Here is a 56909-nt window from a genome sequence, read left to right on the forward strand (position 1 = left end):
TCTGTGTGGAAGCCTCGCGGCTCCCTCGCTCTTTCGAGCGGTCGCTCACTCTCAGAAAACTGACTGACCAGATCCGAAGACCCAGTCACGTTTTGCTGTGCGAGCACTGTATAACTTGTAAAGCTAAAAGACCGAAGTCTTCCGCATCCGTTATCAAGCGCCCACACTTATCGGTTGTTTGGTTGTTAAAGAACCCGCCCTTTCGGGCACCGCATCCGGCTTTGCCGTTTGCGTCGCTGCGTTTTGTTTGCAGCGGAGAAACGAGACTATAAAGAACTTTCTGCGATTAATCAATCATTTTCGAGAAATTCTTTATTCTGGAAGGCTCACTCTTTCGAATCTCGAATCGAGTTAATCCTTGCAAGTCTTTTCCCACCCCCGTTGCGCGGTGCCTTGCGAACGAGGGGGCGAATCTTAATGCCTGGATGCCTGCCTTGCAAGCATTTTTGAGGAAAACCTGAAAGCGCCTCTTTTGCCACTTGAGCGCCCTCCCCTGCGACCCGAAAGGTGAACGCATCGGCGAGCACGGGGACTAGCCCCTAATTCCCGCCCATCTTCCTGCGAAATTCCTCGGCGGTGCCAATCTGCCGGAACAGCGGCCCGCCCGGCGCGAACCTGTCCGCGCTGGCCAGCGGCCCCACCATCACCGGCTCGAAACCCGCATCGCGAACCAGTTGTGCCGCCACCTGCAGCGCCACCTGGTCGTCACCGGCAATCGGCACGGCAATCAGGCCGCCGGGCCGGTGATGTTCACTGGCGAAGTTGGTCGCCCCCATGAAATTGAACGCCCGCACCACACGTGCGCCGCGCAGGTATTTCGCCGTAGTGATGCCAATGCCGTTGCGCTGGGCTTCTTCGGCAATCGCGCCATCGCGCTGGGGAATGGCATTGGTGGCATCCAGCACGATCTTGCCTGACCACGCCCCGGCATTCTCCTGGCTGAGTTGCGGCAACGCGCCGTAGGGGGTAGCGAGGAACAGCACGTCGGCAAAGGTGATGGCTTCCGCGACCGTGCCCGCCCGAGCCAGCGGGCCGAGGCCGTCGACCAGCGGCTTGAGCGATTCAGGATGACGCGACGAGAACAGGACCGGGTGCCCCGCCTTGACCCAGAGCCCTCCGACCGTCCCGCCGATGCGCCCCGAGCCGATTACGCCGATGCGCGCCGGCCCGGCGTGCCCCGCTGCGGCCGCTCCCTGAGCGCAGGCGCCCAGCGGCGGAAGGCTCAGCGCCAGGATGGCCAGTGCGCCTACCCGCAGCAGCATGCGGCGGCGTTCAGGATCGATGACAACTGCCGGATCTTGCATCGCGCGCTCCTGCGAGGATTGCCTGGCCCTGCGGCCAGTATGCAAGATCTCCTCCTGCACACTGGCCGCCCAAAAAACTCTAGGCGAAAAAACGACCTGCCGGGCAATCGCCCTTGGCACCGCCTGCGCGCTGGACTAGATTAGGTAGCATTTGCGCCACTCCAGGAAGTCTCCATCACAGCCACAGCCGCCCGCGCGATGCGGCACGAGAGGGGAACCTCATGGCCCACGCCCGCCGCCGCACCCGCCCGTCCCGGCATGCGCCGGGCATGGTCGCCATTGCGCTGGTGGCGGCCGCGCCTGCCGCGGCGCAGCAGGCCAGCCAGCCTGACGCGGGCAGACTGGCGGACCAGGTCCACAACCTGAACGAGGTCACTGTGGTCGCCCCGACGCCGTTGCCCGGCTTCACCATCGAGCGCCAGGCTTTTCCCGCCAACGTCCAGACCGCCACCGATGGCGACCTGGAACGCGCGAAGTCCGTCAACCTCCCGTCCTTCCTGGCGGAGAACATGACCGGCATCGTGGTCAATGACGCGCAGGGCAATCCGTTCGCGCAGGACATCCTGTATCGCGGCTACCGGCTCTCGCCGACGCTGGGTTCGGCACAAGGGCTGTCGCTGTACCTGGACGGCGTGCGCCAGAACGCGGCCCTGGGCGACGTCATCAACTGGGCCGGCATGCCGGAGGCCGCCATCAGCACGGTAACGCTGGTGCCGGGCAGCAACCCGCTGTACGGGCTCAATACGCTGGGCGGCGCGCTTGCGCTGGTCACCAAGTCGGGCGAAACGCACCAGGGCGTGGAGGCCGACCTCAGCATCGGCAGCCATGGCCGAGCGCGGCTCGATGTCAGCACGGGCAAGTCGCTGGGCGACGGCTGGCACGCCTACTTTGCCGGCACCGGCTGGCGTGAGGATGGCTGGCGCGACAGCTCCGACAGCGATCTGGGCAACCTCTTCTTCAAGCTGGGCCGCTCGACCAGCGCCACCCAATGGAGCCTCAGCCTGCTCGGCAGCAACAGCCGGCTGTCGGGCAACGGCCTGACGCCGGACAGCATCTACCGCGCCGACCGAAGCGCCATCTACACCGCGCCCGATGTCACGCGCGCGAAATCGCTGCAGCTGACGCTCAATGGTGCGCACCAGTTCAATTCGCAGGACCAGCTGCAGCTAACGGCTTATGTGCGCCGCACGCGCTCGCGCACCAACAGCGGCGATATCCACGACGACTACCTGGACACCCTGCGCGACTGCCAGGGCACCCCCGGCGCCGCAGGCTGCGAAGCGGACGAGGCGCCCGCCAATGCCGTGCTCAACGCTTCCACCGTGAGCGAGACCAGCTATGGCGTGTCTGCGCAGTGGTCGCACGATGGCGAGACGCACCGTTTCGCACTGGGTGCCGCGCTGGACCTGAACCAGTCGCGCTACGCGCAAACGACGCAGTTGGCCAGCTTCGACACAGCGCGCACGGCGCTTGGCGATCCCAATGCGCCAGTGGTCACCAATGCTTTGCTGGACGGCCACGACAGCACGGTGGGACTGTACGCTACCGACACCATCCGACTGCTTCCCCAGACCTTCCTGACGCTGGCCGCGCGCTGGAACGAAGGGCGACGGCATACAGTGCTGGGCGCGCCCACGCCATCGGACGAACGCTTCACGTTCACAAGGCTCAACCCGTCGGTGGGCGCATCGCACGCGCTGTTCGACAGCCTGACGATCTTCGGCTCCGCTTCGCAGGGCACACGCATGCCCACGGCGATCGAGCTGGGTTGCGCGGACCCTGCAAATGCCTGCCAGCTTCCTACCGGCCTGCAGGCCGATCCCCCCCTGCGCCAGGTGGTCACGCGCACCTTGGAGCTGGGCGGACGCTGGCAGCCGGCTGACACCACTGAACTGACCCTGGCGCTATACCGCAGCAACAACACCGACGACATCATCTTTCAGCGCTCTCCGTTCAGTCCGCTGGGCTATTTCTCGAACTTCCCGAAGACCCGCAACCAGGGCCTTGAGTTGGGCTTGCGGCAGCGGCTGGGCCGGCTGACGCTGCGCGCCGGCTACAGCTACACGCAAGCGACCTACCAGGCGGACGGCCAGTTGCAGACCCCCTTCGCTGCGCCGGTGGCGGTGCATCCGGGCACGCGCATGGCAGGAATCCCGCTGCACAGCTTCAAGCTCGGCGCAGACTGGCGCGCGACTGCCACCATCAGCGTGGGCGGCGACGTGATCGTATCGTCATCGCGTCCAGTCGCGGGCAACGAGGATGGCGCGCTCAGCGCGCAGGACCCCGGCCTTGCCCGCACCGCTGGCTACCTGCTGCTGAACCTGCGCGCCAGTTGGCAGTTCTCGCCGCGCTGGCAAATCTACGGGCGCATCGACAACCTGTTCGACCGCCGCTACGAGACTTACGGACAGGCGGGCAACAACCTGTTCCCGGGCGGCACGCTGCTGTTGCCCGGCGCGGCCGTACCCGTCGACCGCTTTGTGGCACCGGGCTCGCCCCGGCTGTTCCTGGTCGGCGTGCGTTATGAATGGGGCGGGCCCTGAGCGGGCCGCCATGCATCCGGGCAACGAGGAGAACGTCATGCCTTCGCACCTTCCATCCCGTACGCGACACATGCTGGCCGCTGGCCTCCTGGCGCTGGTGTGCCCGGTCGCCGCCGACGCAGCGCAGGCCTATGTGTCGACCGAAGGCGGCGGCATCGCCGTCATCGACCTGGACCGGCTCGAACTCATGCCCAGCCTCCCGGCCGGGGGCAAGGGGCCGCGCGGACTGGCCGTGACCACGGATGGCAAATACCTGCTGGCGGCCAATAAAGGCACGGGCGACCTGTCGGTAATTGACCTTGCCACGGGGCAGCTGGTTCGCCGCGTGCCGATCGGACAGAACCCGGAATTCGTGCGCGTGGCCGGGAACCAGGCCTTCGTCACCTACGAACCGGGCGAGCGCTCCGGCCCGCCCGGGGCCGCGCCGCCCCCATCCGCGAAGGGTAAAAGCGATGACGACAAGCCCCTGCCGGCGGAAATCGCCGTGATCGACCTCAAGGACTGGCGCGTGAACCGTACGATCCGCAGCGGGCTGGAAACCGAAGGTATCGAGTTCTCGCGCGACGGCAAGCTGATGCTGGTCACCAATGAAGGCGACGACACCGTCACGGTCTATGAGAACGACAGCGGCAGGCAAGTAAAGCTGCTGCCAATGCCCGCCGGTTCGCGCCCGCGCGGCATCAAGGCAAGCCCGGACGGCAACCGCTATGTGGTGACGCTGGAATCAGCCAATGCCTTCGTCGTGCTCGACGCCACGAACTTCCGCGTGCTGCGCACCGTGCCGACGCGCACCGGTCCCTACGGGGTGGCGTTCGATCGCGCCGGTGAGCGCCTGTTCGTCGCCGCCTCGCGCGCCGACACGCTACAGGTGTTCGATGCGCAGACCTTCGCGTCGCTGGCTGACATCGCGATAGGCAAGCGCTGCTGGCATTTCAGCTTCACGCCGGACGATGCGCGGCTGCTGGTGGCCTGCGGGCGCTCCAATGCGGTCTATGTCATCGACGCCCGCACCTACAAGCCGGTGCGCCAGTTCGACGGGCTGCCGCTGAGCTGGGGCATCGTGACCTATCCCAAGAGCGTGGGTTCGATCGATTCGCCGTAAGCGCAGCGGCGCTACTTCGCCGGTGCCGCTGCGGTCTGGCTGCCCGCCAGCGCGGCGGCCACGTTCTTCGCACCAGCCTGCTCGGCAATCTCGCGCGCAGTCAGCCCGCGATCATCCCGCAACGAGGCATTTGCGCCACGCGAGAGCAGCAGCTGGACCACGTCACTCTTGTCATAGCCGGCCGCCCACATCAGTGCCGTCAGGCCATGTGCGTAGCGTGCGTTGATATCGACGCCGGCATCGAGCAACTGCCTCACCACCGCCGTGCGGCCCTCTCCCGCTGCGTAGATCATGGCGGTCTTGCTGACGCGGTCGGTGGCGTTCAGCTCGGCATGACGCGCCAGCAGCATCGCGGTGATCTCCTGGTAGCCACCAAACGCAGCCGCCATCAGCGGCGTCACGCCTTGCAGGTTCGGCTGGCTGACGTTAGCGCCGTGTTCCACCAGCGCGCGCGCCATGCCGGTCAGGCCGCGCTTTGACGCCGTCAACAATGGCGTGTCGCCGATGCGGTTGCGCGAGTCCACCGCGGCGCCCTGCTTCAGCGCTCCACGCACCCCGGCCTCGTCCCCCGCGCGCGCCGACGCCAGCAACCGCGCGTTCAGGCTGATGTCGTCATCGGCAAGTGCCCGAACTGCAAGCAGGCCGAGCGCGCACACGCACACCATTGAAATCCTTCGCAGATCACGGTTCATATCCGGCTCCTCCGATGACAACCGGCGCGATGCATTGCGCAAGACGGGTACCGCAACGCAAGGCAATTCCCGGTGTCTTCTGCTTACCCGCCCGCTAAGTCTGGTGCGCAGGAAGCACAAATTCAAGCGGCCTTTTCATGCTGCAATGCATCGGTTCAACGATGTCCTTGCAGTGCAAAAAACCGCGCTGCGTGTGCTTGTTGTTTTGCTTAGGTTCTTGCCTATACTGCACTTCACCTCGGGCCACTTCGACGCGCGGCAGGGCCTGCTTTGCCTCGCCACGATACGCATCGGCTTGTGCGTGTCCCTCACCCAGGCGGCCAGGTCGACAAGAATCGAATAAGGAGCGCCCCATGCTCTCATTCTCTCGCCTCTCCCGGCACACCCTCCCCTTGCTGTTCCTCACCTTCCATGCAACCGCCGCGCTCGCCGCCGGGGAAACTCAGGACAGCGCGACCACGCCGGGCGCACCTATGTCCAGTGCGCTGCGCCCGGTCACCCAGGCACAGTTGGATGCTGCAGGCACCAACGGCAACGACTGGCTGCACTCCAACGGGTCGTACGTGCAGATGCGCTACCATCCAGCGGCGCAGATCAACACGAAGAACGTCGCCAGGCTGCGCCCCGCCTTCATCTTCCAGACGGCAGTGATGGAGTCGATGGAGACTGCGCCGATCGTCGTCAATGGGGTCATGTTCCTGACGACTTCCTATAACCACGTCTATGCCATCGACGCGGTGACGGGCAAGGAGTTCTGGCACTACAAGCACAAGATGGGACCGGTCACCACGTTCTGCTGCGGGCCTAACAACCGTGGCGTGGCAATCAGCGGCGATCGCCTCTACATGGGCACGCTCGATGCCAAGCTGGTCGCGCTTGATGCCAGGACCGGCAAGCTGCTGTGGGAAACCCAGATCGCTGACCCGGAACTCGGCTACTCCGAGACCATGGCGCCGGTGGTCGTCGACGACAAGGTCCTGATCGGCACCAATGGCGGCGAATATGGCATCCGCGGCTTCGTCAAGGCGTTCAGCACGACCGACGGCAAGCTGCTGTGGACCTTCCACACCATCCCCGAGAAGGGCCATGAAGGGGTGTGGGCCACCAAGGACGCCACCGGGCGCGACATGAAGCGCGACATCGCCGCCGAGAAGAAGATGCTGGCCGACAAGGGCGGCGACTTCTACAAGACGCTGGGTGGTGGCGTGTGGATGGCCCCGGCGGTCGACCGCGCCAACAAGCTGGCGATCTTCGTGGTGGGCAATCCGTCGCCCGACCTGTACGGCGCGATCCGTCCCGGAGACAACCTGTACACCGATTCCCTGGTCGCGGTCGACCTGAACACCGGCGCCTACAAGTGGCACTCGCAATATATCGCCCATGACGTGTGGGACCTGGATGCAGCCAGTCCGCCGATCCTCGTGGACGTGCGCGATGAAAAAGGCCAGATGATCCCGGGCGTCATCCACGGCGGCAAGACCGGGCACGTCTATGTGCACGACCGCCGCGACGGCCGACTGATCCGCTTCTCGCAGGCAATGATCCCGCAGGAGAACATGTGGACCCTGCCCACCCCGCAAGGTGCGCGCATGCTGCCGGGCGCCAACGGGGGAGTGGAATGGTCGCCGATGGCGTTCAACCCCAAGATGCGGCTTGCCTATGCCGCCAACCTGCATCAGCCGATGACCTACCAGGTCGAGGATGTCCCCTATCCAGGCGGCAAGCTGTGGCTGGGCGGCGCCTTCAAGGTCATCCCGAGCGAGCAGCAGTGGGGCAAGCTGTCGGCGGTCAATATCGATAGCGGCAAGGTGGCGTGGGATTACAAGACCGAGCAGCCGCTGATCGGCGGCGTGCTGGCCACGGCCGGCGGCCTCGTCTTCACTGGCGAAGGCAACGGCCTGTTCAAGGCATTCGATGCGGCCAACGGCAAGATGCTGTGGCAGTTCCAGTGCGGGGCCGGCGTGAATTCGCCGCCAGTGTCCTATACCGTCGGCGGCAAGCAGTACATTGCCGTCGCGGCCGGCGGCAACACCCAGCTCGACTTCAAGCGTGGCAACAGCATCTTTGTCTTTGCGGTGCAATAGGTTCGCCGCAAGCGATCCCGGAATGCCGACTACCCCGCGCCGCCGCCTCCCCGCGGCGCGGCGCGCAGCGGTGCCCGCCATGGTGACTGCACTGCTGGCACTGTTGGCCCCAAGCGGCAATACCCGTGCCGATGCGGCCGCCGGGCAGGCCAAGGCGCAGGTCTGCGTTGCCTGCCATGGTCCGCAGGGCAATTCCACCAATCCTGCCTATCCGCAACTGGCGGGACAGACCGCGCGCTACCTCTACCTGCAGTTGCGTGACTTCAAGGAAGGACGGCGCAGCGACCCTGCCATGTCGCCAATGGCCACGCCTTTGTCAACAGAGGACATGCAGGACCTGTCCGACTATTTTGCCGCGCAGACGCCGACAGCGTCGACCTACAAGGTCGACGCAGCGCGGGTCGCCGCCGGGCGCAGCAAGTCGGAGGAAGTGCTTTGCACGATGTGCCACCTCGGTGGATTCGCCGGGCAGAACGAAATACCGCGGGTAGCCGGGCAGCAGTACGCGTATATCGTCAAGCAGCTGGAGGACTTCCGGGCCAGGCGGCGCACGAATGACGCGGGGAGTATGACCAGCGTGTCGCGCAATCTGAGCGATGACGACATCAGGAACCTTGCGCATTACATTACCGGCCTGAACTGATCCTTACGCTTGCCGGCGCTGCAATTCGGCCAGGATCTGTTCGGCAAGGAAGTCACAAGGCGGCCGCTTCGACTTTGCGCTGCGCGCCAGCACCAGCTCCAGCCCGGCCAACTCTGGCAGCCCCTGGGCCTGGCCAAGGATGGTGAAATGCGCCGGGACAGCACATCGTGCGAGCGGCGCCACGGCCAGTCCCGCTTCGACCATGCTGAGCAGGCCGAGCAGGCTGGGACTTTCATAGGACATGCGATAGGCGATCCTGGCTTGCTCCAGGCTGCGGATCGCAATGTCGCGGGCGACGCTGCCCGACTGGAACACGGCAATGGGCAGCGGCCGCTCGTTCCAGATCTCGTGCGCCGCCGGCGAGGCGGCCCACACCATCGGTTCCAGCCGGATGAACTCCCCGGACAGCCCCTTCACTCGCGTTGCACAGACCAGGTCGACCGATCCGTCCTTGACCATGGGCGCCAGGGCCACGCTCGGCAAGCTAATGACCTGGATCTCGACCTTGGGGTAAGTCGCGGAGAATTTCTTCAGGATCGTGGGCAGCAGGGATGAGGCATAGTCGTCCGGCATGCCGAGCACCACACGCCCGGTCACGTCGGGGCGGACCACGGCCGCCCAGGCCTCGTCACGCAAGGCCAGCATGCGGCGCGCGAAGCCCAGCAGGACTTCGCCTTCCGGGGTCAGCACTACGATTCTCGGCTTGCGCACGAACAGTGGCTTGCCCAAAGCCCGCTCTAGCGCCTTGATCTGCATGCTGACTGCCGACTGCGACCGATGCACGAGTTCCGCCGCACGGGAAATGCTGCCCGTATCGGCAACCGCCACCATCATGGCCAGCACATCGAGGTCAAGCGCTTTCATTGGTATCAGAAAAACTGAAGCAACAGATCAATATTACGCGTTTTTCTTATTCATTGGCCCTCGGGCATACTGGCCAGAAACGTTGACGACCTATGCCACAGCCAATCATGGACCACCCCTTGCGCGACAGCCTTGCGCGCGAACTGCATGCCCGCCCCTTCCTGCGCATCGGCGGCTCCGCCTCGCTGACGCACTTCGCCATCTATGCCGACGGCGATACCGCCGTCCACCATGCCTTGCTGGCCTCCTTGTGCCGGCTGACCGGGCTGGAAGACCCGGCCGACGGCGTGACCCACTATTCAGGGCGATGGGGCGATGACAAGCAGCTGAAGTGGGAGCGGCACACGGAGTTCTCCACCTTCACATTCGTGGCGCGGCGTGGTGACGCGGACTACTTCTCCGACCTGGCCACCTCCCATATCCCGGCCGACTGGTTCGACAGCTTCGCCGGCAAACGCCTGGTGGCGCTGCGCATGGAACTGGTCTCGGGCGAGGCAGCGGCCCATGCCCGCGACAACGTGAGGCAATGGATCGACGGCCCGATCCTGGCGGGCAGCCACGTCCTGGGCGGCGGTGAGGTGTTCTGCGACTGGACGATCCCGCCCGACGGCTTTTCGCGCTTCCTGGTCATCGACAACGGCTTCCGCGAAGTGCAAGGCGGACGGCTGCTGCAGCGGTTGTATGAAATCGAGACCTACCGGATGATGGCGCTGCTGGCCTTGCCGGTGGCGCGTGACCTGGGCCGCAGCGTGGACAACCTGCAGCGCTCGCTCGCGCCGCTGATGCGCAGCATGGACACGAGCCAGGGCGGCCGCCACGATGCCGAGTTGCTGGAGCGCCTGACGCACCTGGCGGTCCGCATCGAGGCACTGGCGGAATCCGGCAACCGCTTCAGCGCGTCGCGCGCCTACGAGAAGCTGGTGCTGGCGCGCATCCAGGAATTGCGTGAAGAGCGCATCGAAGGCATACCGACCATCGCCGAATTCATGGAGCGCCGCTTCGCGCCTGCCATGGAGACGTGCAGGTCGGTCTGGGCGCGGCACGAGCAGTTTGCCGGCCGCGTGGCGCGCGCGCTCGACCTGCTGCGCACGCGCGTCAACCTCGCGCAGGAGCAGGACACCACGCGCCTGCTCGAAGGCATGGACCAGACCGCGCGCAGCCAGCTGCGGCTGCAGCACGCGGTCGAAGGCCTGTCGGTCGCGGCCATTTCCTACTACGTGCTGTCGCTGGCGGGTACGGGGCTCAAGGCGCTGCATGCGGTGCATCTCCCGCTGGACCCGGAACTGATCAAGGGTGTCCTGATCCTGCCAGTAGTGCTGCTGGTGCTGCGTGCAACCCGGCGCAGCAAGCATGCCGGGCAAAAAGCGGCAGCGCGGCAGCCGGCTGCGAATCAGGCCGCGTAGGGTCACGTCAGGGGCAGCCAGGCGGCTGTCCCGCCCTGCCCCGCGGCTCGCCGCAGGAGACGCATCGGGCCAAGGTTCTCAATGGTTTGCATCTGCGCAGCATCCCGGACAAAAAGCGACCCGGCGAACGCCAGGGCATTGACCGATATGCCTTCCACGCACTCCCCGGATCTCGGCACCAGCAACAGCCCTGCGGACATGACCAGCAGGTTGTACGGCGCCGACTGGCGCAGGCCGCCCTCGACATCCACCGCCCGCACGCCAACCGCATCAAGCAGCACGCGGTAGCGCTCGCACGCCATGCGCGCCACCTCTTCGACGGGCGCCGCAAACAGATCCAGCGGCGCGAACGCATGCGCGAATGCCAGGGCGGGAACGACGCCGATGGCGCCGGCGATCCGTGCCGACGCCAGCAAGGGGCCGATCGGCAGCGCCGGGCCACCCTCGGCGAGCGGCAACGGCACGATCTGCAGATGTTTGTGGCCCTGGCTCGCTCCCGCAGCTGCCCCGCCGTTGTAGAAGCCCAGGCTCGGGAATTCCGCCATGCAAGCCAGCAGCGCTTCAAAGTCAGCCACGGTCAGCAGGCATTCCTGCGGTTCGAAGCGCCGGGTGACGATGAGCAGATGATGCTCGATGACATTGAACTTGTTGAGCAAGGCCACATGGGTGTCGGAGATATCCGCAACAAACAGTTCCGGGTCATAGGGCAGGAATGGATTGCCCCCGGCACTGCTCGTCCCGCGTGCCTTGTCCTTGCGCGCCAGGCTCGACACCTGGCGGACCAGGAACCGCACGCCGCCGTCCTCAATTGCCGTCTGGGCGGTTTCGATCGGGCACAACGCCCCGCTCTGCATGGCGTGCGCCGTCCGCTGCATGATTGCCGGCCACAGCGTGCCGGGCTGAAGGTGTCGAGGGTGCATGATCCGCTTTCACTCCCCTTTCAGCATAGCCGTCTCACGCGCCGAAGCGGATCGGATCATACGGGCGGGCATCGACATACGGTTGCTCACCGTCCATCAGTTCGGCAAGCAGCCGGGCCGTGACGGGGCCGAGCGTGAAGCCCTGGTGGCCATGTCCAAAGTTGAACCAGAGGCCACGATGGCGCGGTGCCCTGCCGACGATCGGCCGCATGTCGGCGACACATGGCCGGGCGCCGAGCCAGGGCGTATCTTCGACTGGCGCACCGAGGCGCACCAGCTCGCGGGCGTGGCGCTCGGCATTCTGCAGCTGGATGGGGGTCGGCGTGGCATCGTGGTGCGCGAACTCGGCCCCCGTTGTCAGGCGCAGGCCGCGCTGCATCGGCGCCAGCATATAGCCGTTCTCGACATCGAGCAGCGGCATGGACGGCATCGGCTCAGCGGCATAGTGGCGATGGTATCCCCGCTTGACGAATAGCGGGAAACGATAGCCAAGCGGTCTGGTCAGGGTCGTGGCCCACGGCCCAAGTGCAATCACGGCCTCGGCAGCTTTGACCGGGCCATCTTCCGTCTCCACGGTCCAGCCGCCTTCCGTCTGTCTCAGCGTAGCGGCATCACCGCGACTGAAGATTCCGCCCTCCTTGCTGAACAGCGCCGCGTAGCGGCTTACCAGCTCGCCGGGATCGACGATGGTCCAGGGATCGCGCCAGTGAATGGCGCCGGCCACCGGCCCGCAATACGCAGGCTCGGTAGCCATCAGCCCGGCCTGGTCGAGAATCCGGCAATCGAGTCCGTGCTGCTGCGCGACTTCGGCTGCAGCGCGCGCCGCCTGGTCGAACGGCGCAGCGCTGCGATACGCCTGCAGCCATCCCGATTTGCGCACAAGGTCCTGTGCGCCGGTCAGCGCGATCAGCCGCTCGTGCTCGGTCAGGCAGTGCCGGATCAGGGCACTGTATGCCGTGACGGTGGCCGCGTACCGGTCAGGCGCCGATTCACGCCAGTAGCGCGCCAGCGCGGGCAGCAGGCTGGCGAGTGCCGCGGGGTGATAGTGGACATCGTTGCCCTGGCGGGAGATGACGCGAAGGACCGCCATCCACTCGCGCGGGAAAGCGTAGGGCTGCACCGCTTCGCGCTGGATGATGCCGGCGTTGCCATAGGATGTTTCCCTGCCGGGCGCCTGCCGGTCGACCAGCACGACCGCATGGCCGCGCTGGCGCAACGCCAGCGCCGTGCAGACGCCGACCATGCCGGCACCAAGTACCAGGATGTCTTTAGAAGCCATGGCAGATGCGGATCCTGGAGGGCAGGTTTGCGGTCCGGGTCATAGGGAGTCAGGCAATGGATGCTAATGCCCTGATTCTGCAATGCCGGCGCGTCCGGGCGGAATATCCGTCGCAATCAATTATTGGAATCCATGGTTGCCGATCCGGCAATCATGGGTCGCCTATGCGCGTGATGGCATCGGCCAGATGCTGCACGAAGGCGCGCCCCGCGGGCGGGAGGTTGCGCCGGGCCAGTGTCTGGATCTCGATATAGCGCTCGTTCATTTCCCGGTCGCGCAGCGGCACCGCGACAATGGACCCTTCCTTCAACCGCCGCCGGACCGAAAGCTCCCCATAGAAAGTGATGACACCGGCCCCCGCCGCAGCGAATCCGACCAGCGAGTCCAGGTGATTGCTGGAAAAAACGGTCTGGTAGCTGAGCCCCTGGCGGCTGCAACTGGTGTCCAGCAACTGCCGCAGTGAGCTGTCCTTGGGCGGCAGCGCGAGCGGATAGCCGATGACCTGCGACAGCGAGATCTGGCGCTGGCCCGCCAGCGGGTGGTCCGGCGCCATGACCGCGAGCACCGGGGCCGGGTGGCGCAGTTCCACCTCGATATCGAGTTCGGGGAGGCCGCTCAGCGTGACGCCGATATCCGCCTCGCCGTCGCGAATGCGCCTGGCAATGTCGCCTTGCGGGCACACGTCCAGGTCGAAGCGGATGCCATCGTATTTCTCCCGGAAACTGGCGGCCAGAGCCGGAAGGAAATCGTGCGCGATGCCCTCGACGCTTGCCAGGTGGACCTGCCCCACGCGCAAGCCACGCAGTGCCTGGATGTCACCCGTGACGCGATCGATCTCCTGCTGGGCGCGCTTGGCGTGCGCCGCCAGCATCTCCCCCGCCGCATTGGGTACCAGGCCGCGCGCGCGCCGGTCGAACAGCAGTGTGTCCAGCTCGCTCTCCAGCTTGGCGATCTGCCGGCTGATCGCCGATGGCGCCACGTTCAGCTTGAGGGCGGCGTCCTTGACCGAGCCGGTGCGTACGACCTCAAGGAAGTAGCGGACGGCGGTTTCCTGCAGGATGCGATACGACATGGTCGGGGCGAAAGCGAAGCCAAGGTCAGATTCATTTTATGGATTGCCTTTTCGGCAATCAAGCTTTCGAAACATTGCGACGATGTCACGCCGGATTGATCGTACGATGAGATCACGCTGTGCCCCCACCCTGCTGCGCTGCGCGATACCTACCCTGCCGGAGCATCAACATGCGATCCACCGCCCACCGCACCTTGTTCCTCCTCACGGCCTGCAGCGTGGCTGCCGGAACCGCGCTGGCGCCCGCCCCTGCCACTGCGCAGGGTGGCTATCCATCCAAGCCGATCCAGCTGGTCCTGCCGTTTCCGCCAGGCGGTGCCACAGACATCGTCGGCCGCACCATCGCCCGCAGACTCGGCGAGCGTCTTGGCCAGACCGTGGTGGTTGAGAACCGGCCCGGGGCCGGCACCATTGTCGCGGCGAGCTACGTGGCCAAAGCGGCACCGGACGGCTACACGCTGATGGCCACGTCCGGCACCACGTTCACGGTCAATCCGGCGGTCTACGCAAAGCTGCCCTACGACCCTCAGAAGAACTTCGAGCCCATCGGCATGATCGGGTCGACCGGCTTGATCCTTCTGGCAAACCGCGACGTGCCGGTGAACAACCTCAAAGAGTTCGTCGCCGCGGTCAAGGCAGACCCGGGCAAGTATTCCTACGGCTCGTTCGGCGCCGGCACCACTGCCCACTTTGCCGGCGAAGAGCTGCTGAACCTCACCGGCACCAAACTGCTGCATGTGCCCTATAAGGGCAGCGCGCCGGCGATGACCGATCTGATGGGGGGCCAGATCCCCTTCAGCGTGGATACGGTGGCTGCGGCCATTCCACAACTCAAGTCCGGCAAGATCAAGGCCATTGCGGTCACGACGGCGAAGCGCTCGTCGCTGCTGCCGAATGTGCCGACCGTCGCCGAAAGCGGCTATCCGGGCATGGACACCAGTACCTGGATCGCGCTGGTCGCGCCTCGCGGCCTGCCGGCGGAGGTCCGGGCCAGGCTGGAAAAGGCACTGGCAGACACCATCGCCGATCCGGCAACGCGCAGCCAGCTGGCGGAGAGCGGCATCGAGCCCTTCTACGCGCCCGGCAAGCAGGTCGCGGCCATGATCGACAAGGAAATCCCGCAGATGCGTGCCATCGCGCAACGCGCCCATATCAAGCTTGACTGACAGCAAGGCCCCGGAGACACCTGTTCCATGACCACGCAAGACAGACTGACCTCGGCCTCGGCGGTCGAACTCCGACGACTGATCGGCTCCAGGGAAATCTCGCCGGTAGAACTGCTGGAGGCGTGCATCGCGCGCATCGAGACCTATAACCCGCTGATCAATGCCATCACGGCAACTTGCTTCGAGCGCGCCCGCAAGGAAGCGCGCGCCGCCGAACAGGCCATGCTGCGGGGCGAACCGCTCGGCCTGCTGCACGGGCTGCCGCTAGGGGTCAAGGACCTGGAGGCCACCGAGGGCCTGCTGACCACCTATGGCTCGCCGCTGTTCCGCAACCACGTGCCGACCGACGACAACGTGCTGGTGAAACGGCTGCGGGCGGCCGGTGCCATCGTGGTGGGCAAGACCAATATTCCCGAAATGGGCGCCGGCGCGAACTCGCGCAACGCGGTCTGGGGCGCGACCGGCAATCCTTTCAACCCGAACCTCAATGCGGGCGGCTCCTCCGGCGGCTCGGCCGCGGCGCTGGCCGCGGACTTCCTGCCGGTCTGCACCGGGTCGGACACCGGTGGCTCGCTGCGCATTCCCGCGGCCAAGTGCGGCGTGGTCGGATTCCGGCCCTCGCCGGGTATCGTCCCCAACTCGCGCAAACTGCTGGGCTGGACGCCGATCTCGGTGGTCGGGCCGATGGGACGCACCGTTGCCGATACCTGCCTGCAGCTGGCGGCTTCGGCCGGGGTGTCGGTGACCGATCCCTTGAGCTACGCGGTGGACGCCGCAGCGTATCTGTCGCCGGCACCGGTGGACCTGTCGGGCTTGCGGGTCGGCTGGACCGAAGACTTCGGCAGCTGCGCGGTCGACGACGGTGTCCGCCGCGTGTTCCGCGCCAGGATCGCAGAGATGCGCCACCTGTTCCGGCAATGCGACGAGGTCCGCTTCGAGCTTGGCGATGTGCACCGCTGCTTCGATGTCCTGCGCGCCGAAAGCTTTGTCGCCGGCTTGCATGACGCCTACCAGCGCGACCCCGCCTCTCTCGGCCCCAATACGCGCGCCAACTACGAGCTCGGCGCGAAGATGTCACTGGGCGACAGCGCATGGGCGCAGGCCGAGCAGAACCGTATCCTGCATCGCTTCCAGCGGGCCTACCAGGAATACGACCTGATCCTGTCGCCAACCACGCCGGTGTCGCCCTTCGCATGGACCAGGCTGTTCGCGGACACCATCAATGGCGAAAAGCAGGAAAATTATTACCGCTGGCTGGCCTTGACCTATGTCGTGACACTGACCACGCACCCTGCCATTTCCCTGCCGTGCGGCACTGACGAGGCCGGCATGCCGTTCGGGCTGCAGGTGACCGGCCGCTTCCGCGGCGACCTGGAGACGCTGGGAGCGGCCCAGGCGATGGAAGCTGCGTTTGCCATGCTGCCAGCGTTGCGCCGTCCCGTTCCCGACCTCGCCGCCCTCAGGCCCGCCAACCCGTCGCTGCGCTCGATTGTCACCGCGCCGCCGGCCTCTGGCACGGCGCAGCAATCGGGCGGCGTTTCCGCGGTATAGGCAAAGGGGCTGAAGACACAGGAATGCGAGCGTCGCGGCCCCCGCGTCAATCTTGCTCGCGCAAGAGCATCGCCACGTTACGCTCCGCGAGCGCCGCGATGGTGCGCGAAGGGTTCAGGCCGAGCGGGCGCGGGACGATCGCACCGTCCATGACATAGAGTCCCTTGTAGCCAAATACCCGGCCCCATGCATCGACGACACCGTCCGCGGCGGAGGCCCCCATGTTGCAGCCTCCCAGCGGGTGCGGTGTGACCAGGTTGTGCCACCGTCGCCAGGTGAGCGGTACCCACGGATCCCCGCCGGTCGCTTCCGAGAGCTGCGTATGCGCTGCAATCATGGCCTCGATGACCGCCACCGAGGCCTGATACGACCAGTCGAGCCGCAGCACCCGACGCCACGGCGCGTACCACCTGCGGCCCAGCTTCAGCTGGCCATCGCCAGGATCCACGCCTTGCCCGAACCACGGCATCATCCGCTCGACCGGATCGCCGTCGTCAAACAGTCCTCCGACGTCCTTCCACACCGCGCGCAGCTTGCGGGAACGCGTTCTCTTCATATGGCGTCGAATAAAGTTGCCTGCGAGGTTCGGGATGCCGCCGTCCTCGACGAAGAGCGCCTGTCCGTTCGGGCCGCCGTGGTCCAGCAGGTCGATCGCGGCGGAGATGGTCACGCCATGAGAAGGAGAGATCGTCCTGTTGCCATAGAAGGCTGGCGTCACGAAGTCACCATTGTGGGCCCAGCCAAATCCCAACCTTGGTGAAAGAGCGGGCAGCGTGCGATGCTCATCCCGACAGCGCAGCAGTAGCTCGGTGCTGCCGATGGAGCCGGCGGCCAGTATCACCCTGGCGGCCGTGACTGTGCCAGGGCTCGTCGTTTCGTTTTCCGGGTCGATCTTCCTGAAGCAGACCCGCCAGCCCTGCTGCAGCGGCTCGATCCTGTCTACCAGGTGCAACGGGAGAATCTCGGCGCCATTGTCTTCAGCCACCGCCAGGTAATTCAGGTCCAGCGTATTCCTGGCCGATACCTGGCACCCCACGTCGCAGTTGCCGCAATGGACACAAGTGCCCTGCCACCTGCCGTGCTGGTTCAGGAATCTCTCCGAATGACGGTCATCGCGGGGGTCTTGCCGTGTGGGGTCCCAATGCTCGGAAAATGTCACCGCCAGCGGCAATTTGCGGAAGCGCCCGCCCCATCCGCAGGCTTCCGCGCCCTCGCGCAATAGCCGGGTTCGCTCGCTCAACTGGTTATCCGGCACTTCGCTCACTGCGAGCATGCGCCCGACCTCCTCGTAGTGGGCCTGCAGGCCGGCATAGGTCACCTCTTTCGGCCAGCCGTGCTCAAAGGCTTCCGGCCTGGCTTCCACGGAAACGTTGGCGTAGATCAGCGAGCCGCCGCCGACCCCGGCCCCGGCGATGACCCATACATCAGAGAATGTCCGGATATCGGCCCAGCCATTGAAGCGATTGGCGCGCTCCTGGTTCCACAGCCAGGGATCACTCTCGTCGCGCGGGTAAGTCGCGGGGCTCCAGCGCCGGCCGCGCTCCAGCACCAGCACTTTGCGGCCGGCCTGCGCGAGCCGGCACGCCGAGACCGCACCACCGAAGCCGCTGCCGATGACGACGACATCGTAGGCCAGCGCATGGCTCATCATGACGCCCCCTGTCGTTGGATGATGATTGGCCTCTCCTCAATCATCCGCACCGCCTCCGGCGGCGATACCTGGCCGTCTGCCGGCACGAAGCGGGGGCCGGCCGCGCCGGGCTGGGCGCGCACGCGCCAGGTGCTGTTGACCTTGGCCAGGCGCGCGACGCCCTCGCCCAGCTGCCAATGGCGGCAAACCTTCTCCAGCTTGAGCGGGTAGATTGTCAATTGCCCACCCTCGAACCGCATCCGCAGGAAGCATTTGTAATCGGCGATGCGCTGGGAGGAGAATACCTCCTCGGGGTGCAGACGCCACAGGGCATTGCCCAACACCATCCAGACCCCAAACAGCAGGCCGCCGAGGGCGCCGCCCAGCAGCATGGCCTCGACCACGAACAGCAAGACGGGGGGCGCGTTGTCCGCGCCAAGGACATGGAAATTGAGGCGCAAGACGAGCCATAGCAGCACGACTGCCAGTGCCAGGTGCAGCAGCCCGTGCAACGCGCCGACAACGCACGCCAGCCGGACGCCGCGCCTGACATCCCTGGTGGACAGCGCAGCACAACTAAAGACGATGGCCGCTGCGAACACCACCGACGCCGGACTGTGCGCCATGACCCGGAACAGTTGGTGGAACACCTCGCCGATATTCCCGAATGTCACTTCGAGGCCGGCCAGCCGGTCCACGAAGCCGCGTTGATCGCGCCCGGGAACAGATACCAGGCTCGCGCTTTGAATGATCCAGTCGAACAGCAAGTACAGGATCGCCACCAGCGCACAGAACGAGAGGTTGCGCGCAGGCAGTTGCCACGCGCGATTGCGCAGTTTCCGGGCGGTCGCCTTTTCCGGATACGCCGACTTCAGCTCGTAGCACTGTCTGGCCGGACCCACCACGATAGGCCTCGGTGGATCCGGCAGCAGATGCGTGCCGTGAAGAAATGCGCCGCCGCCGCCGCAGGTGATGCGATGCGGTCCCGCCGTGCCCGCTCGCGGCACGTAATGCGCGTAGTGGTGCGAGTTGCCGGCCAGCACCAGCGCGAGCCGATCGCCCAGCATCCCCTCGATCTCGCTCAGGCTCCGAAAGCGCGGCGTCTTGGTCTCGAGCGAAGGCATGGCCCGCCGCTCGCCGCGGCGCACGCGCTCCATCTCGTCGATCCAGCTCGCCTCGGGCGCGCACAAGACCACGCGGTCACCGGGCTGCAGCGCCGTGCACAGCTTCTGGAAGTACTCGCGCTGCGGCCGGTCGATTTCCGACTCCAGTTGCAGGTCCAGGCCCCAGATCCACCAGCCGCCGGGCAACTGCAAGGCATAGTAGCCGGTGCGCTGGCGTGTCTCCCAGCCGCCCACGGGCTTGCCGCTGCAGAACAAGCGGGCGAAGCCACGCAAGCCATCGTACCAGTCGTGATTGCCAGGCGTGGCGACCATCCACGGCGCGTCCGGCGGCAACTTGATCGTCTGGTCGCTGTATACGGGGTGAACAGCCTCGACTGGCGCAGGGAACGCCGCCCGGAAAGGATCGACGAAGCGCGTCCGATAGCCATCATGAGCAGGCGTCGGATACACCTGGTCGCCGCCCAGCAACAGCACCTTTGCCCGCGGCAGCGTCACGCCTTGCTCGCGCAGCGTCACCGCGTGACTGACGCACAAGGCCATGGAGTAGGTCGAGTTCCAACCGTCGCCCGTGTCGGCCAGATAGTCGACCCAGACACCGCCGTGCTCGTCAGCGGGCACCGGGAGCGGTGGATTCGGATTCAGTGTGGTGAGTGCCGCCTGCACCATGCGCTGGTCGGCAAAGGCGCCGATTGCCATCGCCACGGCGACGCGCATGGCGGTGAACGGCAGCTGTAGCGGGCTCAGCCAGTTCACCATGGTTCTTTGGGTGTAGAGTTCCACGCGCCCGGTCGCAGCAGATGCGGAAGCGATCGCCGCGGAGCCGGCAGCATCGGTCGCCGCCTGCGAACCACCCGGATATAGCGACGCTGGTGCTGACCCGGAATGTTCCACCATCACCCCCTCAACATCCCCGCCGCTTCCGCAATCGCCCGCCTGATCCGCGGGTACGTGCCGCACCGGCAGATCACGCAGCTCATCTGGTCGGCGATCTCCGTCTCCTTCGGATTCCGTGTGCGCTTGAGCAGCGCGCTCGCCGCCATCAGTTGCGCGCTCTGGCAGTAGCCACACTGCACCACCTCGTGCTTCAGCCAGGCCGCCCGCAGGGCGCTCGCCTCGGGGCCGTCTAGTCCTTCGATGGTGACGATCTTCTTCCCTTCCATCTCGCTCGCCTGGTGCTGGCACGACAGCAGCATCTTGCCGTTGACATGCACCGCGCAGGCGCCGCACACCCCCACGCCGCAGCCGAACTTGGCGCCCGTCAGCTTGAGCTCGCAGCGCAGCACCCACAACAGCGGCGTGCAGCCGTCCGAGCGGATTTCGACGCTCTTACCGTTGACACTGATCTGATTGTCTGACATCGCAGGCTCCGGAAGGCGGCAGGGTCTTCAGCAGCGGCAGGTCGCGCAGGCGCTCGCCGGTCGCATGGAACAGGGCGTTCGCCACCGCCGGTGCGATCGGCGGCGTGGTGGACTCGCCCACGCCCTGTGGCGGGCGCATCGAAGGCATCACGTGTACCTGGATGTCCGGGCAGTCTCGCAGGCGCATGGCCGGGAAGGCGGTGTAATAGTCCTCCTGCACCTTGCCTGCCTTCAGCGTGATCTTCTGCCACAGCGCCGCCGACAGCCCGAACACGATGCCGCCCTCGACCTGCTGCTCGATCAGGGTCGGGTTGACCGGCATGCCGCAATCGATGGCGCAGTAAACGCGATCCACGCGGACCTGCCCCGCGTTGTCCACCGACACCTCGGCGACCTGCGCCACCATGCTGCCGAACGACTCGTGCAGGGCCACGCCGCGCCCCACCTTCACCACGCCAGGCCGCTTGCGCAAGGGCTGGCCCCAGCCCGACATCCTTCCTACCTGCTCCAGCACCGCGCGCTGGCGCTCATCCCTGAGCAGGCTCATGCGGTAGTCGAGCGGATCCACCCCGACCGCCACCGCCAGCTCATCGACGAAGCTCTCCATGAAGAACGCGTGGTGCGAATGCCCCACCGAGCGCCAGTAGCCCACGGGGATGGCGAGGTCCACGGTCTGGTGGCCGACCCAAACGTCCGGCCAGTCATAAGCCTGGTCGAAGGCGCCTTCCACCGTGGACTTGTCCAGCCGCGACACGAAGATGTCGGGCAGGCCGAAGTTGCGCTTCGCGACGCCCTCCAGCACTGACTGGCTGGCCGAGATATTGCGCACGGCGATGACCTTGCGGCTACCGTCGAGCCAGGCCTCGAAGCGCGACACGCTGGCCGGACGATAGAAGTCATGCCGCATGTCCTCGGGGCGAGACCAGATCGTCTGCACCGGCACGCCCTTGCGCTGCGCGGCGATGGCGGCCGCCTGGCAGATGAAATCGACTTCGAGCCGGCGCCCGAAGGCACCGCCGATGGATTGCTGGCGCAGTTCGACCTGGTCCGTGTCCAGCCTGAGCGTCTTCGCCACGCAGCGGCGAGCCAGCCCGGGCATCTGCGTGGCGGCCCACACGCTGGCGCGGTCCTCCTGGACCAGTACCGTGCAGTTGACCGGCTCCAGCGCGGCGTGGGCGAGATAAGGCGCCGAGTACAAGACCTGGATGGCGGGCTTGCCCTGCTTCATGGCACGCCCGTCACCATGCTCGTACCAGACGCGTGGGTTGGAGGCGTCAAGCGCCTTCACCAGCGTGTCGCGGATGCCGTCGCTCGACAGGGTCCGCGCCTCGCCCTCGTCCCACTTGCACTGGACCTTCTCCACCGCCTGCATGGCGATCCACGCATCGCTGGCGATCACCGCCACGCCGCCGCTGCCGCCCTGCAGCGGCGGCAGCGCGACCAGGTCGAGCACGCCGGGCAGCTTCTTGACGTCGTCGGGCGGAGATCCCCGCAGCGTGCCGCCCAGCGTCGGACACATCTGCACGCTGGCGTAGACCATCGCGTCCGCCACCACGTCGATACCGAAACTGGCCGTGCCGTGGAGCTTGGCAGGGGCATCAAGACGCGCCGCGCGGGTGCCGATGAGCCTGTAGCTGGCCGGATCCTTCAGTTCGACCTGGCGTGGCAAAGGCTCACGCGCGGCTGCCGCGGCCAGTTCGCCGAAGGTAGCGCTGCGCCCCGACGGATGCACCACCTTGCCGGCCTGCGCGCGGCACGCTTCGGCCTTGACGTCCCACTGCTTCGCAGCCGCCGCGCACAGCATCATGCGGGCGGCGGCGCCGGCCTCGCGCATCGGCGTCCACAGGTCCCTGATGCTGGTAGAGCCGCCGGTGAACATCAGGCCCACCTCGCGCACGCCCTTGCGCGTGAACCATTCGGCGGCGCGCCTGGGCCACCCCTTATCGTCCGGACGGAATGGCAGGTTGGCGACCACGCCCTCGATGTTGTTGTACAGGTTGTCGACGGGCGACGGCTCGACGCGGATCTGCGACCAGTCGGCCTCCATCTCCTCGGCCAGCAGCATCGCCGCGCCGGTATGCACGCCCTGCCCCATCTCGGCCTTGTTCATGACAACCGTGACGGTGTTGTCGGACGCCACCTTGACCCAGCCGTTCAGCGCGAACTGCCCGTCGCGCACGGCCAGCGGCTCGCCACCCGCCAGGCGCTGGCGCGGCGGCAGCCAGGCCCATCCGATCACCAGCGCACCGGCAGCGCCCGCACCGCCGAGCAGGAAGGCTCTGCGCGTCAACATGGCAAGACTGGCGGATCGATCATCATAGAAAGGCCCCGTGCCGCCGATGGCATGGCCTATATTAGGTCGGGAAGTGCCGCAGCGCGAATACGAACACGTGGTTGGCGCTATCGCGCAACACTTGCCCCGCTTCCCTGGGCGCCATCGCGGGTCCGGCACCAGGATTGGCTGTGCAACGAAGCAGGCCACTGACGCTCGTGCCGATGCTCGCGCGACGGCGGCAGCCGGACTGGCGCGTCAGGCTGGTCCGGCGGCTGCCGTGGGCGTACCGGCCTTGCCGGTCTGGTCATGCCAGCCGCCGCCAAGGGCCTTGTACAGGTTGACTTCGCTGGTCAGCTGTTCGAGCCGTGCCTGGATCAGCAGTTGCTGCGCGTTGTAAAGCGAGCGCTGCGCGTCCAGCACGGCAAGGTAGCTGTCGACACCCGTGCGGTAGCGCCGGTCGGCCAGGCCATAGGCGTCCTGGGCGGCTTCCACGAAGCGGATCTGGGCCTGGAGCTGGCTGGTGTAGGTGCCGCGTGCCGCCAGCCCATCGGCGACCTCGCGGAAGGCGGTCTGCACCGTACGCTCGTACTGGGCGACGTTGACGTCCTTCTGGATTGTGGCGAAGTCCAGGCTGGCCCGCAGGCTGCCGGCGGTAAACAGCGGCAGGTTGATCCGCGGCTGGAACAGCCACGTGCCGGAGCCGGCCGCGAACAGGCCCGAAAGCTGGCTGCTGGCGGTGCCCGCCGATGCGGTCAGGCTGATACTGGGGAAGAACGCCGCACGCGCGGCGCCGATGTCGGCGTTGGCGGAGCGCAGCCGGTGCTCGGCCGCGAGCACGTCGGGACGGTTCTGCAGCAGGTCCGAGGGCAGTCCGGCCGGCACGTCGGCAAACAGCTTCTGCTCCAGCGGCAGGCCTTCCGGCAGGTCCACGGGCGGGGATGTGCCAAGCAGCAGCACCAGGGCATTCTGGTCCTGGGCAACCAGCCGGGTATAACGCGCAAGGCTCGCGCGGGCGGTTTCCACTGCGGTCTGCGCCTGGCGCAGGTCCAGCCGGGAAGCGATCCCTTCCTCGTAGCTGCGCCGGGTCAGGCCATAGCTGCGCTCGTAATTGGCCAGCGTTTCACGGGTGAGCTGCAGCAGGGCTTCATCGGCGCGCTGGGTCAGGTAGGCGCTGGCAACGCTCGCCACCAGCGAGATCTGGGCGCTGCGGCGCGCCTCGTCGCTGGCGAAATACTGCTCGAGCGCGGCTTCGCTGAGGCTGCGCAGGCGGCCGAACAGGTCGATCTCCCATGCCGTGGTGCCTATCGACACGCCGTACTGGCTGCCGATCGTCCGCTGTCCGGTGGGAGACAGGTCGGCGGGAATGCGCTGGCGCGTGCCCTGCGCGGCCACGCCGACGGCGGGAAACAGGTCGGCGCGCTGGATGCGGTACTGTGCACCGAACGCCTCCACGTTGAGGGCGGCCACGCGCAGGTCACGGTTGTTCTGCAGCGCCAGTTCGATGAAACGGCGCAGTCGCGGATCGGCGAAGAAATCGTGCCAGCCCAGCTCGACCGCGGGCACCTGGCCAGCATCGGCGGCGGCATCGGCAGGCAGGTAGGCCGGGCCCTGCGGGTAGGCCGCCTCCACCGGCGAGGCGGGCCGCTCGTATTTGGGGATCAGGCTGCAGCCGGCCAGCATGGCCATGGCGGCAGCGCAGAGCAAGGTCTTCTTCATTCCAGCGCCTCTTCTTCCAGGGAGGCCACATGCGGCCCCGGCGGCTCCGGCCTGCGCTTGCGCCCGAACATGGAGGTGACGACGACGAAAAACAACGGCACCCAGAAGATCGCCAGCACCGTGGCAGTGACCATGCCGCCGATCACGCCGGTGCCGATGGCGTGCTGGCTGCCGGCGCCGGCGCCGGTCGACACGGCCAGCGGAAACACGCCGAGCATGAAGGCCAGCGAGGTCATCACGATGGGGCGCAGGCGCATGCGGCACGCCTCCACGGTGGCCTCGACCAGGCCCCTGCCCTGTTCGTACTGGCTCCTGGCAAATTCCACGATCAGAATGGCGTTCTTGGCGGACAGGCCGATGGTGGTCAACAGGCCCACCTGGAAAAACACGTCATTGGACAAGCCACGCCCCAGCGTGGCGAGCAGTGCGCCGATCACGCCGAGCGGCACCACCAGCATCACCGAGAACGGGATCGACCAGCTCTCGTACAGCGCGGCCAGGCACAGGAACACCACCAGCAGCGAGAGCGCATAGAGCGCCGGCGCCTGCGAGCCCGACAGCCGTTCCTCATAGGACAGGCCGGTCCAGGCATAACCTACGCCCGGCGGCATCTGCTTCATGATCTCCTCGATCGCCGCCATGGCCTCGCCGGAGCTGCGCCCGGGCGCGGCCTCCCCCAGCAGTTCCACCGCCGCCACGCCGTTGTAGCGCTGCAGCTTGGGCGAGCCATAGGCCCACTTGCCGTCGGCAAAGGCGGAGAATGGCACCATCTCGCCCTTGTCGTTGCGCACGAACCACTTGTCGATATCGTCCGGATTCATCCGGGAATCCGGGCGGCCCTGCACGTAGACGCGCTTGACCCGGCCGCGGTCGATAAAGTCATTGACGTAGCTGGAACCCCACGCGATCGACACCGTGCTGTTGATGTCTGCCAGCGAAACGCGAAGCGCGCGCGCTTTTTCATCGTCGATCACCAGCTGGTACTGCGGCTGGTCATTCAGGCCATTGGGACGCACGCGCTGCAGCACCGGGCTTTGCGCGGCCAGCGCCAGGAACTTGTCACGCGCGTTCATCAGCGCCAGGTGACCAATGCCGGCCTGGTCCTGCAGGTAGAGGTCAAAGCCGATGGCATTGCCCAGTTCCTGCACCGCGGGTGGGGCGAACGCGAACGACATCGAATCGCGGAAGGTCATGAACTTGCGCTGCGCGCGCGCGGCCAGGTCAAACACGCTGGTGCTGTCCCCGCTGCGCTGCTCCCATGGCTTGAGCAGGATGAAGGCCAGGCCCGAGTTCTGGCCGCGGCCGGCAAAGTTGAAGCCGTTGACGGTGAACAGGGAGCTCACCACGCCGCCCTCCTCCTTCAGCATGTACTCCCGCATCTGGTCGAGTACCTTCTGCGTGCGCTCCGCCGTGGCGCCGGCCGGCGTCTGCACCTGGGCGTACAGCACGCCCTGGTCTTCTTCCGGCAGGAACGATGTGGGGATGCGCGTGAACAGGAAGCCCATCACCACCAGGATGGCCACGTAAATCAGCAGGAAAGGCAGGCGGCGCTTCAGGATGCCCGACACGCTGCGCTCGTAGCTTTGGACGGTCGAGTTGAATTTGCGGTTGAACCAGCCGAAGAAGCCGCCCTTGTTCTCTCCATGGTCGCCCTTTTCGATGGGCTGGAGCATGGTCGCGCACAGGGCCGGCGTCAGTATCAGCGCGACCAGCACGGACAGCACCATGGAGGAGACGATGGTGATGGAGAACTGCCGGTAGATCACGCCGGTCGAGCCGCCGAAGAACGCCATCGGCAGGAACACCGCCGAGAGCACCATGGCAATGCCCACCAGCGCGCCCTGGATCTGGCCCATGGAGCGCCGCGCGGCCTCCTTGGGCGGCAGGCCGTCCTCCGCCATCACACGCTCGACGTTCTCCACCACGACGATGGCGTCATCCACCAGCAGCCCGATGGCCAGCACCATGCCGAACATGGTCAGCGTGTTGATGGTGTAGCCGAACGCCGCCAGCACGCCGAAAGTGCCCAGCAGCACCACCGGCACGGCGATGGTGGGGATCAGCGTGGCGCGGACGTTCTGCAGGAACAGGTACATCACCAGGAACACCAGCACGATGGCTTCCATCAGCGTCTTCACCACTTCATGGATGGAGCCCGCGATCACCGGCGAGGTGTCATACGGGAACACCACCTTCATCCCGGGCGGGAAGAAAGGCTCCAGCCCGTCCAGCGTCTTGCGGATGGCGCGCACGGTCTCCAGCGCGTTGGCCCCCGCGGCCAGCCGCACGGCAATGCCCGAGGCGGCCTGGCCGTTGTATTGCGCGTTGATGTTGTAGTCTTGCCCGCCCAGGCCCACCTCCGCCACGTCCTTCAGGCGCACCTGGGAGCCGTCGGGGTTGACCTTGAGCAGGATGTTGCCGAACTGCTCGCCGGTCTGCAGCCGGGTCTTGCCGATCACGCTGGCATTGAGTTGCTGGCCCCGCACCGCAGGCAGGCCGCCCAGCTGGCCGGAGGCCACCTGGACGTTCTGCGCCCTGATGGCGCTGCTCACGTCCAGCGGCGTGAGCTGGTAGCTGTTGAGTCGGGCCGGGTCGATCCATACCCGCATCGCATACTGCGCGCCGAACACCTGGAAGTCGCCCACGCCGTAGGTGCGCGAAAGCGGGTCCTGGAGATTCGAGACGATGTAGTTCGACAGGTCTTCCCGCGTGACCTTGGGGTCAGTGGAAATCAGGCCCACGATGACCAGGAAGTTGCGCACCGACTTGGTCACGCGGATGCCTTGCTGCTGCACTTCCTGCGGCAGCAGGGGCTGCGCAAGCGCAAGCTTGTTCTGCACCTGCACCTGGGCAATATCCGGATTGGTGCCCTGCTCGAAAGTCACCGTGATCGTCATGCTGCCGTCGGCATTGCTTTCCGAGGAGATATAGCGCAGGCGGTCCAGGCCGTTGAGCTGCTGCTCGATCACCTGCACCACGGTGTCCTGCACCGTCTCGGCGGAGGCGCCGGGGTAGTTGACCGAGATCGCGATGGTGGGCGGCGCGATGGCCGGATACTGGCTGATGGGCAGCGCGCGGATCGACAGCACGCCGGCCAGCATGATGACCAGGGCGATCACCCACGCGAAGATGGGCCGATCGATAAAGAAGTTGGACATGGCTACTCCCTTGCCCTGGCAGTGCGCTCAGGGCTTGGCCGCGGTCGTGGCGGATGGGGCGGACGCGGCGGCCGCCGGCGCGCCTGCGCCGCTCCCGGCCTGGGCTACGCGCACTTTCGCGCCTGGCCGCACGAACTGCAGGCCCTCAACGATGACGCGGTCGCCAGCGCCGAGGCCCTCGGAAACCAGCCACTTGTCGCCAACGGCGCGGTCGGTGCGGATCTGGCGCAGTTCCACCTCGTCCCTGGCATTGACCACCAGCGCCGTGGCCTGGCCCTTGAGGTCGCGCGTCACACCCTGCTGGGGCACGAGCAGGGCATTGGTCTTCACGCCTTCACGCAGGCGGGCATGGACGAACATGCCCGGCAACAGATCATGGCGCGGGTTGGGAAACACCGCGCGCAGCGTCACCGAGCCGGTGCCCTGGTCCACGGCCACTTCGGAGAACTCCAGGCGGCCGGTTTCGGGATAGCGGGTACCGTCTTCCAGCACCAGGCTGACCTGGGCCGCGTTGACGCCGGCACTTTGCAGCGCACCATTGGCCAGTTCGCGCCGCAGCCGCAGCAGGGAGGCAGAGGGCTGGGTCACGTCGACGTAGATCGGGTCGAGCTGCTGCACCACCGACAGCGCGGTAGCCTGGCCGTTGGTGACCAGCGCACCTTCCGTCACATTCGAGCGCCCGATGCGCCCGGAAATCGGCGACAGCACCTTGGTATAGCGCAGGTTGATCTCGGCGCGGTCCACCGCAGCCTGCGCCTGCAGCCAGGCGGCCCTGGCCTCGTCGTACTGCTGCTTGCTGACGGCCTCGTCACCAACCAGGCGCCCATACCGCTCTGCCAGCAGGCGGGTGGATTCCAGCGTCGCCCTGGCGCTCTTGTAGGTGGCCTGGTAGGTGGACGGGTCAATCTGGTAGAGCTGCTGGCCCTGCGTGACGTCGCTGCCCTCCTTGAACAGGCGGCGCAGGATGATGCCGTCCACCTGCGGCCTGACTTCGGCAATGCGGAACGCCGTGGTGCGCCCGGGCAGTTCGGTATCGAGCGTCAGCTGCTCGGTCTTGAGCGTGACCACGCTCACTTGCGGTGGCGGCGGGGCCGCGGCCTCTTTCTTGTTACCGCATGCGGCAAGCATTGACATGGCGATGGCCAGCGTGACCGGAACCCAGGCGCTGCAGCCGCGTGATCGTTGCATTGCGATTTCCTGCGTAAGAATCAAGGCCGAGTCAAAATGTCACCGGCAAGCCGGTTGACCTGTGCCAGAGCGGAACAGCGGGACGAAGCAAGGGCCATGCCCGCCGTTGCGCCAGCGCCAATTGCAGAAGACGTAGCCGAGAAAGTCTATCCCGACTCGAAGAAATGGTTCGGCCGATTATCGGCTACCCATATTTCAAGAACTTACATCGCGATCCGGCGTGAGCCGCGCAACCCGGGGCGCGCGCCAATGCCCCGGCGCCCTGACAGAACACACGCCGGCACAGCGCATGGCTGCACAGCGAAGACCACGTGCGACCTGTTGCCGATGGGTTCAAGCGCGTGGCGAGCTGAGTCGGGGCGCATCGCTTTACCGCGTTCTTCAGGATGTCAGGTCCTTGGCGCGGAGCCAGCTCAGCCACGCTTGATCTTCGATCTCGTATGAGCCTCGCGACTCTTTCCATACGATCTCGCGCTCACGAAGGGCGTCAATTGCATTCTGCACCGTCCCGGCGCTGACACTCACGTGATGCGGCACCAGGGCCTTGTATGCGGACATTGCGCTCTCTCCGAAGGGGGAGAACTGACCATCCTTGCCAGCCATGACACGCACCACCGCCTGCTGCAGCGGGGACAACGAGGTGAAGTCGCTTTCGACGTCATGCCACAAGCGTTCCTGGACCAGCGTCGCGTCATCCTTGAGCCGGGTACTGAGGTTTGGCGATTCGTTCGCCAGTGCGATCGTGCCGATCAGGTGGCGCAGCATCTCCGGGCGATGCCCGACCATCACGAAGGCTTCGTAGACCGCCTCCGGCTCAAGCTGATTGCCGGTGGCGAGCGCCCGGTTCACGCTCCTGGTGAATTCGTCGGTGAAGTTTCGATCGAGCAGCGGGAACGGCGTCACCTGGGAGCCGTAGAACGGCATGCGCGAATTCATGACGAGGTGCGCGAGTTTGTCCCGGCTTGAGCCGGTGAAGACCAGCATGAGGTCCGGGGCCTTGCCCGACACGTTCATCGCGTCGCGCGCCGCCTTCAGGCCGAACATCGCCTCCACCCCCTTCTCCGTGGTCAGAGCATGCTGGGCTTCGTCAACGATCAGGAGAACCGGTTTGTCGGCAGCCTTGCGCAGCGCCTCAAGGGTCTGCGTGAGCGTGACGCCCGCTGGCAATCCCGTGGCGCCGAGATCCAACCCAAGGGTGCCCATCACGGTGACCCTGGTGAGGCCGACAGCCTTTGCGGCTTTGCTCACGACGCCGGCGTGATCGGCAATCTTGTGCTTGATGGCGTCGGCGATCAGCTCGCCGGGGTCATGCGCCTTGTTCGACCATAAGTCGACATACACCGTGACCCAGCCGCGCTGCCCGGCGGCCGGCACAAGATCCTCGCGCAGGAACGTGGACTTCCCGACCCGACGCGGCGCCGCCAGGAACAAGCCCGAGCGGGCATCCTGGATTCCCTCCCCGGCCAGGGCAGCGCAGAAACTTGCCGCCAGCGCGGGCCGGCGGAAGGTGTAACGTTCGGAGGCGGCGGACGGATCGGACATGGGGACTTCCGGTTGCGATTATCAGCATTTATCCTATCGGGATAAATTATCCCTGGCAAATAAATTATGATAAATGCGCAATGATGCACATCCACAGCCGGGCTATCGCGGAAACAGCGCCATCTGGCCAGCCAACAGCGTCTGGAAATCGTCGTCCAGGAACGGCAGGATCGCATCGGCAATCGGCTGGAGCTGCCTGGTGACGTAATGGCTGTAGTCGACCGGTGCCGAGCGGGTCTCAAGTGGCTCCGGCCCCGCCACTGTCATTACATAGCTGATCCAGCCGCCATGCTGATACTGGAGCGGGCGCCCCTGGCGCTCGTTATAGGCATCGGCGATGCGGGCGGCCCGCACGTGTGGCGGCACGTTGCGCTGGTAATCATCGAGCTTGCGGCGCAGCCGCTTGCGGTAGACCAGTTGCTCGTCGAGCTCGCCGGCCAGGGTGCGGCGCACGATGTCCCGCACATAATCCGCGTACGGCTCGCGGTTGAAGATCTTTTCGTAAAGGGTCTGCTGGAACCGCTGGGCGAGCGGCGACCAATCCGTACGCACCGTCTCAAGCCCCTTGAACACCATCTCGACCTTCCCGTCAGGCCGTTCCACCTGGCCGGCATAGCGCTTCTTGCTGCCAAGGTCCGTGCCGCGGATGGTCGGCATCAGGAAGCGCCGGAAGTGCGTTTCGAACTGGAGTTCCAGCGCGCTTTCCAGTCCATAGGTCTGGCCGAGGTGATCGCGCCACCAGTCGTTGACGTAGGCGACCAGGCTGCGGCCGATCTGGTTGGCATCGGCTTCCGTTCGCGCGCGGCGCAGCCAGACGAATGTGGAATCCGTGTCGCCATAGATCACCTCATAGCCGCGGGCCTCGATCAGCGCGCGGGTCTGTCGCATGATCTCGTGCCCGCGCATGGTGATCGACGACGCCAGCCGCGCATCGAAGAACCGGCAGCCGCTGGACCCGAGCACGCCGTAGAACGCGTTCATGATGATCTTGAGCGCCTGCGAGAGCGGCTTGTTCCGGTCACGCTTGGCGGCCTCGCGGCCTTGCCAGACCCTGGCGACGATCGCCGGCAGGCAGTGCTTGGTCCGGGAAAACCGCGCACCGCGGAAACCAGGCACCGAATCGGCGTCATCCGGATGCGCCAGGCCTTCGACCAGGCCGATCGGGTCGATCAGGAAGGTGCGGATGATCGACGGGTAGAGGCTCTTGTAGTCCAGCACAAGCACCGATTCGTAGAGCCCCGGCCGCGAGTCCATGACGAAGCCGCCGGGGCTGGCCTCGGGTGCCTTCTCGCCGAGGTTGGGCGCGACATACCCCTGGCGGTGCATCAGCGGCATGTAGAGATGCGTGAAGGCGGCGACCGAGCCGCCGCTCCGGTCGGCCGGCAGGCCCGTGACCGTGGCGCGCTCCAGCAGGAACGGCAACAGCTCCGTGTTTTCGAAGATCCGCGTCACCAGTTCGCAATCGCGCAGGTTATAGCGGGCCAGCGCCGGCTTGTCCTGCTCGAACATGCGGTCGATGGCGTCCATGCGGTCGTACGGGTTGTCCACCGCCTTGCCCTCGCCGAGCAGCGTCTGCGCCACCGATTCCAGGCTGAACGACGGGAAGCTCCACGTGGCGGAACGCAGCGCCTCGATGCCGTCGATGATCAACCGGCCTGGTGCGCTGGCGAAATAGTGCTGCTGGGCGTTGTGCTCGCGCCATTCCATCTCGGCGCCGCCGCGGCCGAGGCGCAGCGGGATCTGGAACTTGCGTGCATGCTCTTGCAACACGCGCAGGTCGAACTGGACCAGATTCCAGCCGATGATCGCGTCGGGATCGTGATCGGCCAGCCACTGGTTCAACTGCTCCAGCAACTCGGGCCGTGTGTCGCAGTATGCGAGCGAGAAATCGACGTCGGCGGGCATCTGCGGCGCCGCGCCCAGCACGTAGACCTGGCGCTGACCGCAGCCTTCGAGCGCAATCGAATAGAGTTCGCCGAACGCGTTGGTCTCGATATCGAGCGAGACCAGGCGCAGCGCGGGCCGGTAGTCCACCGACGGCTTCATCTGGGCCTTGCGCAGCGCGCCGCGGGCATCCGGCTCGCCGTCGAACCAGACCGGGGCGGTGATGAAACGCTCCATCAGGTAGCGCTCGGGCGGGCGGATATCGGCTTCGTAGACATCCACGCCGGCGTCGCGCAATGAGCGGCTGAGCTGGATCAGTTGCCGATGCTGGCGGCAGTACAGGCCCAGTACGGGCCGGCGCTGGAAATCCTGGAGCTTGAGCGGGCGCAGCTCGACATCGCGCTCGCGGCACAGCAGCGCCTCGGCACGCTCACGCTGCGATTCGGGGATAAACGCGACTGACGGCTGACAGGACAGGTGCAGGTGGCGCGGACCATCGTCGGTCGCCAGCCAGAATTCGACTTCGGTGCCGGCCGGCGTATCGCGCCAGTGTCGGGTCAGGATAAAACCCTGCTGAAGTGCCACGTTAGGAACTTTGGGAAACGGCTACCGGTCAGGATTCTAGCGGATGGGGCCGGATGCGTGAGCCGCGTAGGCCACCCCGAGGCAGCTTCGGCTCACGCAAAGCGGTCATGCAGGATAGAGGCGGTCAATTCGCGCTTCTTCCAGTACATATGGTGGATACGCTCCTGCAATTTCCCCAGCACCATCGGGTCCAGGCTGCCATAGGTTAGCAGCACGGCAGGCTGCGAGCCATCGCCTTCCTCATGCTCGAGGCTGTCGAACGGGGGAAACCCATACTTTTCCAGGAAGGCCGCGATTTCCTCGTCCGAGGTGCCAGGTTCGATGTTGCCTAGCAGCAAACGACTCATGATTGTCTCTCCCGGTCGATGGAAAAGCGGCCCTGCCCCAGTCCCCATTGAGGTTGGCACTGAGACCCGCTACCTCAATTCTAGGATGGGCTTTTGCCCTGCCGTGCCGCCTCGATCGCGGCGATGTCGATTTTTCTCATCGTCATCATGGCGTCAAATGCGCGCTTGGCCGCCGCGCGGTCGGGGTCGGTGATCGCCGCGGTGAGCGCGCGCGGGGTGATCTGCCATGACAGTCCCCACCGGTCCTTGCACCAGCCGCATTCGCTTTCCTGGCCGCCATTGCCGACGATCGCATTCCACAAGCGGTCGGTTTCGGCCTGGTCGTCCGTCGCAATCTGAAAAGAGAAGGCTTCGTTGTGCTTGAAATGCGGGCCGCCGTTCAGCCCGAGGCAGGGAATGCCGGCAACGGTGAACTCGACCGTCAGGACATCGCCCTGCTTGCCGTCGGGATAGTCGCCCGGCGCACGGTGGACGGCGCTGACCGCGCTGTCGGGGAATGTTTCGGCATAGAAGTTTGCGGCATCAAGGGCGTCGTGGTCGTACCACAAGCAGATTGTGTTCTTGCTTTGCATGATGTGTCTCCTGGAGAGTCGAGCACCGGGAATCCGCCACCGGGGCTCCAATGTCTCATATTCCGGTGGCGGGCGCAGGCTGCGCAAAGGGTGGACTGAGGAGCCGCCAGTGGCCTCTGTCACATGGACTTGAAGGCGGCTCGCATGCAGGAGACAAAGTCATTGACGTGCGTGTCGCGTGGCGCCAGTTTCGCGCGCAGCATGTAGCTCCTGAACGGGATTTCCGGCTTGAACGGGATTGCCACGACGCCCGGGAACTTCATCGTCCGGCTGACGATGGGATTCACCAGGCTTACCCCCAGACCTTCGCTGACCATCCTGCAGATCGTCGCCGCGAAGGGGGTTTCAAGCGCCATGATCCGGGCCCCGTCGCTGAAGGCGGCATCGATTGCGCGCCTTGACATGCTGCCGCTGGGCAGGGAAATGAAGCGCTCGCCGGTCAGATCCTGCGGAACGAGCCGCTTCTTCCTCGCCAGCCGGTGGCCTGCCGGCACGACACAAACCGCGCTTTCGGTGTGTATGACGGACGCCACGACCCCCGGCTTATCGGCAATGTTGGAGACGAAACCGATGTCGCAGTGCTGGGTGGCGATCCAGTTCGCGATGACGGGGGACTCGCTGGTGTCGACGACAATGCGGACCAGGGGGTACTTTTCGCTGAACATCCGGACCGCCAGCGGGAGCACGCTCAGCGATATCGACGCGGCAGCCGCCACACGCAGCGTTCCGACGCCGGCGTCGCGGATGGCCCGCGCGGATTCGCCCAAGCTGTCCAGCCCTACGAAGGCGCGCTCCACTTCCTTGAACAGCGCCTCGGCCCCTTTGGTCGCCACCACTCGTCCGGGCAGCCGGTCGAACAGCTCGAAGCCAAGCTCCGCTTCGAGCTTGCCGATGACGCGGCTCACGTTTGGCTGGGACGTGTGCAACTGCTGCGCGGCAACTGTCATGGAGCCAGTCAGCATGACGGCCCGGAAGGTCTCGATCTGCTTGAAGTTCATGCCTGCAATGGTAACGCCTCTTCAGCACCCCCATATCAAAAATGCATGCCGACCACCAAACCTGTCATTTGACCGGTATGCCATCGGCCTCCGATACTCAATTCACCACAGAACGTATCGGAAATCATGGAATCGAAAGTCAGCCGCCGGCTCAAGGAGCCGCTTGCACAAGAAATCTGCGAGCACATTTACGGTCCGCGCCTTGCGCGTGACTTCTCCAGGCAATTCGCCTACCTCACCGAGGTGAACCAGGCACACCTGCTGATGCTGCACAAGACCGGCCTGGTGTCACCAGAGATCGCCAGGAAGCTGGCCAGCGGCCTGCAGCAGATGGAAAATGAAGGCCCCGGCGCGGTGACCCTCGATCCCGCCAAGGAAGACCCTTATTTCAACTACGAAGCCAGGCTGATGACGGTGACCAGCCGGGACATCGGCGGGCGGCTGCACATGGCGCGCAGCAGGAACGACATTGCGGCCACCATTGACCGGATGCGCGCCCGCACCATCGTTCTCGACACCATTGAGGCGCTGGGCAGGCTGCGCAAGGTGGCGCTGCAACGCGCCAGCGAATTCGCCGATGCCGTCATGCCGGGATACACGCACCTGCAGCCTGCGCAGCCAATCACCTTCGGCTTCTACCTGAGCGCCGTGTCCGAGGCCCTGGGCCGGGACATGGACCGGCTCCATGCGGCATTGCCGAGGATCGACGCCATGCCGCTGGGTGCAGGAGCGCTGGCCGGCACGCGCTTCCCGATCGACAGGCAAGTCACGGCGGACGGGCTTGGCTTCGGCTCGCTGGTGCACAACACGCTGGATGCGGTCGCGTCGCGCGACTTCGCCTGGGAGGCGATGTCCGCCATGGCCATCATCGCGCTGACGTGGGGCCGGGTCGCACAGGACTTCTACGTGTGGTCCACGCCCGAGTTTGGCCTCCTTGCTTTTTCCGACCGGGTGGCAAGCACCTCGAGCATCATGCCGCAGAAGAAGAATCCTGCAGTGCTGGAGTACTTGCGTGGCAAGAGCGCCCATATCGTTGGCCTGTTGACGACGTCCCTGGTAACCGTCAAGGGAACGCACTTCACGCACACCGGCGACAGCAGCCGGGAGAGCATCCGCAGCTTCTGGGAATGCGGCGAGGAAACCGCGCGCTGCCTGTCCCTGTTCGAGTTGATCCTCGGCAGCGTGGAGCCGAGGCTGCCGAACATGCTGCAGCGCGTCAGCCTCGACTTTTCCGTGGCGACGGACCTGGCCGATGGGCTTGTGGCCGAGGCCGGACTGTCGTTCCGGGACGCTCACCACGTTGTGGGCGGACTGGTGCGCATGGCACTCGATTCTGGCCAATCCGCAGGCGAGCTGACCAGCGCCATGCTGGACCGTGCCGCGGTGGACGTGATCGGGCGGGCAATCGAATGGCCCGAGCACAAGCTGCGGCAGTACCTGGATCCCGTTGAGAGCGTCAACGCGCGCGGCAACGGCGGTCCGGCGCCGTCGGAGGTCACCCTCGCCATCCAGCGGCAACGCGGCCACGTTGACACCGTGCTGGCTTCGGTGAAGACCACCCGAGCGCGCCTCGATGCAGCGCGCGATCGTATGAAGCGTGACATCGCCGCATTGGCAGCCGCCTGATTCACCAACCCGTCTTCCTATCGCCAACGAACCATGAAGCTCATCGCCAAGTTCCTGATTGCGGCACTTACCGCTGCCTGCGTTACCCCTGGCGCCTCCGCCGCGTACCCGGACAAGCCGATCCGCCTTATCGTCCCGTTCGCGGCGGGAGGCACCGTGAACCTCATTGGCCGTGTGCTGGCACAACGTCTCTCGGAGACCCTGGGCCAGCAGGTCGTTGTGGAGAACAAGCCCGGCGCGGGCGGCACGCTGGGCGCGGACGTGGTCGCCAAGTCGCCGGCTGACGGCTATACGCTCCTGCTCGCGTCGTCAAGCCACCAGTCCATCCACCCGCTCATCTACAAGAAGCTGCCCTACGACGCGAACAAGGACTTTGTCCAGGTGGCGCTGTTCGCGGCCGTGCCCAACGTGCTCGTGGTCTCGAACAAGGTCCCGGCGAAGACTGTCAAGGAGTTCATCGCCTATTCCAGATCGGGCGGCAAGACACTGTTCATGGGCTCCGCCGGCAACGGCAGCGTCAACCAGATGGTCGGCGAACTCTTCCAGCACAAAACCGGCACCAGTTTCGAGCATGTGCCGTTCAAGGGCGCGGGCCCTGCGACAGTCGACCTCCTGTCGGGGCAGATCGACCTGATGTTCGTGAACTTGCCTAACGTCTTGCCGCACATCCAGAGCGGGAAGATGCGCGCCCTCGCGGTCGCGAGCGCGCGACGGGCCGCTTCGCTGCCGGACGTGCCGACCATGGCGGAAGCTGGCATCCCTGACTTCGTGGTCGACTCCTGGTCCGGCGTGCTGGCGCCAGCGGGAACGCCCAAGGCTGTGATCGACAAGCTCTCGCTTCAGATCAACAAGATCGCGAAGGAGAAGTCGACTGCCGACAGTCTCGCTGCCCAAGGGGCGATCCCGCTACCCGGCACCAGTGCCGACTATGCCAACCTGGTGCGCTTCGAGACCCAGCGCTGGGGCGAGGTGATCAGGAAGGCGAACATTGCGCTGGACTGAGGCCGCAGGACAGGCCGCGTCTCACCGGGCCTGCGCCGCGCGCACGAACGCGTCGCGCGCAGTGATCCGCTTGACGTAGTCCTGGATGCACGGGCTCTCGCTGATGCGTGGCGCACCGAATCGCCCCGCCCATGCCAGCGAGGCACCGAGATAGACGTCCGCTGCGCTGAAGGTTGCGCCGAGCACGAAGGGGCCGGGAGTCAGGGCTTTCTCGATGGTGTCGATCACATCGTCATAGTCGCTCCAGCCGACCGCCTGCTTCGGCAGCGGCGCCTCTTTGCGCATCATCCGGTCAGTCAGCGCGGGTTCGAAGCAACTGCCGCAGAAGAACAGCCACCGCAGCACCGTGCCGCGCGCGGACGAGCCTGCGGGCGGCATCAACCCGGCCTGCGGAAAGGCATCTGCAAGCCAGGCGATGATCGCGCCGTTCTCGGTCAGGACCGTGCCGTCCTGCAAGACCAGCGTTGGAATCTTCCCCATCGGATTGATCGCCAGGAACTCCGGCGAGCGGCTCTCGCCCTTGGTGAAATCGATGTGCTGCAGCTTGTAGTCAGCCCCGACCTCCTCCAGCATCCAGCGCGCCACCGAGGCGCGGCTTTGGGGGTTGTAGTAGAGCGTCATGGTCATACCGTCCTCCTGCCGCGTTCGGCCGTGTGGTTTCGACCGCAGCAGGATAGCATCCGCCGGCTGCCACAAACCGCTTCCGTTGTGGAAGCCCTCATCCGGCCCGCGCAACCGCCCGCGCGAGCCGTGCGACGCCCTCCCCGATCTGGGTCAGGTTCGTGCTCGCGAACGACAGCCGGAATGCGGCGCGCTGGCGCCGCTCCACATAGAATCCGGCACCCGGGACGAACAGCACCTTTTCCGCGATCGCGTGCGGCAGCAGTGCGGCAGCATCGTCGATGCCATCCAGCGCGGCCCAGAGGAACATTCCTCCCGCCGGAGATGCGAAGCGGATGCGGTCGCCAAAGGCCTGGCGCAGCGCCGCCGCGAGCTGGTCGCGCTTGTCACGATAGGCCGCTACTTCCCGCGCGACCTGTGCCGGCAGCCGGCCCGCTTCCAGATACTGCGCCGCGGCCAGCTGGATCCATGGCGGTGTGCACAGGTCGGATACCTGCTTGGCAATCACCGCGCGGCGCACGATCCCGGGCGCGGCGACCATCCAGCCGATCCTCAGGCCGGGGGCCAGCGTCTTCGACAGGCTGGCCAGGTGCACGAGCCACGGCCGCGCCTCGGGTACCGACGCGCACAGCGCCAGCAGCGAAGGCGGCGGCGCGCCATCGAAGCTCAGCGCCCCGTAGGGATCGTCCTCGACCAGCACCACGCGGTGCCGCGCCACCAGCGTCAGCAGCTGCAGCCGGCGAGCGGACGACAGCGTTGCGCCGGTGGGGTTGGCGAAGGTTGGCACCGTATAGATCAGTCGGGGCCGCAAGGATGGGTCGGCCAGCATGGCTTCGAGGGCAGCCACGTCCATGCCGTCGTGATCAGACGGCACGCCGCGTATGTCGGCGCCGGCCAGCCGCAAGGCCTGCAGCGTCGCGGAATAGGTCGGCTCCTCGACCAGCACCACGCTGCCGGGCTCGACCAGCGCACGCACGAGGAAATCGAAGCCCTGCTGCGAGCCGCTGGTCACGAGCAGTTCGTCCTGGGCCACCGGCGCGCCGCGCCCGGCCATCAACGACGCCAGCGCCTGGCGCAGCGCCGGCGCGCCTTCGGTGGCACCGTACTGCAGGCATTCGGCGGGCCGCTCGCGCAGCACCGTCGCCGACGCCGCGCCAATGCCGTCGACATCGAACAGCGTCGCGCACGGGTAGCCGCCGGCGAACGAGATCATCCCGGGGTCGGACAGGTACTTGAACAGTTCCCGGATCGGCGAGCCTGCCGGGTCGCGCAGCGCGGGAACGAAGGGATAAACGGCGTCGGAAATCATGAGCGGAGGCAGAGCGTGCTGGACATGGGCGTGCTTCAGTCCACCGAGGCACCGGACAGGCGGACGATCTCACCCCACTTCTGGCGGTCCTTCTTCAACACGTCGGCAAACGCCTCCGGCGAGCTGGGTGCGGGCTCCGCGCCCAGCTCGCGCATTCTTGCCTGCACGCCCGGCTCGCTGAGCACGCGCGTCAGGTCCTGGCTGATTTTCTGCGCCACCGCGGTGGGCACCCCGCGCGGCGCAAGCAGGCCGAACCATGGGCTGGCATCAAAGCCGGGGACGGGGCCCGCGGCGGCGACCGTCGGCACATTCGGAAGCGCCGACGAGCGCGCCGGCGTGGTCACGGCCAGCGGCTTGAGCTTGCCCGAGCGGATAAACGGCAGCGACGCCGGCAGGTTGTCGAACATCACGTCGACGCTGCCGCCCATCAGGTCAGAGATGGCCGGGCTGCTGCCCTTGTAGGCGACGTGGCTCATCTCCGTGCCGGTCATGCGCTGGAACAGCTCGCCCGCGAGGTGCGTGGACGTGCCGTTTCCGGCCGACGCCATGTTGACGCGCTTCGGATTGGCTTTCAGGTAGGCGATGAACTCGGGCAGCGTCTGCACGCGCGCGCGTTCCGCAAACGACGGTGAGAGCACCACCACGTTGGGTACGCGCGCCACCATCGCGACCGGCGCGAAATCGGCGTCGGCATCATAGGGCAGCTTCTTGTACAACGCCGGGTTGATGCCGAACTCGCCCACCGAGCCCATCAGCAAGGTGTAGCCGTCCGCCGTGGACTTGGCCGCCGTGCCGGTGCCGACGATGCCGCCCGCGCCAGGGCGGTTGTCGACCACCACCGACTGCTTCCATTGCGTGGCAAGTTGCTCACCGATCAGCCGGGCCACCATGTCAGTGGTGCCGCCCGGCGGGTACGGCACGATGATGCGCACCGGCTTGGCCGGGAACTCGAGCGCGCCGGCAATGCCGGGCATGGTCGCGCCGAATGCAAGGGCGCCGGCGGCGAGCGCGCTGAACAAGTGTTTCATGCAGTCTCCTGTCTACCTGATGGTTGTCGTTATGAGGTTGTCGCGATGACGATGCCGGGAAGAGGCGGCAACGCAAGGATCGAATGATTTCTCATCAACTCCAAGCTTTCAAGCGAGATTTCCGTATAAGATGATGACCTAAAATCATCAACTCAGCCCCCGATGCGGCAACGACTCCCCAGCCTGTCCAGCCTGCGCGCCTTCGAGGCCGCCGCGCTGCACCTGAACCTGCGCCGCGCGGCGGCGGACCTGTTTATCACCGAGAGCGCGGTGTCGCGCCAGATTGCGTCGCTGGAGGGGCTGCTGGGCGTGCAGCTGTTCCACCGCGCCAACCAGCGCATCACGCTGACGGCGGCCGGCACGCTCTACAGCGGGCAGGTGCGGGAGTTGCTGCGCAAGCTGCAGCGCGACACGCTCGACCTGATGGCGCACGAGGGCGCGGGCGGCACCGTCGAGCTGGCCTGCGTGCCCACGCTGGCGGTCGAGTGGCTGATACCGCGGCTGCCGGCCTTCTATGCGCGCCATCCGGGGATCGTCGTCAATATCAGCGCGCAGTCAGACATCTTCCTGTTCGACGGCACGCCCTACGACGCGGCGATTCACTTTGGCGAGGCCGTCTATCCCGGCGCGCGTGCCGACCGGATGTTCGACGAAGAGTCGGTGGCGGTCTGCCATCCGGACTTCTTCGGCGGCAAAAAGCGGATCAGCCCGCAGGACATCGCCCTTTCACCGCTGCTGCACCTCGCCACGCGCATTCTCGGCTGGAAGCAATGGATGGAAGCGGCCGGCATCGACGACGTCAACGCCATGCGCGGAGCACGCTTCGACCACCACTCCATGGTCATCGCCGCCGCACGCACCGGGCTGGGCGTTGGTCTGGTGCCGCGCTTCCTCGTGGGGGAATACCTGGCAAACCGCCAACTGGTCATGCCCGTCGCCCATTCGCAGCGCTCCACGAGCGCGTATCACCTGGTCTCGCCGGATACGCGGCCGATGAGTGAGGCGATGCAGCGGCTACGCGAGTGGCTGCTGGAAGCCGCGGGCGAGTTTGCGACAAAACAGTCTGCGCCTGCGGACGATGCTGGTAAGTAGTACACCGACGTACGCCGCAACTCACACCACCATTTCCAGACCCGGCGTCGGCCGGCGTTCCAGCAATGCGGCCAGCCGGCGCAGCGCAGCCGATAACTGCGCGCGGTCCTCCACGCCACCGAGCGAGATACGGATGGCATTCGGCGCGTTGGGCCCCTCCCAGAATGCGTCAGACGGCGTCACGCGCAGGTCCTCCGCCAGCGCGGCCCGGGTGAGCTGCTGCGCCGACCAGTGCTCGGGCAAGCGATGCCATGCGTGGATGGCGCTGGGCGGGAGCTGGCCGATCCCGCTCAGCCATCGGCTTGCCAGCGCGCATCTGGCCAACGCTTCGGTCCTGATGCCGTCGAGCAGCTGCATGGCCGAGCCATCGTGGATCCATTGGGTCGCCAGGGCGGCGGTCATCGGTGCCGCCATCAGGGCGAAGGCCCGCAGCGATGCCAGCAGATCGTCGCCGCGCCTGCCCTCGGGCAGCCTGACATAGGCAGTACGCAGCCCCGGACTGAGCGTCTTGGACAGGGTCGAGACATAGTACGTGCGCTCGGGAGCGAAGCTGGACAGCGGCGGCGGCGCTGACGGCGTCAGCAGCCAGTAGGGATCGTCCTCCAGCAAGGTGACATCACAGTGCGCCGCGGCCCTGGCAATCGCCTCCCTGCGTGAGGCCGGCATGGTGTGCGTAGTGGGATTCTGGGCTGTCGGATTGAGGTAGGCCAGCGTTGCACCATCGGCGCGGGCTGCCTCGAGGGCGTCGGGGAGCATCCCGTCGGCATCGACCTGCGCGATGATCACACGCCGCCCGAGTTGTGCCGCGGCCGCGCGAATGCCGGGGTAGGCCAGCGGCTCGCTCACGATCGCATCGCCCGGCCGGGTCCGGGCCAGGATCACGGCGGCCAGCGCAGCCTGGGCGCCTGGGCACACCACCAGCCGCGCAGTGGCGATGGGCCCGAATATCTGCGCGAGCCAGAGCGCTCCGGCCGACCGGTCGGCAGCACTGCCGCCGCCGAGCTGGTAGGTCATCAGCAGGTGCGGGTCGCTATGCAGCAGCACCTGCGACAGGCCGCGCCGCAACAGGTCCTGGAAATCCAGCCCCGCCGGTGGCGGCGGCACGTTCATGCTCATGTCGATCACCCGCGCCAGCTCCGCCCGCGGCGCGGCAATGAAGGTGCCGAGTGCCCCGCGGGCATCGATCAGATGGCGGCGCTTGGCCTCGTTGTAGGCACGCGTGACGGTGGTCAGGTCCACGCGGAGGGTCTTGGCCAGGCTGCGCTGTGGCGGCACGCGGTCGCCGGCTACCAGGCGGCCTTCGCCAATCGCCCGCTCGATAAAGTCCACGATCTGCAAGTAGCGCGCACCGCCACCGATTGTGATCTCAAGATCCCATTTAGCACTGACATCGCTTCCTTGCATGGATTTCGTCCCGTAGATTTCTTCGATGTATGGGTTTTGTCTTGCATTAGCATGCCAGACATCACCGAGGGAATCCATACAAACCACGCCCGCGCGGGGCTGAGCCAGCACTCGAATCGGAGCGCGTGGCCGGGAGCCTTCGGTGATCCGTAACCAAGGTGTCCGAAATGCTCAAACCTATTGCCGGGCCGGCAGGCAAGAATCGACAAGGCCCGCTCCCCCGCCCATCCCCCGGCCCGCAGCGCCGCCTTCCCACACTGTTGCTGTGCGCCTGCCTGAGCGCGCTGCTGAGCGGCTGCAACCTGGAACTGCTCAACCCCAAGGGCAGCATCGGGGAACAGGAAAAGTCACTGATCCTGGTCTCCCTGTTCGTCATGCTGATGGTCGTCATCCCCGTGATCGTCCTGACGCTGTGGTTCGCCTGGCGCTACCGTGAAACCAATACGAGCGCCACCTATGCCCCCAAATGGGCGCATTCCACCAAGATCGAGGTCGTGGTCTGGGGCATCCCCTGCGTGATCGTGGCCTGCCTGGCGGTGCTGATCTGGGACTCGACGCACAAGCTCGATCCCTATCGGCCGCTGGAATCGCAGGTCAAGCCGATCCAGGTCGATGTGATCGCGCTGAACTGGAAATGGCTGTTCATTTATCCGGAATACGGCGTCGCGTCGCTGAACCAGCTTGCGATCCCGGTCGGCACGCCGGTCAATTTCCGGCTGACCGCGGAATCGATGATGAACTCGTTCTTCATCCCGCAGCTCGGCAGCATGGTCTACGCCATGGCGGGCATGCAGACGCGCCTGCACCTGATCGCCGACACCCCCGGCGTCTATCTCGGCCAGTCCGCCGCCTACAGCGGCCCCGGCTTCTCGGACATGCATTTCAAGACCCTGGCCACCTCGCGCGAGGAGTTCGATGCCTGGATCCAGGCTGCCCGCGCTTCGTCCCAGGCGCTCGACCTGAAGACCTACCGCACGCTTGAACTGCCCAGCAGCAAGGACCCCGTGACACTGTACGCCGCCGTCGCGCCGAAGCTGTTCGACCAGGTCGTCGACAAATACATGCTGGCAAACGGCCAGATCTGCCGCGCGGACACCCCGGAATCTCTGCAGGCCTTCCAGCGCGTCCCGTCGGCGCCCGCTGGCCGCATGGAGCAATAAGAATGCTTGGAAAACTCAACCTGGACGCCATCCCTCTGCATGAGCCGATCATCATGGGGACGCTGGCCGTCGTGATCGTGCTGGGCATCGCACTGATGGGCGCCATCACGTACTACGGCAAGTGGAAGACCCTCTGGAACGACTGGATCTGCTCGGTCGACCACAAGAAGGTCGGCGTGATGTACATCATTCTGGCGCTGGTGATGCTGCTGCGCGGCTTTGCCGATGCCATCATGATGCGCGCCCAGCAGGCAATCGCGTACGGCGATGCCGCGGGCTACCTGCCGCCGCACCACTACGACCAGATCTTCACGGCGCACGGCGTGATCATGATCTTCTTTGTCGCGACGCCGCTGGTGCTCGGCCTGATGAACGTGATCGTGCCGCTGCAGATCGGCGCGCGCGACGTTGCCTTCCCGTTCGTCAATTCGCTGAGCTTCTGGATGTCGGCGATGGGCGCGGTGCTGGTGATGATGTCGATGTTCGTCGGCGACTTCGCCGCGACCGGCTGGGTCGCCTACCCGCCGTTGTCCGAGCTCGGCTACAGCCCCACGCCAGGGGTTGACTACTACATCTGGTCACTGCAGATATCCGGGCTTGGCACCACACTGACGGGCATCAACTTCATCGTCACGATCCTGCGCATGCGCGCGCCGGGCCTGAACCTGATGAAGATGCCGGTGTTCACCTGGACCGCCCTGATCACCAACATCCTGATCGTGGCGATCTTCCCGGTACTGACCGCCACGCTCGCCCTGCTCACCGCCGACCGCTACCTCGGCATGCATTTCTTCACCAACGAGCTCGGCGGCAACGCCATGATGTACGTGAACCTGATCTGGATCTGGGGCCACCCGGAGGTCTACGTGCTGATCCTGCCGGCGTTCGGCGCCTTCTCCGAGATCATCGCCACGTTCTCGCGCAAGCCCCTGTTCGGTTACAAGTCGATGGTGTACGCCACCTCCTCGATCGGCGTGCTGTCGTTCTTCGTCTGGCTGCACCACTTCTTCACCATGGGCTCCGGCGCGAACGTCAATGCCTTCTTCGGCATCATGACCTCGATCATCTCGATCCCCACCGGCGTGAAGCTGTTCAACTGGCTGTTCACCATGTACCGGGGCCGGATCCGCTTCCATACCTCGACCATGTGGACCATCGGCTTTATGGTGACGTTCGCGGTCGGCGGCATGACCGGCGTGCTGCTCGCCATTCCCGGGGCCGATTTCGTGCTGCACAACAGCCTGTTCCTGGTCGCGCACTTCCATAACGTGATCATCGGCGGCGTGCTGTTCGGCTGCCTGGCCGCGATCACCTTCTGGTTCCCGAAAGTGTTCGGCTTCACGCTGAACGAGTTCTGGGGCAAGGTGTCGTTCTGGTGCTGGCTGACCGGCTTCTTCCTGGCCTTCATGCCGCTCTACGTGCTCGGCTTCAAGGGCATGACCCGCCGGATGAACCACTATGCCAATGTCGACTGGCATCCCTACCTGGTGGTGGCGCTGGTGGGTGCCTTCGTCATCGGCGCCGGCATCCTGGCGATGATCGTGCAGTTCGCGGTCAGTATCCGCGACCGCAAGCAGAACCAGGACCTGACCGGCGACCCGTGGGATGGCCGCAGCCTGGAATGGTCGACCGCCTCGCCCGCGCCCTTCTACAACTTCGCCCACGTGCCGCATATCACCTCGCTGGAACAGCACTGGGACGACAAGGAAGCCGGGCGCGCATGGCGCCAGCCGGCCCGTTACGAAGACATCCACATGCCCCGCAACACCTCGGCAGGCTTCATCGTGTCGGCGTTCGGGCTGCTGTGCTGCTTCGCGCTGGTCTGGCACATGTGGCTTATCGCCGCCGTCGGCCTGGTCGGTGCCATCGCGACCTTCATCGTGCGCAGCTATGACCGCGACGTTGACTACTACGTGCCAGCCGCCGAAGTCGAGCGGATCGAGCGCGCGCGCTATGCACAACTGCAGGAAGCTGCCTGAACCATGACTCCGACTCTCTCCCCTACCCTGCACCATCCCGGGCACGAGGCGGCCCACGACGCGACGCACCACCATCACGAAGCCGGCGCGCACACTCCGCTGGGGTTCTGGCTCTACCTGATGAGCGACTGCCTGATCTTCGCGGTGTTGTTCGCCACCTTCGGCGTGCTGTCCGGCAACACGGCCGGCGGCCCCGGCGGGCGGCAACTGTTCGAGCTGCCGTTCGTGTTCGCCGAGACCATGGTGCTGCTGCTGAGCAGCTATACCTTCGGCCTGGCCATGCTCCGGCAGGGCGCCGATGACGCGCCGCGGATGATCCGCTGGCTGGCGGTGACCTTCGCGCTCGGCGCACTGTTCATCGCCATGGAGGTCTACGAGTTCGCGCACCTGTTGCATGAGGGTGCGGGCCCCGGCGTCAGCGCCTACCTGTCGGCCTTCTTCACGCTGGTCGGCACGCACGGGCTGCATGTCACGTCGGGCCTGCTGTGGCTGGCGGTGATGATCCACCAGATCAGGCATTTCGGGCTGGACGATATCGTGCGCCGCCGCCTGGCCTGCCTGAGCCTGTTCTGGCACTTCCTGGACCTGGTCTGGATCTGTGTCTTCACCTTCGTCTATCTGCGGGAGTTCGCATGAAATCGTCCCATCTTCATTCGGTGCATGCGGACCAGACGGCCGCGCACGGCAGCGTGCGCAGCTACACCATCGGACTGCTGCTGTCGGTCGCGCTGACGATGGCGTCGTTTGCGGCAGTGATGACCGGATCCCTGCCAACGCAGGCCGCGATCGCGCTGGTCGTGGGCCTTTGTGTCGCGCAACTGCTGGTGCAGCTGGTGTACTTCCTGCACCTGGGCACCGGTCCCGGCCAGCGCGGCAACACCGCCATCTTTGTCTGTACCGGCTTCCTGATCGTCATCGTCGTGGCCGGCTCGCTGTGGGTGATGCACAACGCCGATATCAACATGATGCCGACCGACATGTCCATCGAACGGGCACGTGCAAAAGACTAGCGCTCGCGCGCAAGGAGGCTTTCCACCATGTATGTCTATGACGCCATTGACCAGAAGCTCGTCGACGAACGCGTCGTACAGTTCGCCGACCAGACCCGCCGCTTCCTGAGCGGCCAGCTCACCGAGGATGAGTTCCGCGTGCTGCGGCTGCAGAACGGCCTCTATATCCAGCGCCATGCACCCATGCTGCGCGTGGCGATTCCCTACGGCATGCTGGCGTCGCGGCAGTTGCGCAAGCTCGCGGAGATCGCGCGCCGCTGGGACCGCGGCTACGGGCACTTCAGCACGCGCCAGAACCTGCAGTTCAACTGGCCGCGGCTCGAGGATGCGCCTGCCATTCTCGCGGAGCTGGCCACGGTGCAGATGCACGCGATCCAGACCAGCGGCAACTGCATCCGCAATACCACCACCGACCACTTTGCCGGCATTGCGCCCGACGAACTGGTGAACCCGCTGGTGTGGTGCGAGATCGTCAGGCAATGGTCGATGCTGCATCCGGAGTTCGCCTTCCTGCCGCGCAAGTTCAAGATTGCCATCAGTGGCGCGCAAACGGACCGGGCCGCGGTCGGCGTCCATGACATCGGGCTGCAGGCGGTTGAACAGGACGGCCAGGCCGGCTTCAAGGTCTGGGTCGGTGGCGGCATGGGCCGAACGCCGATGGTCGGCAAGCTGATCAACCCCTTCGTCCCCTGGCAGGACCTGCTGACCTACCTGCAGGCCACGCTGCGCGTCTACAACCTGCACGGCCGCCGCGACAACAAGTACAAGGCGCGCATCAAGATCCTGGTGAAGGACCTGACCCCGGAAGTGTTCCGGGCGCAGGTGGACGAGCAGTGGCAACGCATTCGCGGAGGCCCGGACACCGTGTCTGAAGGCTTTGTCGCGTCCATCGCCGAGCGCTTCACGATCCCGCCGTATGAAGCCGCGGCCGCCGACGAGCCGGACGAGTCAGCCGAACTGGCCAAGACCGATCGCGCCTTCCGCCTCTGGCTGAAAAGCAATGTGCATCGGCACCGGGTGCCTGGCTACGCAGCCGTCACGGCATCGCTGAAAGCCGCGGGCCAGGCGCCTGGCGACATCACTGCCGAGCAGATGGAAATCATGGCCGACCTGGCCGAGCGCCACGGCTTCGGCGAACTGCGCGTGTCGCATGAGCAGAACCTGATCCTTGCCGATGTCCGCCGCAGCGGCCTGCACGCCTTGTGGCAGGCGCTGGACGCCGCCGGGCTGGCCACGCCGAACGTGGGCCTGATCACCAACATCATCGCCTGCCCCGGGGGCGACTTCTGCTCGCTGGCCAATGCGGTCTCGATCCCTCTTGCGCAGGCCATCCAGGAGCGCTTCGACGACCTCGACCATGTACACGACATTGGCGAACTGGACCTGAACATCTCCGGCTGCATCAACTCCTGCGGCCACCACCATATCGGCCACATCGGCATCCTCGGCGTCGACAAGGCCGGCGAAGCCTGGTACCAGATCACCATCGGCGGCCGGCAGAACGGCGGCGACGGCCAGCGCCGCCCGGATGGCGTGGCGGCCAGCGGCGCAGCCATCGGGCGCATCATCGGGCCGTCCTTTGCCCAGGAGCAGGTTCCGGATGTGGTGGAACGACTGATCGAGACCTATTTGCTGCATCGGGACAGCGAAGCCGAACGCTTTGTCGACGTGGTTGGCCGTATCGGCATCGAACCCTTCCAGCGCGCGGTGTACCCGGACCCTGACAGCGGCGCGCGGCGAGCTCGCCAGGAGGCAGTAAATGCCTGACCATGACCATTGTGCCGGGCAGGACCGGCACAACGTCATCCGTGACGGACGACTGATCGCGGATGACTGGCTCGCTCACATCGGGGATGCGCAAGACGCCGACAACACCTGCCCGCCCGACGCGCCCGGCTACCTGGTGACACTGGAGAACTGGATCGCCCACCGCCAGCGATATCGGCTGCGACAATATCCGCTCGCGGTCTACCTGTCGCCGGACGCGGAGCCTCAGACCCTACTGGAACCTGGTGCCACGGCCGTTGACCCGACCGGCACCGCGATGATTGCCATCGATTTCCCGGTCTACACGGATGGTCGTGGCTATTCGATCGCACAGCTGCTCCGGCACCAGTTAGGCTGGACCGGAGAGCTGCGCGCCGTGGGTGACGTGATGATCGACACCGTGCACTACCTGGCGCGTTGCGGTTTCAACAGCTTTGCGCTCAAGCCCGGGCACGACCCGGCAGCGGCGCTGCGCGCGCTGGCCACGTTCTCGTCTTCGTACCAGCGTAGCTATGGCCCGGCAAGCCGATAGCAAGCGCTGCCTGGCGCCGATACGAAAGATGCCCGCCCAGCCCTGCGCCAAGCCTGATAGCTTGTGGTCCGCTATCGCCGAACTCTCCGGCGAGCAACTTCATACGATTATCGATATCGCGCAGCTCTCACCGAAGGCGACGACAGATATGGCTTCGTTCAGGGCTCGCATTCTCGGCGTCTTCGGAAACGTCGCCGGTTTTGAAATCACACCGCCTTCGGAATCCATGCTGCAAGAGCTCTGGGATAGGTATCGCTCCACACTCTCCGCGCTCTAGCTGAGCGGATCATTCGAAAGATCGGCCCGGCCCGGAGCGATGCCGCGCGTTCAAAAATTGGCTTCGATGGCCTTCCTGGCGCCCTCTGGCACCTCGTTCGGTATGACGCGGTGCGCAAGTATCGCGTAGCTCCGGGCAGCCGCCACTGCGGTGGGATTCACCAGCCGCTTCGGGCCGCCCAGCCACGCAAAATGATCGCTCCCGTCGTCACTACGGAACCACGCGAAGTCACCGATGGCGTCAAGGCCGCGCTTCACCATCTTCAGCAGCGCCAGGGCTTCCTCTGAAACACCCAGGTGCCGCCCTGTGTCATGAATGACCGTGGCCAGGTTACGGAGCTTGTTGGTCGAGGTGGCCTCGCCATTTTCCTGGTCAGGTAACAGCTCGACGACCAGAATCCCCCTGTGCGCGGTGATGCGTGCGTGCTGCATAGATCCTCCCAACGGATGGCTGTCGCCTTGCGACCCTACGCATTGACCAAGCAAGTTCTTGGCCAGGCCATGCCAAAAGTGCAGCCTACCGCCCGTTTATGACATTTCGCCCCGGCATTGGCTGCGCGAGCAGCAGTTGAGCGCGGGCGCCGGTGCGGCGCTAATGGTCCGGTGTTGGTACCGGCCCGGCACTTCACGCGGACTGTTGGGCCGCAAGCGACTCGCGAGGCCCAATCGCACCTGCACAATCCGCCACTCCCATGGCAAAACGCTGCCCTATCCTTGCTATGGGAGCCTCCGCGCGGCAATCCTGCCGTCGGGCACAGGAATCGGCTGTTGGTCAATCCCGGCGGGAGGGCGGCATGCGCGCGTTGGTCTTCTGCTCTGTGCAGTTCCTGTTGGCGGTGACATGGACCCTCTATGTGGCCTTCCTGCCGCAGCTGGCCGCGCAGGCCGGCATCGCGCGCGAGCACGTCGCCTTGATCCTGCTGATGGACCAGTTGATCTTTGTCGCCATGGATTTCACGGTGGGCGTAGCGGCGGACCGTGTCGCCAACGCGATGCGCAGGCTGGGAGGCTGGGTGCTGGGGCTGTCCGTCATCTCCGCGCTGGCGTTCGTGCTGCTGCCCCGGGTAACTTCACCGGTGCTGCTGCTGGGCCTGACCGCGCTCTGGGCGGCCACCTCTTCGGCATTGCGCGCGCCGCCCATGGTGATCATTGCCCGGCGGCTGCCCGCGACCGCGTCGTCGTTCCTGGTGGGATGCTCGCTGCTCGGCGTCGGCCTTGCCGGAGCCGTGGCGCCGCTGCTGACCGCCCGGCTGCGCGATGCGTCGCCCATGCTGCCGTTCCTGGCCGCCAGCGCGGGGCTGGTGGTAGCCGTGGCCGCGTTGCAATGGATGGAATCCGGCCCGGCGCGCCCCGATGCCGACGCCGTGCCCGCGCCGGCAGCCGGCGTTGCGCTCAAGCGCGTCTGGCTGCTGTTTGCCGCGGTCTGGGTGCTTGCGCTCGGCTTCCAGATCCACACCACCGTCAACTCCGCGCCGGCCTACCTGCGCTTTGTCACGGCTGCCGAGCTGGAGCGGGTGGCGCCGGTATTCTGGATTGGCTTCGCGCTGGGCGCGCTGCTGCCCGCGACGTCGTTGCTGCGGCGCTATCCGCCCTATACGCTGCTGTTGGCCGCCGCGGCCCTTGGCGCGCTGTCGCTGTTCGGCTTCACCGTGGCGGGCTCGCTCCGGGCCATCCTCGCCGTGCAGTGTCTTGCCGGCGGCCTGTGGGGAATCATGTTCGCCGCGACGGCCAATGCGGCGCTCGACGCCGGTCACGTCGGCCGCGAAGGGATGTACACCGGGCTCGTATTTGCCGCCCTGGCAGTTGCCGCGTTCATGCGCATTGCCCTGGTGTCATCGGGCGCCAGCAAGACCCCCATGCTGGCAAGCCTGCTGCCATGGCTGCCTGCCGTGGCCTGGAGTGCCGGTGCCTTGCTGCTGGCGGCTTTCCTGTCAGGAAACCTGACCTACCTGATGGCGCGCAGGCAGGTGCTGCGCCAGCAGGTCGATTCCGGTTAGCGGGGCCTTCCCTTTCCTGGTCCGCCGACTACCTACCTGGAGAATTCGAATGAAGATCGCTAGCGCAGTTTCCGCTCCGGTGGCCGGGGCGTTGATGTGCCTGTGCATCGGCACCGCACACGCCGCCGGCATGCAGGTGTCGTCCACTTCGTACGCCGAGGGCGCCACGATCGGCTCGCAGTATGCGCATGACGGCGTTGGCGGCGACCAGAAGCCCTGCGGTGGCAAAGGCGTGTCGCCGCAGGTCTCGTGGTCGAAGCTTCCCGCGGGCGCGAAGTCTGTCGCCATCCTGATGTACGACATGGATGGCGTCGCCGGTCTCGGGGTCTCGCATTGGGTCGCCTACAACATTGCCGCGAATCGCGGCCAGCTGAAGGAAGGCGAAGGCAAGACGGACGGGCCTGGCATCACGGTCGGCAAGAACGTGCGTGGCGAGGCGGCGTACCGCGGGCCCTGCGCGCCAACCGGAGAGACGCCCCACCATTACGTCGTCACGGTCATCGCGACGGATCTGGCGCCGAACCTGCCTGCGGGCATGACGCGCGAGGAACTGATGGCTGCGCTCAAGGGGCATGCCCTGGAGGCACAGAGCTTTGTCGGACGGTTTGGGCGTTGAAAGGCACGGCGTGTCCCGATGCGGTAGTGCGGCGAGGCAAAATCAGCGCCGCATGATAGCCACGATCGAATCCAGCCGGGTTCTGTCACAGGCCAGCGCCATGCCGTCCGCAAACACCGGCTGCGCCAGCCGTGTCAGCACATCGCCCGGCGGTGCCTCCACCACCAGCCTGGCGCCATTGGCGTGGGCCAGCAACATGGTTTCATGCCAGCGCACCGGCGTCGCCATGTTCTGCGCGAGATCCTCCGCGATTCTGCGTGGATCGCGCAGTTCGCGCGCCTTGCTCGCGCTGAAGTAGCGCAGCGCAGGCGCCGACATCGCCACCCCCTGCATGGCTTCGCCCAGGGAGCGCGCGGCGTCAGCCAGCAGCGGACAGTGCGACGGGACGTGGATGGCGACCGGCCTGGCGGCCTGCGCGCCGGCCGCCAGCGCCAGCGTCGACACTTCCGCCAGCGCCGACAGTTTGCCGGCGATCACGATCTGCGTGGGGGCGTTGAAATTGGCCAGGTACACCGGTTGCTGCGGCTTGCAGACCTGCGCCACCAGCGGTTCAAGCCGGTTCCGGTCAAGGCCGAGGATGGCCGTCATGCCATAGCCATGCGGAAAGGCCTGCGCCATCAACTCCCCGCGCAGGCGCACCAGCCGCAATGCATCGGCAAAGGCCAGCACACCTGCGGTCACCGCCGCCGCATAGGCGCCGATGGAGAGGCCGGCCACCGCGTCGGCGCGGGCGTCATGCGCGGCCAGGCAGCGCGCCATGGCCACGCCCGCCGTCAGCAGGCAAAGCTGGGTCCATACCGTGGACTGCAGGCTTGCCGGCGTATCCATCTCCGCCGCCGGCACCTGCAGCACGTCTTGCGCCTCGGCCAGCACCGCAGCCACCGAGGGATGCGCCGGCAGGTCTTTCAGCATGCCGGGGCGCTGTGCGCCCTGGCCGGGGAAGGTAAGCAGGACATTCATGCCGTGGGTTGCCAGGGATCCGCGCACAGCCGCGGGCCGTGATCCGTTTTCAGCAACACCTTGCCGCCGCTGCGCAGGCGTTCCAGCAGCGAGAAGCCGCCAAACGGGGTCGCGACCTGTATATCGAGCCTGGCCGGCGCGGCGCGCTGCAGCTCGGCCAGCAGGTCCAGATGCGGGGCCGGCAGGGGTTGTGCGGCCTGCACGACGAGGTCAAGGTCGCTGTCGGCACGCAGCACGTTGTGCAGACAGGCGAGCGAGAAGCCGGCGCTGCCCGTCACGCCCCACCGGATACCGGCGGCGTCGAGCCAGTCGGCGATGGCCTCGAGCGCGAGGATTGCTGGCAGGCTCGCCAGCTCCGGCCGCCGCCGCCATGCACGCTGCGCGGCCAGGTCCATCGGCGTGACGATCTTGCGGATCGCCGCCGGCGTGATCCAGGTGCCGAAGCGTTCCGCGCGCGTGCGGCCGCGCAGCCCGACGGGGACTGCGCCACGCCGGCGGCCGTCGCGCCGCACGACCAGCGGGGTCTCGCGCAGCGCTGGCAGGCAGACCCAGTCCGGCAAGGCGTCGCGGCCCAGGTCGCTGGCCGGATCGCCCAGCCAGACCAGGTCGTGTGGCGCGGGCGTCGCAGTGTTCAGGCTTGCCATTGCCGCGACAGGCAGTCACGCACTGCAGCCGACGCCTTGCGGTTTGCGCCCGCCAGCCGGCTGGACAGTCCGTGCGTCGGGTCGCGTCGGATCTCCGCCAGTGCGGAGAGGATGGTGTCGCGCGCCAGTTGCACATCGGCCGGTACCGGGGCGCTGGCCGACTCGACGTCGATCAGCCGCCACAGGATGCCCAGCGTGGCGAAGTTCTCGATGTCGTAGGCCATCGGCGGCACCGTCGACGCCAGCGCTTCGAGGTCCTCGACGGTGCGCATGGTGACCCTGGCGGCGGCCTCCTTGCCCATCGCATGCACCAGCACGCCCTCGTCATTGAGCGCGATGATGCGGTTGGCCTGGTAGCCGTGGGCGAGGAAGGCTCCCGACATGGCGCGCCCGACGATCAGCGCCACCACCGGATGGCCGGCCAGCCGCGCCTCGGCATAGGCAGCGACAGCGCCGGCCAGCGCCTGGTGGATGCCGAGCGCTTCTTCGCGCCGGCCGTAGGCCTGGCTGGGCGTATCGACGATCGCCACGATGGCGCGCTTGACCGGCAATTCGCGGTCTGCTTCGATCGCTTCGCGCACCGCGCGCGCCAGCGTCCAGCCTTCGAGCAGACCGGCCTCGCCATGACGTGCCCGCGGGAAGCGGCTGTCGGGGTCCGGCACCAGTGCGATCCAGCGAACCGCGGTCCCCGCCAGTTCGCCGTCGGCAACCAGCACTGAGTCCGGCAGACCCGGCTGGATCTGCGCCGCGGGCGCCAGTGCCTGCAGCCAGCGTTCACCACGGCTGGGTTCGCGCGCGGTAGTGGTTTGGGTTGGTGAGTTCATGCGTCGGTCCCCCGTTGCAACAACGCCTGCACATCGGCCGGCGTGGGCTGCGCACTGGCGTCGTACGCCTGCAGCGCGGCCAGGTATTGGGCGTATTGTTCACTGCGATGGCTTCCCGCGACCGGGCCGCGCAACAGTTCGGCGACCTGCCTGCGCATCGCGTCGCAGTCGTCATCGACATACGCATCGGCGAAGCCGGTGGCAACGCGCTGCGTGCCGCCGGTGAAGCTCCAGATAAAGGGCCGGTCACGCGAGTCGTACTCGGCGATGCCCGCCTCCTGCTCGATCACGGCCGGGCCGTTCAGGCCAAGGCGCCCTTCCTGCGTCATCACCAGCGCGGTACAAAGGCCCGCGGCAATCGACATACCGCCGAAGCAGCCCACCTGCCCCGCGATCACGCCGACCACCGGCTGGTAGCGGCGCAGGTCGACGATGGCCGCATGGATCTCGGCAATCGCGGCCAGGCCGAGATTGGCTTCCTGCAGGCGCACGCCGCCGGTTTCCAGCAGCAGCACTGCGCGCGTCGGTTCACCGCGGCGGTTGTCCTCGGCGGCCAGCTCCAGTGCGCCGGCAATCTTGGCGCCGCCGACTTCGCCCATGCTGCCGCCCTGGAAGGCGCCTTCGATGGCCAGCACCACCACCGGCATGCCGTCGATGCGCCCCTTGGCCACCACCACGCCGTCGTCGCTCTGCGGTACCACGCCCTGTGGCGGCAGCCAAGGCGACTGCAGGCCGTCGAACGGGCCCGCCAGTTCGCGGAAGGTGCCCGGGTCCAGCAACGCACGAGCGCGCTCGCGTGCCCCCAGTTCGATAAAGCTGTTGCGCGCCAGCAGTTCCGCCGTGTTCATGCGCCCTCTCCTGGTTGCGGGTCACCCAGCGCCTCGAACGCCTCCGCCAGGCGCATGCCGACCACGCCCGGCGTGGCGCCGAAATCGTGGATGCGGATCTGCATCGACGCGCGCGGCTCGGCGGCGAAGACGCGCGAGAGCTGCGCATCCCAGACACGGCCATAGCCATTGACCGAAGTGGTGACCTCAACCGTGGTCACGCCGCCGCTGCCGGGCTCGACCAGCACCTCGAGGTCGCCCGACCCCACCACGCCCACCAGCACGCGCGCCCTGGCAGGCTGCCCCGCCGGAAATTCAAATCGCAGTTGTTCCATCAAAGTCCCCTGAATTGTTGCCCATCGAGCCCTGCGACAGCCGGTCGAGGAAGATCGTCGCGGCCAGCAAGTCCGCAGCGCCGCCCGGCGAGGCCCGCTGCGCCAGCATGCCGGCGTCCAGGCTGCGCAGGTGCCGCCGTCCCGCCACCGTGCCCGCGCCACCGGCGGCGAGCACCGCCTTCGCGCCGGCCTGCATGTAGTCAAGGCCCTTGCGCCCCGACCTCGCCAGCACGCAGGTATCGTCCAGCTCGCTCATCAACGCCAGCAGCGCATTGAGACGTGCCGTGGATTCGGTGTCGCCGCGCGCGCGGCTGCATTGCAGGGCCGGCAGCGCCAGCCGCATTACGTGCGGGAACCCTGCCCGTGCCTGCGCCCGCGCACCGCCAACGCCGTACGCCAGGCAGGCGAGTTCGCCCTTGTTGCCGGTAACCACCGGCCGGTGGCGGTCGGGCAGCGCGGCGATGGCACCCGCCGTGGCACTGATCGCCGCGGCACTGGCGGGCTGCCCGGCGGCGCCGAGCTGTCCTGCGGCGCCGACCAGCAAGCCGATGCACCAGATCGCGCCGCGATGCGTATTGACACCGCCGGTGGCGGACAGCATCACCGCCTCTGCCTCGCGGCCGAGCGCGCCCAGTTGCTCGCGCAGCCCATATCCGACGCGCGGCGCCTGCAGGCCGGCATCGGCCATGGCCGCGAACGACGGGCCCAGCGACTGCGCCGAGCGCAGCATCAGCGGCAATGTCAGGTCGGCATGTGCGCCGCTGCCACGGCTGTCGACCAGGCCAGGCTTGGGCGACAGCCGTGCTTCTTCCACGATCGCGCTGACCGCCAGGCCAGCGAGTGCCTGGGCGCGGGGAGCGGCCGCCGGCTGGTGCCGGTGCTGCGCCGGCGTGTGCAGGA

Annotated in this window: 48 protein-coding genes (1 of these 48 running past the window's edge); 19 read left to right on the forward strand and 29 right to left on the reverse strand. The window is 66.3% G+C overall.

The window, feature by feature from the left end:
- Positions 1-539: 539 nt before the first annotated feature.
- Complete coding sequence (locus tag AC07UK_RS30120) at positions 540-1304, reverse strand: NADPH-dependent F420 reductase (protein ID WP_436221652.1); 765 nt, start codon at positions 1302-1304, stop codon at positions 540-542.
- Between the two features lie 221 nt (positions 1305-1525).
- Between AC07UK_RS30120 and AC07UK_RS30125 the strand changes: the two genes are divergently transcribed.
- Both AC07UK_RS30125 and AC07UK_RS30130 read left to right on the forward strand, forming a co-directional pair.
- On the forward strand, positions 1526-3847 hold the full coding sequence (locus AC07UK_RS30125; protein WP_436221651.1) for a TonB-dependent receptor: 2322 nt from the start codon (positions 1526-1528) through the stop codon (positions 3845-3847).
- Positions 3848-3884: 37 nt separating this feature from the next.
- Complete coding sequence (locus AC07UK_RS30130) at positions 3885-4949, forward strand: YVTN family beta-propeller repeat protein (protein WP_436221650.1); 1065 nt, start codon at positions 3885-3887, stop codon at positions 4947-4949.
- A gap of 11 nt (positions 4950-4960) precedes the next feature.
- On the opposite strand, the gene AC07UK_RS30135 is transcribed toward AC07UK_RS30130, so the two are convergent.
- Positions 4961-5641 carry an ankyrin repeat domain-containing protein gene (locus tag AC07UK_RS30135; protein ID WP_436221649.1) on the reverse strand — a complete coding sequence of 227 codons (681 nt, stop codon included), beginning with the start codon at positions 5639-5641 and terminating at the stop codon, positions 4961-4963.
- Positions 5642-5994: 353 nt separating this feature from the next.
- Between AC07UK_RS30135 and AC07UK_RS30140 the strand changes: the two genes are divergently transcribed.
- Complete coding sequence (locus AC07UK_RS30140) at positions 5995-7725, forward strand: pyrroloquinoline quinone-dependent dehydrogenase (RefSeq protein WP_436221648.1); 1731 nt, start codon at positions 5995-5997, stop codon at positions 7723-7725.
- 22 nt (positions 7726-7747) lie between these two features.
- Positions 7748-8368 carry a c-type cytochrome gene (locus AC07UK_RS30145; protein WP_494693902.1) on the forward strand — a complete coding sequence of 207 codons (621 nt, stop codon included), beginning with the start codon at positions 7748-7750 and terminating at the stop codon, positions 8366-8368.
- Between the two features lie 3 nt (positions 8369-8371).
- Here AC07UK_RS30145 and AC07UK_RS30150 read toward each other — a convergent pair whose 3' ends face one another.
- Complete coding sequence (locus AC07UK_RS30150; protein ID WP_494687535.1) at positions 8372-9232, reverse strand: LysR substrate-binding domain-containing protein; 861 nt, start codon at positions 9230-9232, stop codon at positions 8372-8374.
- Positions 9233-9339: 107 nt separating this feature from the next.
- Here AC07UK_RS30150 and AC07UK_RS30155 point away from each other — a divergent pair, with 107 nt between their 5' ends.
- Positions 9340-10635 carry a DUF3422 family protein gene (locus AC07UK_RS30155; RefSeq protein WP_228772494.1) on the forward strand — a complete coding sequence of 432 codons (1296 nt, stop codon included), beginning with the start codon at positions 9340-9342 and terminating at the stop codon, positions 10633-10635.
- Between the two features lie 2 nt (positions 10636-10637).
- Here the strand turns inward: AC07UK_RS30155 and AC07UK_RS30160 are convergent, their stop codons facing one another.
- From AC07UK_RS30160 to AC07UK_RS30170, 3 genes are all read right to left on the reverse strand, one after another.
- A complete protein-coding gene (locus AC07UK_RS30160; protein WP_436221645.1) occupies positions 10638-11555 on the reverse strand; it encodes an ATP adenylyltransferase family protein in 918 nt (305 codons plus the stop codon).
- A 34-nt stretch (positions 11556-11589) separates the two neighbouring features.
- The gene (locus AC07UK_RS30165; protein WP_436221644.1) at positions 11590-12834 is read right to left on the reverse strand and encodes an NAD(P)/FAD-dependent oxidoreductase; all 1245 of its coding nucleotides are present in this window, start codon (positions 12832-12834) and stop codon (positions 11590-11592) included.
- A 151-nt stretch (positions 12835-12985) separates the two neighbouring features.
- Positions 12986-13906, reverse strand: coding sequence for a LysR family transcriptional regulator (locus AC07UK_RS30170; RefSeq protein WP_436221643.1), 921 nt, complete (start codon positions 13904-13906; stop codon positions 12986-12988).
- A 170-nt stretch (positions 13907-14076) separates the two neighbouring features.
- Here AC07UK_RS30170 and AC07UK_RS30175 point away from each other — a divergent pair, with 170 nt between their 5' ends.
- Together AC07UK_RS30175 and AC07UK_RS30180 are read left to right on the forward strand one after the other, a co-directional pair.
- On the forward strand, positions 14077-15072 hold the full coding sequence (locus AC07UK_RS30175) for a Bug family tripartite tricarboxylate transporter substrate binding protein (protein ID WP_436221642.1): 996 nt from the start codon (positions 14077-14079) through the stop codon (positions 15070-15072).
- Between the two features lie 27 nt (positions 15073-15099).
- Positions 15100-16623, forward strand: a complete 1524-nt coding sequence (locus AC07UK_RS30180; protein ID WP_494687536.1) for an amidase — start codon at positions 15100-15102, stop codon at positions 16621-16623.
- Between the two features lie 46 nt (positions 16624-16669).
- Here AC07UK_RS30180 and AC07UK_RS30185 read toward each other — a convergent pair whose 3' ends face one another.
- The 12 genes from AC07UK_RS30185 to AC07UK_RS30240 all read right to left on the reverse strand — a co-directional run bounded on the left by AC07UK_RS30185 (position 16670) and on the right by AC07UK_RS30240 (position 35000).
- Entirely contained in the window at positions 16670-18274 is a 1605-nt protein-coding gene (locus AC07UK_RS30185) for a GMC oxidoreductase (RefSeq protein ID WP_436221640.1), read from the reverse strand.
- Entirely contained in the window at positions 18271-20157 is a 1887-nt protein-coding gene (locus tag AC07UK_RS30190) for a preprotein translocase subunit YajC (protein ID WP_436221639.1), read from the reverse strand. Before AC07UK_RS30190 ends, AC07UK_RS30185 begins: the two co-directional genes overlap by 4 nt.
- A gap of 113 nt (positions 20158-20270) precedes the next feature.
- On the reverse strand, positions 20271-20735 hold the full coding sequence (locus AC07UK_RS30195; protein WP_436221638.1) for a (2Fe-2S)-binding protein: 465 nt from the start codon (positions 20733-20735) through the stop codon (positions 20271-20273).
- Positions 20704-23028: a xanthine dehydrogenase family protein molybdopterin-binding subunit gene (locus AC07UK_RS30200; protein ID WP_436221637.1), complete on the reverse strand. Its 2325-nt coding sequence runs from the start codon at positions 23026-23028 to the stop codon at positions 20704-20706. Before AC07UK_RS30200 ends, AC07UK_RS30195 begins: the two co-directional genes overlap by 32 nt.
- Before the next feature lie 237 nt (positions 23029-23265).
- Positions 23266-24726, reverse strand: a complete 1461-nt coding sequence (locus AC07UK_RS30205) for an AdeC/AdeK/OprM family multidrug efflux complex outer membrane factor (RefSeq protein ID WP_436221636.1) — start codon at positions 24724-24726, stop codon at positions 23266-23268.
- Positions 24723-27884, reverse strand: coding sequence for an efflux RND transporter permease subunit (locus AC07UK_RS30210; protein WP_436221635.1), 3162 nt, complete (start codon positions 27882-27884; stop codon positions 24723-24725). The genes AC07UK_RS30205 and AC07UK_RS30210 overlap by 4 nt, the downstream gene beginning before the upstream one ends.
- Positions 27885-27911: 27 nt before the next feature.
- Positions 27912-29072 carry an efflux RND transporter periplasmic adaptor subunit gene (locus AC07UK_RS30215; RefSeq protein WP_436221634.1) on the reverse strand — a complete coding sequence of 387 codons (1161 nt, stop codon included), beginning with the start codon at positions 29070-29072 and terminating at the stop codon, positions 27912-27914.
- A 381-nt stretch (positions 29073-29453) separates the two neighbouring features.
- Positions 29454-30614 (reverse strand): hypothetical protein, encoded by a 1161-nt coding sequence (locus tag AC07UK_RS30220; protein WP_035815065.1) that lies wholly within the window; start codon positions 30612-30614, stop codon positions 29454-29456.
- A gap of 102 nt (positions 30615-30716) precedes the next feature.
- Positions 30717-33083 carry a DNA polymerase II gene (locus AC07UK_RS30225; RefSeq protein WP_494687537.1) on the reverse strand — a complete coding sequence of 789 codons (2367 nt, stop codon included), beginning with the start codon at positions 33081-33083 and terminating at the stop codon, positions 30717-30719.
- 92 nt (positions 33084-33175) lie between these two features.
- Positions 33176-33430 carry an RNA-binding protein gene (locus AC07UK_RS30230; RefSeq protein WP_340527273.1) on the reverse strand — a complete coding sequence of 85 codons (255 nt, stop codon included), beginning with the start codon at positions 33428-33430 and terminating at the stop codon, positions 33176-33178.
- An 80-nt stretch (positions 33431-33510) separates the two neighbouring features.
- Positions 33511-34002 carry a VOC family protein gene (locus tag AC07UK_RS30235; protein WP_436221632.1) on the reverse strand — a complete coding sequence of 164 codons (492 nt, stop codon included), beginning with the start codon at positions 34000-34002 and terminating at the stop codon, positions 33511-33513.
- 119 nt (positions 34003-34121) lie between these two features.
- The gene (locus AC07UK_RS30240; protein WP_436221631.1) at positions 34122-35000 is read right to left on the reverse strand and encodes a LysR substrate-binding domain-containing protein; all 879 of its coding nucleotides are present in this window, start codon (positions 34998-35000) and stop codon (positions 34122-34124) included.
- A gap of 126 nt (positions 35001-35126) precedes the next feature.
- Here AC07UK_RS30240 and argH point away from each other — a divergent pair, with 126 nt between their 5' ends.
- On the forward strand, positions 35127-36626 hold the full coding sequence (argH, locus tag AC07UK_RS30245) for an argininosuccinate lyase (RefSeq protein ID WP_494687538.1): 1500 nt from the start codon (positions 35127-35129) through the stop codon (positions 36624-36626).
- A 33-nt stretch (positions 36627-36659) separates the two neighbouring features.
- Entirely contained in the window at positions 36660-37628 is a 969-nt protein-coding gene (locus tag AC07UK_RS30250; protein WP_436221629.1) for a Bug family tripartite tricarboxylate transporter substrate binding protein, read from the forward strand.
- Positions 37629-37649: 21 nt separating this feature from the next.
- On the opposite strand, the gene AC07UK_RS30255 is transcribed toward AC07UK_RS30250, so the two are convergent.
- From AC07UK_RS30255 to AC07UK_RS30265, 3 genes are all read right to left on the reverse strand, one after another.
- The gene (locus AC07UK_RS30255) at positions 37650-38255 is read right to left on the reverse strand and encodes a glutathione S-transferase family protein (RefSeq protein WP_013956641.1); all 606 of its coding nucleotides are present in this window, start codon (positions 38253-38255) and stop codon (positions 37650-37652) included.
- A 91-nt stretch (positions 38256-38346) separates the two neighbouring features.
- Positions 38347-39558 carry an aminotransferase-like domain-containing protein gene (locus AC07UK_RS30260; protein ID WP_436221628.1) on the reverse strand — a complete coding sequence of 404 codons (1212 nt, stop codon included), beginning with the start codon at positions 39556-39558 and terminating at the stop codon, positions 38347-38349.
- Positions 39559-39593: 35 nt separating this feature from the next.
- Positions 39594-40586, reverse strand: a complete 993-nt coding sequence (locus AC07UK_RS30265; protein ID WP_494687539.1) for a Bug family tripartite tricarboxylate transporter substrate binding protein — start codon at positions 40584-40586, stop codon at positions 39594-39596.
- Between the two features lie 162 nt (positions 40587-40748).
- Between AC07UK_RS30265 and AC07UK_RS30270 the strand changes: the two genes are divergently transcribed.
- On the forward strand, positions 40749-41678 hold the full coding sequence (locus AC07UK_RS30270) for a LysR substrate-binding domain-containing protein (RefSeq protein WP_436221626.1): 930 nt from the start codon (positions 40749-40751) through the stop codon (positions 41676-41678).
- A 21-nt stretch (positions 41679-41699) separates the two neighbouring features.
- On the opposite strand, the gene AC07UK_RS30275 is transcribed toward AC07UK_RS30270, so the two are convergent.
- On the reverse strand, positions 41700-43082 hold the full coding sequence (locus AC07UK_RS30275) for an aminotransferase-like domain-containing protein (RefSeq protein WP_494687540.1): 1383 nt from the start codon (positions 43080-43082) through the stop codon (positions 41700-41702).
- A gap of 167 nt (positions 43083-43249) precedes the next feature.
- Between AC07UK_RS30275 and cyoA the strand changes: the two genes are divergently transcribed.
- From cyoA to AC07UK_RS30310, 7 genes are read left to right on the forward strand one after another with little or no spacing between them, the layout of a single operon-like run.
- Entirely contained in the window at positions 43250-44242 is a 993-nt protein-coding gene (cyoA, locus tag AC07UK_RS30280) for a ubiquinol oxidase subunit II (protein ID WP_436221624.1), read from the forward strand.
- Between the two features lie 2 nt (positions 44243-44244).
- Positions 44245-46221 carry a cytochrome o ubiquinol oxidase subunit I gene (gene cyoB / locus AC07UK_RS30285; RefSeq protein WP_436221623.1) on the forward strand — a complete coding sequence of 659 codons (1977 nt, stop codon included), beginning with the start codon at positions 44245-44247 and terminating at the stop codon, positions 46219-46221.
- Positions 46222-46224: 3 nt separating this feature from the next.
- Positions 46225-46857 carry a cytochrome o ubiquinol oxidase subunit III gene (cyoC, locus tag AC07UK_RS30290; RefSeq protein ID WP_436221622.1) on the forward strand — a complete coding sequence of 211 codons (633 nt, stop codon included), beginning with the start codon at positions 46225-46227 and terminating at the stop codon, positions 46855-46857.
- Positions 46854-47231, forward strand: coding sequence for a cytochrome o ubiquinol oxidase subunit IV (gene cyoD, locus AC07UK_RS30295; RefSeq protein WP_436221621.1), 378 nt, complete (start codon positions 46854-46856; stop codon positions 47229-47231). The genes cyoC and cyoD overlap by 4 nt, the downstream gene beginning before the upstream one ends.
- Positions 47232-47258: 27 nt before the next feature.
- Positions 47259-48998: a nitrite/sulfite reductase gene (locus AC07UK_RS30300; RefSeq protein WP_436221620.1), complete on the forward strand. Its 1740-nt coding sequence runs from the start codon at positions 47259-47261 to the stop codon at positions 48996-48998.
- A complete protein-coding gene (locus AC07UK_RS30305; RefSeq protein ID WP_494687541.1) occupies positions 48991-49530 on the forward strand; it encodes a DUF934 domain-containing protein in 540 nt (179 codons plus the stop codon). The genes AC07UK_RS30300 and AC07UK_RS30305 overlap by 8 nt, the downstream gene beginning before the upstream one ends.
- 28 nt (positions 49531-49558) lie before the next feature.
- Positions 49559-49807: a hypothetical protein gene (locus tag AC07UK_RS30310; RefSeq protein ID WP_494687542.1), complete on the forward strand. Its 249-nt coding sequence runs from the start codon at positions 49559-49561 to the stop codon at positions 49805-49807.
- 50 nt (positions 49808-49857) lie between these two features.
- Here the strand turns inward: AC07UK_RS30310 and AC07UK_RS30315 are convergent, their stop codons facing one another.
- On the reverse strand, positions 49858-50238 hold the full coding sequence (locus AC07UK_RS30315; protein WP_494687543.1) for a hypothetical protein: 381 nt from the start codon (positions 50236-50238) through the stop codon (positions 49858-49860).
- A gap of 362 nt (positions 50239-50600) precedes the next feature.
- Here AC07UK_RS30315 and AC07UK_RS30320 point away from each other — a divergent pair, with 362 nt between their 5' ends.
- Both AC07UK_RS30320 and AC07UK_RS30325 read left to right on the forward strand, forming a co-directional pair.
- Positions 50601-51803, forward strand: coding sequence for an MFS transporter (locus tag AC07UK_RS30320; RefSeq protein WP_494687544.1), 1203 nt, complete (start codon positions 50601-50603; stop codon positions 51801-51803).
- 49 nt (positions 51804-51852) lie between these two features.
- Positions 51853-52419, forward strand: a complete 567-nt coding sequence (locus AC07UK_RS30325) for a YbhB/YbcL family Raf kinase inhibitor-like protein (protein WP_436221615.1) — start codon at positions 51853-51855, stop codon at positions 52417-52419.
- Positions 52420-52461: 42 nt separating this feature from the next.
- Here AC07UK_RS30325 and mdcH read toward each other — a convergent pair whose 3' ends face one another.
- The 6 genes in view from mdcH to AC07UK_RS30355 are tightly spaced (each overlapping or abutting the next) and all read right to left on the reverse strand, a layout consistent with a single transcriptional unit that may run on beyond the window.
- Positions 52462-53379 carry a malonate decarboxylase subunit epsilon gene (gene mdcH / locus AC07UK_RS30330; protein ID WP_436221614.1) on the reverse strand — a complete coding sequence of 306 codons (918 nt, stop codon included), beginning with the start codon at positions 53377-53379 and terminating at the stop codon, positions 52462-52464.
- Positions 53376-54023 carry a malonate decarboxylase holo-ACP synthase gene (locus tag AC07UK_RS30335; protein WP_494687545.1) on the reverse strand — a complete coding sequence of 216 codons (648 nt, stop codon included), beginning with the start codon at positions 54021-54023 and terminating at the stop codon, positions 53376-53378. The genes mdcH and AC07UK_RS30335 overlap by 4 nt, the downstream gene beginning before the upstream one ends.
- Positions 54011-54847, reverse strand: a complete 837-nt coding sequence (gene mdcE, locus AC07UK_RS30340) for a biotin-independent malonate decarboxylase subunit gamma (RefSeq protein WP_494687546.1) — start codon at positions 54845-54847, stop codon at positions 54011-54013. The genes AC07UK_RS30335 and mdcE overlap by 13 nt, the downstream gene beginning before the upstream one ends.
- Positions 54844-55695 (reverse strand): biotin-independent malonate decarboxylase subunit beta, encoded by an 852-nt coding sequence (locus AC07UK_RS30345; protein WP_013956624.1) that lies wholly within the window; start codon positions 55693-55695, stop codon positions 54844-54846. Before AC07UK_RS30345 ends, mdcE begins: the two co-directional genes overlap by 4 nt.
- Entirely contained in the window at positions 55692-56009 is a 318-nt protein-coding gene (locus AC07UK_RS30350; RefSeq protein ID WP_114135135.1) for a malonate decarboxylase subunit delta, read from the reverse strand. Before AC07UK_RS30350 ends, AC07UK_RS30345 begins: the two co-directional genes overlap by 4 nt.
- Positions 55990-56909 carry the 3' portion of a triphosphoribosyl-dephospho-CoA synthase gene (locus AC07UK_RS30355; RefSeq protein ID WP_436221610.1) on the reverse strand. Its footprint extends 22 nt past the window's final position, so only the last 920 of its 942 coding nucleotides appear in the window; its start codon lies beyond the right edge, outside the window; the stop codon is at positions 55990-55992. The genes AC07UK_RS30350 and AC07UK_RS30355 overlap by 20 nt, the downstream gene beginning before the upstream one ends.

This window comes from Cupriavidus sp. GW821-FHT07C08, assembly GCF_059419025.1.

What these genes read in the sequence shown, in the direction of transcription:
- AC07UK_RS30305 (WP_494687541.1), top strand. Translation starts at nt 48,991, where the DNA reads ATGCCTGACCATGACCATTGTGCCGGGCAGGACCGGCACAACGTCATC.
- argH (WP_494687538.1), top strand. Translation starts at nt 35,127, where the DNA reads ATGGAATCGAAAGTCAGCCGCCGGCTCAAGGAGCCGCTTGCACAAGAA.
- AC07UK_RS30265 (WP_494687539.1), bottom strand. Translation starts at nt 40,586, where the DNA reads ATGAAACACTTGTTCAGCGCGCTCGCCGCCGGCGCCCTTGCATTCGGC.
- AC07UK_RS30155 (WP_228772494.1), top strand. Translation starts at nt 9,340, where the DNA reads ATGGACCACCCCTTGCGCGACAGCCTTGCGCGCGAACTGCATGCCCGC.
- AC07UK_RS30335 (WP_494687545.1), bottom strand. Translation starts at nt 54,023, where the DNA reads ATGGCAAGCCTGAACACTGCGACGCCCGCGCCACACGACCTGGTCTGG.
- cyoB (WP_436221623.1), top strand. Translation starts at nt 44,245, where the DNA reads ATGCTTGGAAAACTCAACCTGGACGCCATCCCTCTGCATGAGCCGATC.
- AC07UK_RS30315 (WP_494687543.1), bottom strand. Translation starts at nt 50,238, where the DNA reads ATGCAGCACGCACGCATCACCGCGCACAGGGGGATTCTGGTCGTCGAG.
- AC07UK_RS30120 (WP_436221652.1), bottom strand. Translation starts at nt 1,304, where the DNA reads ATGCAAGATCCGGCAGTTGTCATCGATCCTGAACGCCGCCGCATGCTG.
- AC07UK_RS30260 (WP_436221628.1), bottom strand. Translation starts at nt 39,558, where the DNA reads ATGATTTCCGACGCCGTTTATCCCTTCGTTCCCGCGCTGCGCGACCCG.
- AC07UK_RS30175 (WP_436221642.1), top strand. Translation starts at nt 14,077, where the DNA reads ATGCGATCCACCGCCCACCGCACCTTGTTCCTCCTCACGGCCTGCAGC.
- AC07UK_RS30250 (WP_436221629.1), top strand. Translation starts at nt 36,660, where the DNA reads ATGAAGCTCATCGCCAAGTTCCTGATTGCGGCACTTACCGCTGCCTGC.
- mdcH (WP_436221614.1), bottom strand. Translation starts at nt 53,379, where the DNA reads ATGAATGTCCTGCTTACCTTCCCCGGCCAGGGCGCACAGCGCCCCGGC.
- AC07UK_RS30325 (WP_436221615.1), top strand. Translation starts at nt 51,853, where the DNA reads ATGAAGATCGCTAGCGCAGTTTCCGCTCCGGTGGCCGGGGCGTTGATG.
- AC07UK_RS30170 (WP_436221643.1), bottom strand. Translation starts at nt 13,906, where the DNA reads ATGTCGTATCGCATCCTGCAGGAAACCGCCGTCCGCTACTTCCTTGAG.
- AC07UK_RS30130 (WP_436221650.1), top strand. Translation starts at nt 3,885, where the DNA reads ATGCCTTCGCACCTTCCATCCCGTACGCGACACATGCTGGCCGCTGGC.
- AC07UK_RS30320 (WP_494687544.1), top strand. Translation starts at nt 50,601, where the DNA reads ATGCGCGCGTTGGTCTTCTGCTCTGTGCAGTTCCTGTTGGCGGTGACA.
- AC07UK_RS30255 (WP_013956641.1), bottom strand. Translation starts at nt 38,255, where the DNA reads ATGACCATGACGCTCTACTACAACCCCCAAAGCCGCGCCTCGGTGGCG.
- AC07UK_RS30240 (WP_436221631.1), bottom strand. Translation starts at nt 35,000, where the DNA reads ATGAACTTCAAGCAGATCGAGACCTTCCGGGCCGTCATGCTGACTGGC.
- AC07UK_RS30160 (WP_436221645.1), bottom strand. Translation starts at nt 11,555, where the DNA reads ATGCACCCTCGACACCTTCAGCCCGGCACGCTGTGGCCGGCAATCATG.
- AC07UK_RS30205 (WP_436221636.1), bottom strand. Translation starts at nt 24,726, where the DNA reads ATGAAGAAGACCTTGCTCTGCGCTGCCGCCATGGCCATGCTGGCCGGC.
- AC07UK_RS30195 (WP_436221638.1), bottom strand. Translation starts at nt 20,735, where the DNA reads ATGTCAGACAATCAGATCAGTGTCAACGGTAAGAGCGTCGAAATCCGC.
- AC07UK_RS30220 (WP_035815065.1), bottom strand. Translation starts at nt 30,614, where the DNA reads ATGTCCGATCCGTCCGCCGCCTCCGAACGTTACACCTTCCGCCGGCCC.
- AC07UK_RS30135 (WP_436221649.1), bottom strand. Translation starts at nt 5,641, where the DNA reads ATGAACCGTGATCTGCGAAGGATTTCAATGGTGTGCGTGTGCGCGCTC.
- cyoA (WP_436221624.1), top strand. Translation starts at nt 43,250, where the DNA reads ATGCTCAAACCTATTGCCGGGCCGGCAGGCAAGAATCGACAAGGCCCG.
- AC07UK_RS30145 (WP_494693902.1), top strand. Translation starts at nt 7,748, where the DNA reads ATGCCGACTACCCCGCGCCGCCGCCTCCCCGCGGCGCGGCGCGCAGCG.
- AC07UK_RS30300 (WP_436221620.1), top strand. Translation starts at nt 47,259, where the DNA reads ATGTATGTCTATGACGCCATTGACCAGAAGCTCGTCGACGAACGCGTC.
- cyoD (WP_436221621.1), top strand. Translation starts at nt 46,854, where the DNA reads ATGAAATCGTCCCATCTTCATTCGGTGCATGCGGACCAGACGGCCGCG.
- mdcE (WP_494687546.1), bottom strand. Translation starts at nt 54,847, where the DNA reads ATGAACTCACCAACCCAAACCACTACCGCGCGCGAACCCAGCCGTGGT.
- AC07UK_RS30210 (WP_436221635.1), bottom strand. Translation starts at nt 27,884, where the DNA reads ATGTCCAACTTCTTTATCGATCGGCCCATCTTCGCGTGGGTGATCGCC.
- AC07UK_RS30140 (WP_436221648.1), top strand. Translation starts at nt 5,995, where the DNA reads ATGCTCTCATTCTCTCGCCTCTCCCGGCACACCCTCCCCTTGCTGTTC.
- AC07UK_RS30345 (WP_013956624.1), bottom strand. Translation starts at nt 55,695, where the DNA reads ATGAACACGGCGGAACTGCTGGCGCGCAACAGCTTTATCGAACTGGGG.
- AC07UK_RS30185 (WP_436221640.1), bottom strand. Translation starts at nt 18,274, where the DNA reads ATGATGAGCCATGCGCTGGCCTACGATGTCGTCGTCATCGGCAGCGGC.
- cyoC (WP_436221622.1), top strand. Translation starts at nt 46,225, where the DNA reads ATGACTCCGACTCTCTCCCCTACCCTGCACCATCCCGGGCACGAGGCG.
- AC07UK_RS30350 (WP_114135135.1), bottom strand. Translation starts at nt 56,009, where the DNA reads ATGGAACAACTGCGATTTGAATTTCCGGCGGGGCAGCCTGCCAGGGCG.
- AC07UK_RS30125 (WP_436221651.1), top strand. Translation starts at nt 1,526, where the DNA reads ATGGCCCACGCCCGCCGCCGCACCCGCCCGTCCCGGCATGCGCCGGGC.
- AC07UK_RS30235 (WP_436221632.1), bottom strand. Translation starts at nt 34,002, where the DNA reads ATGCAAAGCAAGAACACAATCTGCTTGTGGTACGACCACGACGCCCTT.
- AC07UK_RS30275 (WP_494687540.1), bottom strand. Translation starts at nt 43,082, where the DNA reads ATGCAAGGAAGCGATGTCAGTGCTAAATGGGATCTTGAGATCACAATC.
- AC07UK_RS30230 (WP_340527273.1), bottom strand. Translation starts at nt 33,430, where the DNA reads ATGAGTCGTTTGCTGCTAGGCAACATCGAACCTGGCACCTCGGACGAG.
- AC07UK_RS30150 (WP_494687535.1), bottom strand. Translation starts at nt 9,232, where the DNA reads ATGAAAGCGCTTGACCTCGATGTGCTGGCCATGATGGTGGCGGTTGCC.
- AC07UK_RS30200 (WP_436221637.1), bottom strand. Translation starts at nt 23,028, where the DNA reads ATGTTGACGCGCAGAGCCTTCCTGCTCGGCGGTGCGGGCGCTGCCGGT.
- AC07UK_RS30270 (WP_436221626.1), top strand. Translation starts at nt 40,749, where the DNA reads ATGCGGCAACGACTCCCCAGCCTGTCCAGCCTGCGCGCCTTCGAGGCC.
- AC07UK_RS30310 (WP_494687542.1), top strand. Translation starts at nt 49,559, where the DNA reads ATGCCCGCCCAGCCCTGCGCCAAGCCTGATAGCTTGTGGTCCGCTATC.
- AC07UK_RS30165 (WP_436221644.1), bottom strand. Translation starts at nt 12,834, where the DNA reads ATGGCTTCTAAAGACATCCTGGTACTTGGTGCCGGCATGGTCGGCGTC.
- AC07UK_RS30215 (WP_436221634.1), bottom strand. Translation starts at nt 29,072, where the DNA reads ATGCAACGATCACGCGGCTGCAGCGCCTGGGTTCCGGTCACGCTGGCC.
- AC07UK_RS30180 (WP_494687536.1), top strand. Translation starts at nt 15,100, where the DNA reads ATGACCACGCAAGACAGACTGACCTCGGCCTCGGCGGTCGAACTCCGA.